The sequence below is a fragment of the Methanobacterium petrolearium genome, assembly GCF_017873625.1.
In the GTDB taxonomy this organism is placed as follows: domain Archaea; phylum Methanobacteriota; class Methanobacteria; order Methanobacteriales; family Methanobacteriaceae; genus Methanobacterium; species Methanobacterium petrolearium.
Genome location: NZ_JAGGKL010000001.1, coordinates 82,672 through 140,342, shown reverse-complemented (window position 1 = coordinate 140,342; position 57,671 = coordinate 82,672). Strand labels below are relative to the sequence as shown.

Genomic DNA, 57,671 nt, shown 5'->3' with positions numbered 1-57,671 from the left:
ATGGGCTATGCAAAAATTGCAGGAATGCCTATCATCACAGGCATATACACTATTATCATTCCAATGGCAGTTTTCGTAATCTTGGGTTCATCCCGGCATCTTATTGTAGGGGCAGACTCAGCCACTGCAGCAATAATGTTTGGAATCCTGGTAACAGTGGCCATGCCTGGAAGTCCGGTTTACACATCCATGGCATTTTTAGTGGCCTTTTTATGTGGCATACTACTCGTACTTGCCTGGGTATTTAAACTGGGATTTATAGGTGATTTCTTATCACGCACCGCACTGGTGGGGTTTCTAACTGGTGTGGGTATTCAAGTGTCCATCAGCCAGTTAGGGGCAATGTTCGGATTAACCACCACTGGAATAGATTCCATTCCCAGAATATTATCATTTCTATCCAATTTATCCCAAACCAACCTCTACACTTTAGCCATTTCTGTGGGAGTGTTATTGGTTATTATCATAACCGGACGAATTAACCGGAAAATCCCAGGAGCTCTCATTGCAGTGGCGGGAACCATTTTACTCAGTTTTTTTTATGATTTTACCCAGATGGGGGTTTCATTGGTGGGTTCTGTTCCAAGTGGAATTCCCAGTTTAATGGTACCTTCTTTTCAGTCCCTTGATTTTTATGTTTTGTTTACAACTGTGATGGCCTGTTTTATTGTTATAATAGCTCAAAGTGTTGCTACTTCACGGGCTTACAGTGTCAAATGTTCTGATGAATTGGATGAAAACAAAGACGTCCTTGGATTGGGATTATCTAATATTTTAGCTGGTTTAACTGGTAGTTTCGTGGTGAATGGTAGTCCTACCAAGACTCAGATTGCTGTAGATGCTGGGGCTCGCAGTCAACTGGCTACTCTGGTTACTGCTGCAGTAGTCATTGTGGTGGTGATTTTTTTCACAGAACCTGTTTCACTTTTACCTAATGCAACTTTAGCAGCAATAGTATTTTTAATAGGATTGGAAATGGTTGATATAACCAGTTTAAAGGCCATATATCGTGAAATGCCTGCAGAGTTTGTTTTGGCCATCATAACCTTTATGACAGTTGTTTTAGCAGGTGTTCTGTGGGGTGTCATTGTTTCGGTGATAATATCCTTGATTTTACATTTAAGCCATTCATACCGGCCAAACAACAGTATTTTGATTCGTAATGAAAAGGGTGAATGGGCTTACATTCCGGTAATCCTGGGAGTATACACGGAAGAGGGCCTGATTGTTTACAGATTCAACCGGGATCTTTACTATGCCAACGCCGAAAAACTCATGAAAGAAGTTATTAAAATTGTTAAAAACTCTGATCCTCCTCTTGAATGGTTAATTTTAGATTCTGGAGGATTTACTGGTGTTGATTATACTTCTGTGCAGATGTTAAAAGAATTAAAAGTAAAATTAGATGAAATGAATGTAGTTTTAGTCATGACCACGGTTTTTCCCAGTTTAAGAAGGCAATTTGAACGTTCTGGATTTATGAAAATCCTGGGCAAAGAAAACCTCTACGGAGGAGTTAATGACGCCATAAATGCGTTTGAAAACAGAAAATAAGCAATATGCACTTTTCAAAGTATATTTAGAATATTACTCTCAGAATTACTCTCAGATATTAATAAACATTGGGAACATAAAAAAAGGAGAAGGGGTAGTTACCTTGTATAAAAAACTGTACAGGAAAAAGTTAACCACACCCTATAAGGCAGTTAAACTAATCAAAGAGGGGGACATGCTGGTACATGGTCTTACCATGGCCGAACCACCAGCACTTTTGGAGGCTGTGGCTTTTCGTCTCAGGGAAGGAGATCTTAAAAAGATTAGAATGTTCTCAGTAATCCCCTTAGACAGCGTTTGTTCCACTCTCCTGGCCCCAGACCTGGTGGACTGTGTAGAGGCCTACAGTGGATTTGTAGATGCCGGCGACCGAGGATTGGTAAGCACCGGACTTAACTATTATGTTCCCAACCACCTCCACCAGATCCCCCGACTCTTGGAAGAATTCATCGGAGTGGACGTATGTGTAACCACGGTTTCTCCCATGGATGGGGCCGGATATTTCTCTTTTGGGACTGCTAATGACTTTACATCCACTGCAGCCCGGGCTGCCAGGGTCCTGATTCTGGAAGTGAACCAGAACATGCCCCGAGTCTTTGGAGACTCCCTAATCCACATTTCAGAGGTAGATGCAGTTGTGGAAAATCATCAAACCATTCCTGACTTTCCCTGTGGGGATAAACAACCAGAGGCAGATGTTATTGGCAAAAATATATCTCGCCTGGTACCTGATGGTGCCACCCTCCAGATGGGGATCGGTGTGCTGCCCAATGCTGTGGCTGAGCAGCTAGAAAACCACAATGACCTGGGTATCCATACTGAAGTATTCGGTCCAGGAATGGTTGATCTCATTAGGAAGGGAGTAGTAAATGGTGAAAAGAAAACCCTCCACCCCCGTAAACACGTATTCACTGTAGCCCAGGGAGACCAGGTGATGCTGGAGTTCATGAACCAGAACCCGTCCATGGAAAGTTATCCCTGCTCTTATGTTAATAACCCGGCAGTGATTGCCAAAAACGATCGCATGATATCCATTAATTCCCTCATTGAAGTAGATTTACTGGGACAATGTAACGCTGAGTACTTGGCAGGTCACCAATACAGTGGAACCGGGGGGCAGCTGGATTTTGTGCGAGGGGCTTTTGACTCCCATGAAGGGAAATCCATTCTGGCTTTTTATTCCACAGCTAAAAATGGCACCATCTCCAGGGTGGTGGATCATCTGGATCCAGGGGCCATGGTGACCACACCACGCATGGACACCCATTACTTGGTAACCGAGTATGGAGTGGCCAATCTCAAGGGAAAATCCACCAGAGAAAGGGCACATGAAATAATTAACATAGCACACCCCAAGTTCCGGAAAGATCTTTACAGAAGAGCAGAAGAGATGTATCTTGTATAATGGAGGAAATAATTGATATTTTTCCAATATCCCTCTTTTCTGGGAAAAAAGTAAATGCGGGATTAAATCGTTGGTTCACTGTCTAGGTCCACTTCACTGTTCCCGAAGCTGAGTTTCTTCTTTTTCACCCAAACAAAGCCGTGATCCGGGGTGATCACCGCCACATTGATAGGTCCACCCACACCAGGCATGTCACCAGGGTCAGCGTTGATCCCGTCACTGAAACGTTGAATGGCGCTGGTGGTCTGAATCATCAAGGTGGCAAAGTCAATGGCATCCTGGAGGGTCATGGTCCCCCACTGAATAGCGTATTCCAGTCCCCTAAGTTGGGACTGTATTTCCGGTTCACTCCTGGTTTGAATGGCTTCTTTTACAAATTCCACATTCTGGATACGTCCATCAAATCCTAAAACTATCCTGGCTGCCACATCTCCCTGGCCGATCCAGGAACTTCCGTATTGTATGTTGGGTTTTTCACTATCCCGGAGCTTCTGCACGGGTCCAGGTATGGCCACACTGTAAACCTGATAACTTCCCTCTGGATTGTAACCGGCCACCAACAGTTCAATGGGGTCTGCCCGGGCCATACCATTTTCAATTGTTCCCTGGGGTGTTTTGAAAGTGAATTTTAAAACTGGGCCGTCTATTTCCATTTTCAGTATGGTGCAACCCTTAGAAGCCAGGTCATTCTGGATGTTAACTTTAATCTGGTCTAACTGTTCCTGCCAGTGGTATTTATCGTTGAAAAGATGGTGCAGCTTCCTGGCCACCTCCTTCACTTCCATATTTTTAACCTTGGAACCTCTGCGGAACTCTTCAATGTACTGGCTGACATTCCTCTGCACCCCTCCATCTGGGAGGAAGGCCAGGCCGGTGATACCCACCCCAATCCTCCGGTTGATCTGGAAGAGTTTCATGGCGTTTTCACTACCTATGCGGGCCATGCCCTTCATATTACGGTAACTCTGTCTGCTGTCTGCTGCTAATACAATTCCTTCCGGTGTGGTGGTGTTGATGACCAGTGACATGTTTTATAAACCTCACTTTTTTTAATTTTCATGGATAACTATCACAGAATAATTATGATAATAGGACTTATATAATGTCATTTATATTAATCCAAAAAAATTCAGAATTTAGGCATTTTTTAAAAGTTTATAGGGCACATAAGCAGGTTCCCACATGTTGGAATCCACCAGATCATCGACATCATCATAAACGTTGTTTCTTGCCAGTCCCTCAAGGATGGCCTGTCTGGCCACTGCCACTCCAATATTTCTGCTTACTTCCTGCAGTTGAGAGACTTCTGGGAGCAGACGGATAATATTATCTTTAATATTGGCAGATCTGGCCAGTTCGAGGATGGCAGCATCCATCATGCCTGAGGTAACTCTTTCTGCCTGGCAACTGATTATGCCCAAACCCAGACCAGGGAATATAAGGGCATTGTTACACTGGGCAACATGGTAAATTTTTCCCTGGAATGTCACATCTTCAAAGGGACTGCCAGTGGCTACCAGTGCTTTTCCATCCGTCCACTGGATTATGTCAGAGGGCTTACCTTCCATCAGGGTTAAGGGATTGGATAATGGGAATATTATCGGTTGATCCACATGGGAAGCCATTTCAGTAACCACTTCCTTGGTGAATGCCTCTGATACTGTGCTGGTGCCAATGAGAATGGTTGGTTTAACATTACACACCACATCTAGGAGATTTGATGGCTTATCTTCTGGATTCCAATCTCTGGTTTCATGGGAAGGGCGGGCATAAGGTGCTTTGAAATAATCAATGGTATCTCTGCTTTGAGTTATAAGTCCCTGGCGGTCCATAAGCCAGAAACGATCGTATGCTTCCCTGTGGTTAAGACCGTTTTTCACCATCCAATCCCATATTTGGTCAGCTATACCGCAACCAGCGGTTCCAGCACCATATATCAGAATTCGATGATTAAATATGGGGGTACCGGTTAACTTCAAAGCATTCAGGAGGGCGGACATGGCAACGGCCCCGGTACCCTGTATATCATCATTAAAGGTGCACATTTTATTCTGATAACGGTCAAGATGATAACGGGCGTTATTTTTACCGAAATCCTCCCATTGGAGGAAAACATGGGGGAATTTACGGTTTATGGCCTCAACAACAGTTTCCACAAATTGATGGTACTTTTCCTGGCTGATACGTGGATGACGCCAGCCTAAATAGAAAGGATCTTCAAGAAGGCGGGGGTTATTGGTACCAACATCAATCAGAACCGGGAGCATTCTCCTGGGATTAATACCAGCACATAGGGTGTAAACTACCAGTTTGGCAACGGAAATCCCAATTCCATTGGCGCCCTGATCTCCGATTCCCAGTATCTGCTCAGAATCGGTTAAAACAATAAGGGCAACATCTTTTTTATCCCAGTTATCCAATATTTCGTCCACATGCTCCCGGTCTGGATAAGACAGATATATTCCCCGTGGTTTACGGAATTCGTCACTGTAACGCTGGATAGCCAACCCAGCAGTAGGGGTGTAAACGATGGGCATCATCTCATCCACATGTTCCCTGATAAGACTGAAAAATAGGGTTTCATTAGTGTTGTAAAGGTTGTTCAGGAAGATGTTTTTCTGCAGATCATTAGCCTGCAGTGAGAACTGTTGATATGCCCTTTGCAATTGTTCATCCAGAGTCTCCACAGAATGAGGTAATAATCCGATAAGATGGAATAATTCTCTCTCTTTAGTACTAAAAGCAGTTCCTTTATTTAAATGTGAAGATTGGAGGAGTTGGCTTCCTTTAAGATGAGTTTTAATATATTTCGATTCTTCTTTTTTTACAGTAATCGCTATGGATTTAAACTGTAACCCTCCAAATTAAGGGAACTCCTGGAAATTTAATTGTCCCTCTGGTGTGAGATATAATTATCTTTTTAACCCATATATAAACTTTTTGGCAGTGGTAGGTTGAATTTTTGTCAATTTTTCTGTTCTGGACATGGAAAATGTTGTAATCAAAATGATAAAAATTTTAGATAGGATTTAATTGTATTTGGCCCGCTGGATAAGGTGTTCAATGCCTTTTTCCTAACCATGGTCCTAATTTTCCACCTATTGCCACTGTTTATGGGTTTAATAGAAAATTAAAATGTTTTAAACAAAGATGGCTGAGCCTATTGTTGTTTGTAAGTTGAATGTTATAATATTAAAAATAGAGATTGCATCCAAAATTTTGCTATCACTATATAGAGATACCTATCAGAAACTAAAAATATTCCTGAACATCAAGTTTTCATTTTATGTGTGGGTATAATTCCTTGGTTAGTTTAAAATTCCTAATAAAATTCTTAGAATTTCACAATCAGTTAGTTGGGCAATTTTTCTACAATGAAAATGGAAATAAAAAAAAGATGTTTAAGGGGGGGATCTGATTATGCGTCTTCAGATATTTCTGGTTCTACATCTTCCAGTGTTTCTGTTTGCACATAGAATCCTAAAATTCCTCCGAATGCGGCGATGATTACTTCAATCACGAAGAAAAGAAGATATCCTAGAATTCCACTGCTAATATATGCTCCATACCCTTGAACATACAGCAGAATTATGAAAAATGCATTGATTATTATCCCACCAATCACTCCTAAAATTGCCCCATTAACAGTAGATGTTTTTATGTCTTCATTAACCATGAAACCCACGGCAATCGCTGCTATTAAGAATGAAGGGAATACTAAACTCGCTCCTGAAATGTAAAAGGTGAAATAAGTTGCAAGTAGAATGCCTAAACTGATTATTATGGGTCTAATTTTGAAAATTTCCATATCCATGTTGTTAGCTCCTATTTTTATTTTCCATTAAAAGTTCTTTAAACATTTTTTTTAATGAGAGTATTAAAATAATTATGCCCAATTTTGTTTCATTTACACCCAAATTGTGAAGGATGCTGAATGAAAATCTATGGTTTATATTAATTTGCTCTGTAGCATGGGGTTTCAGAATTTAAAATAAACAGTTAAATAAACAGCAACCTATCAGGGAGCAAATACTTTAAAGTAAAACTAATTAAACTCGATAAGTTTAATGGAACATAGTTAATCTAAATAAAACATAACCAATAAAAATAAACCAAGCCACAATTTTGCTATCACTATATAGAGAGACTTATCAGAAATCACGAATTTTGCCGAGCATCAAGTTTTTGGCTGATATGCTGATATATGTCCTTGGTTACTCCAACGTTCCTAATAAAATCGTTGGAATATCGGATGTCACCTCTTCGTGGGTTGTCCTGTCTCATGACGTACATGCAGATGGCGGTTATGATCATGAGGGGGTCGGTTTTGCGGCCCTTACCTCCTCGGTAGAGTTTACGGAAGTCAGCCTTGCAGATGATCTCCCGGGCTCGGTCCTTCTGACCACCACCCACCGGCATCATAACCTCATCACCCTCTTCACGCTTGGTCAAGACCAGGGTGGGACTGTGACCGGTCATCATAAAGTTACTGGCCACCACACTGAGCATAGCCAGTTTTTCCTGCAGACGGAAATCTTCCTCAGCAGTTTTCTCACGGTAGGACTTGTATCGTTCGTATTTTTTTATTTTCCCTTCCATTCGGTTGATTTTGGCAGTATCGTCCAGGAAGATGTGTTTTCGTTTTTTCAAAGGTCTCGCCTGTTATGTATGATCTGTGAGTTAGTGAATTTATGACTGGTGTCGGTATGGATTTGAATGTGGGTTGTATCAAGTGTGTTAAACTCTGACGATGACACCCTTTTCCTTCAAGTACTCCTTCACCACAGGCACGGGGTACTCATCAAAGTGGAAGATGCTGGCAGCTAACGCAGCATCTGCTTCGCCCTTGGCAAAAACTTGGTAAATATCTTCGGGATCACCACCACCACCTGAGGCAATAATGGGAATATCCAGCATTTGGCTCATGGTCCGGTTGAGGGGAATATCATAACCATCCTTGGTACCATCCCTATCCATGCTGGTAAGGAGAATTTCACCAGCACCACGCTCCTGGCACTCCATAGCCCATTTAACAGCATCTATTCCCGTGAATTCCCGTCCTCCGTAGATGCTACAGTCATACCAGCAGTAACCCTCTGGTGTTTCAATAATAACGTGATCATCATTTTCTTTGGGGTCATCTACGTAGCGGCGTTTGGCATCGATCCCAATAACACATGCCTGACTCCCCACCACCTTAGATGCTTCATTGATAAGGTCTGGATTGTGTATGGCTGCGGTGTTGGTGGAACATTTATCAGCCCCGGCTTTGAGCATGTTCACATAGTCCTGGGGCTTCCTGATGCCCCCTCCTACACAGATGGGAACGAACACATTCTCGGTGGTGGCCTCTATCACCTGGGCCATGGTTTCCCGACGCTCATGGGAGGCGGTGATGTCCAAAAAGACTATCTCATCTGCTCCATTTTCATAGTATTTAGTGGCCAGTTCAACTGGTTCTCCAGCGTATCGGATCTGTTTAAATTCGATTCCTTTAACCACCCGGCCGTGGGGCACGTTGAGATCGCAGTCCAGGCAGGGTATGATGCGTTTTGCCAGCATAGTACTCCCTAATAATTATTTCTTTGTGATTAATTCTTGTTGATTAATTGTAATTTATACAACTTACCTATTGTTCACATCATTAAAAAATTTACACACTATGTCTATTTCTACACCTTGATCAATAATCAACCTTAGTTGTAAGTGCTGATATTATCGTCCATAAAAAATATAATCCTTTTACTATCAATTAGATAATAAGCAAAGGGAAAAATGGAAGTTTAGAGGTAGCATGATTCCTGAAAACACTTTGTCAAATGTAAACCCTTCAAATGTTTCAACTGGGCCTGATTTTCCACCATGCCTTCTGGAATTTCTCACAGAGCTAGCCCGGGCTTTGACTTCTGCAGGAATAGCTGTGATGACTATAGAATCAATTATAAAACAGATATGTGTGGCTTATGGTGTTAAAGCAGAAGCAGTAGTGGATTTTCCAACATTTATCCTCATCAAGATCGCAGATGGTGAATCAAAAGCCCTGACAGTCACCGGACAGAAACCAGGATTTCTTCCATTAGATCAGGTTTCAAGAATATACGAACTGATATATCAGGCAGAAAAAGCTGAAATAACTCCAAAAGATGGAATAAAACGTATTAATGAAATAATAGGTGTTAAACATCAGGCTAATTACATCAAACACATAGTGGGATATGCATTGTATTCAACAGGGTTGGGCTTGCTTCTGTTACCAACAATTAATGAACTGTTCTTTTGCGGGGTGCTAGGGGCGGTTATGGGTGTTATTGTGGGTTATTCTGAGGATAAACCCCGGTTTGAAATGGTGCGGCCGGTTTTAACCGCTTTCCTGGTTTCCGCGGTATTCTTTTTCTGTGTGAAACAGGGAATTGTAATTAACTCTTTAACCATTCTGGTGCCTTCACTTTCTTATTTCATCCCTGGGGCATTCTTAGCCACAGGAATGTTTGAACTGGCTGCTAATAACGTTATTTCTGGTGCCAGCCGCCTGGTTCAGGGTGTTGTAATCTTACTACTTCTCTTATTTGGGGTTATACTAGGTTTGCAGGTGGTGGGATTATCTGGAAAATATGTGGTGGCCAATGTGGCAGTTTCCCTCGGTTGGTGGGCACCCTACATCGGAATCCTGATTTTTACCATGGGACTGTATTTGTTGATGTCCATAAGGAACAAAGACATGCCTGGAGTATTAATAGTATTGTTTGCAACGTTTTTAGGGCAGCAAACTGGTAATTATCTGTTAGGGGGTCTTTTTGGAGCATTTGTTGGTTCCTGTATTATGACTATGGTGGGAACTTATCTGGAGCGATCAAAGCTTAAAACACCATATTCTGTATCAATAATACCTGCATTCTGGATTTTAGTCCCGGGGTCTCTTGGATTTATAAATTTAGCAGCATTTGTTGGACAAAATTATTCTGCATCCATGGCTAACTTACTTCTTGTGATATTGACCTTTGTTGCCATATCTATGGGTTTATTAATGGGGGCAGTGATTTCTGATCCTCTGAAAATAGACCACTCCAAATCCAATGGATGAATGTATTGGTTGCCCTTCTCAAAAGGTGAGAGGCGAAGTATAAACGGATGTAACCACAAGATAATAAGTAGATAATAGGTGGTTTATTTATGATGCCATTTTCCAGAAAAGGAGTAGATTATCCTCGTTTAAAAGAAATCATTCAGGCGTTGATGAAGTACCAGTTCGATAACGTGGTGGGTGAACTGGAGTTGAAGGGTTCTCGCTGGGGAGACTTATTATATAAGTATGATTCCAGTATTGATCTGGATGCCACAGCTCCCGAACGGCTTAGAATGGTTTTTGAAGAATTAGGTCCCACTTTTATTAAATTGGGGCAGATGATGAGCACCCGGCCAGATCTGGTAGGTCAACAGATGGCAACTGAGTTCACCAAACTGCAGGACGATACTCTTCCCTTTGATTTTGATACAGTGAAGTTGATTGTGGAAAATGAATTTGATAAACCATTATCTGAAGTATTCCAGGTATTTGGAAAGAAACAATTAGCGGCTGCTTCCATTGGCCAGGTGCACAGTGCGGTGCTCAAAGATGGGGCCCTGGTGGCGGTTAAAGTCCAGAGACCCGGTATTCAGGATACAGTAGAAAAAGATCTCCTTATAATGCATCATTTAGCCGATTTAATCAATAATAGAATTTCCAGTTTAAGGGTGTTCAATTTTCCAGAGATTGTGGATGAGTTTGAAAAATCCATACGTAAAGAGATGGATTATACTCTGGAAGCCAGGAACGCGGAAAATTTCCAGGCTAATTTCGCTGGAAATAATGGTATCCGTGCACCAATTATATTCCAGGAATATTCCACTTCCCTGGTTTTGACCATGGAATTTATTCAGGGAACCAAGATGAGTCAGGTGATGGAAAATCAGGAAGGGTTTGACACCAAACTCCTTGCAAAAAGAGTGGCCCAATCCTATTTCCAGCAGATCATGTTGGATGGATTTTTCCATGCGGATCCTCATCCTGGTAATATGTATGTTTTAGAGGATAAAGTGGTCTGTTACATTGATTTTGGGATGATGGGTCATATTGATCAGGATTTCATGCAAAACCTGGCTGAACTTTTCATCCAGGTCATAGACTACAAGGTGGATGCCATAATCAACCAGCTGATCTACATGGATGTTATCGATGATTATGTGGATAGAAGTTCCCTTAAAAGGGATATAATGGATATTTTGGACCATTACTATGGGGCGAGTCTTAATGAAATGCACATGGGGAATATACTGAGTGATCTGGCCATACCCCTCATAACCAAATACCAGGCCCGCATCCCACCAGAATTCACACTTATTACCAGGGCAGTAACCTTAATTGAGGAAGTGGCCCACACACTTGACGGGGAATTCGATGCCACCGCCCAGTTCAAGCCAATGGTTCGAAAACTTCTCCTGAAAAAATTCAGTCCCAAAAACATGGCAGATCTGTTCAAAGATAACATGTTTGAGATGGAACATCTGGTAAAAAACCTGCCCCGCAATATTAATCGAATGGTTGCCAAAATCGATAATGGAGAAATAAGGGTTAAGTATTCTGATGAACTTTCTGAGGACATTGAAAGAACCAGCAACAAACTGGTGGTGGCTATAATAATTGCCGCCCTGCTGTTGGGTTCTTCCTGGATAATCCAGATTGACAAGGGGCCCATGGTGTGGGGCATGCCGCTTTTAGGATTTTTAGGATTTGCAGCCAGTGGAGTGCTGGGTTTGAGCCTTATAATTTATATTATCAGTTACAGGAAGATTTAAAGTGCAGAATTATAAAAAATGAATGTTTATAATTCTATTTGGAACTTCAAATACTCATTTTTGTTAAAATCTCTCTCAACAGGCTTTCTGCAGTACTGATTCTAACTTTTTATGACTTCTAGTTAAACACTCGAAGTGTGTTATTAATACTTTCCAATTTTCTAACAACATTTATATTATGTAAGAACAAACTTGGAAATATTAATAATTCAATTTGTTTAACCATAAAGGAGTTGATTAAGATGGATATGGGTGATATCATTGTAAATTCTTTTAAATATCCACTTTCTAATTGGAAAAGATTCTTACTATTCGGTTTAATTGTTTTAATTTATGAACTGCCAGTTCAAATTATTAGCAAATATTCAAATGTCTTATTGTATTCACTTTTGCTCATAATTCCAGTTATAATAGCTTACTTTTTGATGATGGGCTACCAACTCCAAGTGATTGGAAGATCTATAAAAAGGGAGGATGAGATTCCGGCACTGAATAAATGGTCTCAAATGTTTATTGACGGATTAAAAGTATTCATTGTGAGTTTTATTTATGGAATTGGCCCTGCAATAGTATTGGTATTTGGTTTGGTTCTAATACTCACCGGATCGACTGTTGCAAAGGTCATAGGAGCGATTGTACTCATGATAGCATTTTTGCTCTTTATTGTGGCATATCTAATTCTGATGATGGCTTTACCCAACATGGCCTACTATGGTGATACATCAGCAGGACTGAGATTAGGTGAAATTTACCGCAAAATAAAAAAAATAGGCAGATTAGAATATGTGCTGATATTCATCATACTGATGATTGTCGTTGTCCTATTGGCATTTGCAGCAGGATTTATATCTCTTATACCTATAATAGGATCAGTTATAGCATCATTTACACTTATACCTTTCTCGAACCTATTCACTGCCAGAGCATATGGTTTAATTTACAAAGAAACCCTGGATGAAGAAGTTGAAAATCCTCAACTTCAGGTTGAAAACCCACTGGAAACCGAAATTCCCTAGATAGGATAATATAAGACGACATTAGCGTAGATTATGCATATTATAGTCAATAAATCAACATAAAGGTTTTAAAAATGAAATTAAAGTCAATAATATCTGATTCTTACAAGTACCCGGGTTCCAGCCAGGAACACTTTAAAACCAACAGAAAAAGATGGATGATTTTTGGGGGTGTTGATGTTTACTGCCTACGTGATCATTCCAGGAATATTTGTTGCAGGTTACACTCTGAGAGTGACACGTAATACCATCCGGGGAGATTCTGAAATGCCAGAATTCAATGAATGGCTTTCAATGTTCATTGATGGTCTTAAAGTTATCGCAGTCACCATAATGTATTACTTGGTACCTGCAATAATTCTTATTTTAGGAGTAGGGCAGTTTTATCTGGTATTATATGCATACGATGTGGCAGATCTGAGTTTGATAAACTGGCCGTGGTTAATAACAGGTGTGCTCCTATTTATTCCTTTTATCATGTTTTACATGATAGCTATTGCCAATATGGCTTACCATAACAGTTTAGCAGCTGCATTTAGTATGGGTAAGATATGGCAAAGGATCAGGGCCATTGGTTATGGCAGATTCATTGTCTGGTGGCTGGCTACCATGATTGTTTCAGCTATTTTTGCATCTGCAGGGCAATTTATTGAAATGATCAGTAGCATAGTTGGATTTTTCATGGTTCCACTCCTGATTGATTCGTTCATAGCTCTTTTCCAAGCCCGATCCATGGGATTAATCTATCGTGAAGAATTAAACACAGAAAATAATAGTAACGAACCTGTTATTGGAGATAAAAGTGTTCAAAAGGACTAACCTAATAGTTAAGGCTGTTAACATTATAAAAAGGGTTTTTGTCCTTTCTTTTTTGCAGTGTGGAGTAATAAAATTAGTCTTCTACAAACCCCAATAGTATTACTTAGGATCAAATCTATATGATTTATATGGGTGTTCTGCCTATTCATTTAAGCGGTGAACTAAAATGCAACTTAAAAACTTCAAAAGAGAATCCATAATACCTCTGCCTGTGACCTTCATTTCCACACTCAGTCCAGACGGAGTGAGAAATGTTGCCCCCTATTCCTGTCTAATGCCTATTTTACGTCCATTTGACCTCATCTGTGTGGCTACGGCTGGGGTGATGAGGGATACCTTTGAAAACATGCAGGCCACTGAAGAGTTCGTGGTGAGCCTCCCTGGAGTAGATCTGGTGGATAAAGTGATACCAACAGCCAAATTCGTTCCACCAGAGGTAAATGAATATGAATTAGCAGGATTGGAAGAAAAACCCAGCCAAAAAATTGAAACACCCGGAGTGGACGGATGTTACGCCTGGATGGAATGCAAACTTCACAAAATCGTGGCTGAAGAATATGACAACTTCCCCTACGCACTGGTAGTGGGGAAAGTAGTGCATTTAGAGATACGTGATGACATATACAACCCCGAAAACGGTTCATGGGATGTAAAAAAAGCCCAACCCCTGATGATGACAGAATCCAACCAGGGAATGCACTTTTGCACCGTGAAAGATATGGACTGGTTCGAACCCTATGGTGCCATGTTCCCCAATGGTAAAGATCCTCTAGCTGGGATGTACGAGGACTGAACTGTACACGGAAGTGTTAAACTTGCCGAAGATTATTATCAGCGGTAGGGGTGGCAGTGGAAAGAGTACTCTGGTAACTCTCCTAGCTCAACAACTGAAAAAACATGGAAAAGTACTTATTGTAGATTCAGACGAGTCTAATCTTGGGTTAGGGGGGATGTTAGGTATTGAACCTGCATCAAAAACTCTTATGGATTATTTGGGTGGTAAACCATTAGTAATGGACAAATTGATGTCCATGATCCGTGAAAAAAACAGTGAACAAGTTGAATTTTTCACAGACTCTGATCTGGATAGTTTATCATCAGAATTCGTTCACTGGAATGGATCTGGAGGTTTAATGCAAATAGGGAAGATAGAACATACCATGGAAGGTTGTGCCTGTCCAATGGGTGCCATTGCCCATGACTTCCTGAAACACCTCATGGTAGGTGAAGGGGAGTGGGTTTTGATCGACACAGAAGCAGGAGTAGAACATTTTGGTCGGGGAATAGTGGAAGGTGCAGACGCTGTTCTGGTGGTAGTGGACCCATCTAACGATGCAGTATTATTAGCCGAAAAGGCAGCTAAACTAACTGAAGAAGCAGGAAAAGACTTTGGAGTCGTTTTAAACAAAGTTGATGAGAAAACTCAGCCGGTTTTGGAAGAAATGTTGGAAGCAAAGGACCTGGAGATTAAAGGGGTTTTAACTTATTCACCTGATTTGGCCCAAACAAATCTTAGAGGAGAACCTTTAGAATTAACCTCTGCCAATGATGAATTGGATAAATTGATAACCAGAATCGCCTCCTAAACTAATAAACCCATAGTATCATATAATTACGGGAATGTTTAGTTACAGTAAATTATTCTTTTTTCATTTTTCCATTTTTAACAGTATAGTTGTATGTCAAATATATAAAGTAGCTGAAGCCATAGTTTCATTAAATAATTTAAAATTAAGAGTATCGAGATGATATAATGGAAGAACCGATTCAAATAGCTGATTTTTCAGAAGTAACTAAATTTCACGGTCATTCGTGTCCAGGAATAGCCATAGGATATCGAGCAAGCGAAATTGCCGTTCATGAATTCTTTTCAAGGGCGGTAGATGAGGAAATGGTGGCCATAGTGGAGAATGACAGTTGTAGTGTGGATGCTATCCAGTTTGTCACTGGTTGCACCCTGGGTAAGGGTAACCTTATATTTAAAGACCATGGTAAACATGTTTACACCTTCCTGAACCGTGACACAGGAAAAGCACTGCGCATATCTTTGAAGAGCAGTTCAGATGAAAGGGATCCTGAATTTGCTGAAGCCCGTAAAAAGGCGTTTTCTGACTCTGCCACCAAAAAAGACTTGGAAGAATATGAAAAAATACGAAATAAAACCACTGAAAAGATATTAGAAGCTCCAGTACAGGAACTTTTTGAAGTGGAATGGGTAGATATGGAATTTCCAGAGGAAGCCAGAATATTCCGGTCAGTTCGCTGTGCTAAATGTGGTGAACTAGTATCTGAACACAGAATCCGGGTAGAAAACGGGAAAATGGTTTGCATACCCTGTTTCCATAACTATTCCCGGGCATAATATAGAATTTTTTTTTTATTTTCTAATATTCTAAATAACTCCATTTATTCAATTTCTTTTAAAAAAATATAAACAGAATAATGCTACGAATTTTTCCTTGTTCAGATGGTATTTTAGCTGGTTTTTTACATCTAATTGATAAAAAATTGATTAACCAGATTATGACTATGTAGATTACACCATTGAAACTGCACAGGCCCGAGTAGTTACAGGGATTCAGGCAACAGGATAACTACTTTGAGCAATTCTCAATGAGTTGTATATCTGTATACCTGGCTGTAAAATTGGATATATTAGTGTAATTACCTAAAATTAGGTGTGGTTCACTTTTTTATGTTAACAAGGACCTTAAAAACTAATAAATCCCTCTATTTTCTGTGAATCATCGGTATTAATATTTTCCAGAATCAAGGTAGAAAATTAATATTAGATCATTTATATACTGGGGTGTCATAATTATTTAATAAAAATTCATAAAATAATGGGAGTTTACATGATGAGTATCGGGCAAGTGTTTAAAGATGTACTGTGTTATCCTTTTACGGATTTTAAGAAATTTTTAAAAGTTTTTCTCATGTATTTGGGGTTTTTTCTAGTCATACCTGTTTTAATGGCCCTGGGATATTCGTTGCGAATTATTAAAAGCACCATCCTTGGATTTGATGATCTGCCTGATTTTGATGATTCTAGTAATTTGATAGAGGATGGTCTGAAATATGTGGGGGCTAACATAATTTATAACATACCATTGTATATCGTTATTGGAATTTTAGTAGTGATTACTGCTTCGGACCGGCTTAATTTAATTATGAACAGTTATTCTCTCCTAACCATAACTGCTATTGTAGGATACCTGATCAGCATTGTATCAGTCCCGGCTGTGGCAAACATGGCCTATGAAGACAGATTTGGAGCGGTTTTTGATTTTAAAAGAATTTTTACCGTGATAAAAAATATGGGATGGGCAAAATACCTACTATATTTGCTGGTATATGCTCTGATAGTTGAAATATTAACTCTGGCTATAAGTTCCATCAGCCCCTACCTAAAACTATCCATGGGATCGATTTCAGGTTTAGCAGTATACTTACTACTTTCCTTATTGTTAAACTCATATCTGATTGTTATTGGGGGTAGATTCAGGGGAATAATTTACAGTGCAGGTATGGGGGATGAATTGCATACCAATGCCATAGTCGAACAAAATAATGCAGAATAAAAACAATTTTCTTTTTTTAAACCTTTTTATTATTGTTTTAATTCTATCAACTACAAAATTGCAGGCAACTTCTAAAACGAATACTTTTATAAATGAAAAGCACCTAACTAATCACTTGCCCGTGATTAAAGAGGGTTTTTTTGGGCCTGTAGTCTAGCCTGGAATATGACGTGGGACTTCGGATCCCAAGGTCGGGGGTTCAAATCCCCCCAGGTCCGTTTATTTTTTGGAAATCTTGTGGGATGAGTTTTTTTCTAAAAGGTTGTTGAGGTATCCGTCAGGTTGCATCTGCCGAGTTTCATCCGAGTTAGGTTCATCATCATACTTATTTTCATCGGTTATTTTTTTAAAATGAGTATTTTTTCTTGGGGGTTGATTGTCTAAAAGTAAGTAGGCTGTGTTAAACCCAGAACCCATACGCACCAACCCGGCCACTGCAGCAGCTTCCAAGATTTCTTCCTGGGTTGCTCCTAATTTAAGGGCCTGATTTTGATGTACCTTAGTACAATTGTCACATTTAACTGCAATGGCACAGGCTACGGCAATGAGGCTTTTTTCCTTAAGGGAAAGGGTTCCATCTTTTAATATTTCTGATGCCAGTTTTGTAAAAGCAGAATCAACATCTTCACCAATTGCTTCTGTAAAGCGTTTAGGCTTTGTATTTTGTTCCATTTATAAAAACTCCTTGATTATTCATCCCGGTTCTCATATCTTGAAATGAGGTGCCTGGATCTACATAAGTTTGCATGATTTAGATAAATTTCATAAATATTATCATCATCCCCTACTATAAAATAACTATCATGCCAAGTCTTACCGGATAGTCTGGAACGATATAATGCAAAAAACCGCGTAAAAAAGGACGGGTCATGGAATTTTCTGGATGATATTGAAGACTTGTTGGTTCCAGAAGATATAAAAAAAGCCTTGAACAAAAGGAAAACTGTGGCAAAAAACTTTAATTCTTTCAATGATTCACATAAAAAACAAACATTATACTGGATCGGCACAGCCAATAAGCGCAACACCAGACTTAAAAGAATCAAAGTCACTGTTGAGGCAGCTGCAGAGAATAAAAAGCCTTTTTACTAGTTAAACCTAATTGGTTAAATTATTGGGATGAATAAGGAGCGTAATGACATGTCTGAGTCTGATGATATAAATCAAATTATTAGAAATATAAACCCTACAGAAGCATTTAAGTTTGTTGAAGAAAATATTGATGACCCTGATTTTGTGTTACTGGATGTTAGAACTCCTAAGGAATTTTCTGATGGACATATTGAAGGTGCAGTTAACCTGGATTTCTATGCAGAAAACTTCCAGGAACAACTGGAAGATAAAGACCGGGATAAAAAGTACCTGGTTTGCTGTGGATCAGGGGTAAGGGGTGTTAAAACCGTGGCAATCATGCGAGATTTGGGATTTGTTAATATTTGTAACATTTTAGGTGGAATTACCATGTGGAAGGCAATGGACCTGCCTTTAACTAAGAACTAAAATGTTTCAATTGTTTTATTAGAATACACACATCGCCGTTTATACCCGGCGCCTTGAAAAAACCTATTAAAAATTTTTTATATTATTATTTTAGCAAAAATTTGTCGAATGAACCCAAAATTTGAGTCAGGATTTTACTCAACTGTATTTGTTCAACTTCTAACTAGATCGATCATCCCATCAGGACGTTCTTCAATTTCACCCTGACTTATTAAATCGTTAATCACACCCTTTATCCTGGTTATGGCCGGACCACGAGTCACTTTAGCACCAAAAAGTCGTGAAACTTCACGTACCAGTTCATCTATTTCAGTGGCGTACTGGGATTCTAAGATGATTCTCACAGCAGCGGCAATTTCTTCTTCACTTATGAGGTCCACTTTGGCGGGGGGTTTACCGGTACGGCGGCGTACCACAACCGGGGCATCCTTGTAATATAGGAAATCTCCTTTCCGGATGATTTGACCATCCAAAACTCCCAGATGAACTGCTTCTTTCATAACACCCTTCACCCTTCTTCCTGCTCGGCTAAGCCCCCAGAAAGTCCTGACACGTCTGACAACTTCATCGTAGTGGATGGGCCCTTCCACCTCCACCACTTTCATCACTGCTCTGGCAACATCACCCACTGGTTGTGTGTGCATATCTCCAGATACTTCCACTCCTGGGTTTTCACATACCTGATATTCAGGTATTTCATCCTGTGGCCTCTCTTCAACTTCAACCTCGGGAACGGTTTCTTCTTCGGTTTCCAGGATTTCTACTTCCAGTTCAGGAATATCTTCAACTTCATCCTCCACCACGGGGGGAATGACATCTTTTTTACCACGTTCCTCACCCAAAAGCTCTTCTATTATATTTAAAAGATGTTTTTGCACTTCAGAACGATTCCTGTACCAATCTGTAGACCATAAACGGTGGAATCTCCATCCAAGACCTTCCAGGATTTGTTGGCGGAGTCGGTCCCGGTCCCGCGCCACCCTACTGGTCTGGTACATTGGTCCGTCACAGGAAATCCCCAGAAGGTAGCGTCCAGGATATTCTGGATCTACAATTGCCAGATCCACTCTGAAACCAGCACAACCCACCTGACGGTGGATCTGGTAGCCATGGTCAGTTAAAAACTGGTAAACTGCATCTTCAAAGGCAGTATCAGCAGTTCCTTGCTCCAGATCATGATGGGCAAGTGTTCTCTTTTCAGCGTATTCCAGGAATTCTTTGAATGCTCGAAGACCGAAAGGAGCACTACTGTTTAAATGCAGATCACTCCCTCTGAAGTTGGAGAATATCATGCATTTTTCACGTGCACGTGTTAAAAGAACGTTCAAACGTCTTTCTCCACCGTCCTGGTTTACGGGTCCGAAATTATGACTTAAACGGCCTTCTGAATCAAATCCGTAACCAACACTCACCATTATCACATCTCTTTCATCACCCTGGATGGTTTCCAGATTTTTAATGAAGAAATGCTCTTCCTGGTGGGGGTTGAAATATTTTTCCATTGTGGGGTTCAACTTCAACTGTAATTCCAACTCTTCCAGAAGAGCCTGTTGCTGGCGCACGTTGAAAGTGCCCACACCCAGACTCTTGGAATCACCATACTTCTGGTAGTGTTCAAAAACAGCTTTAACAACTTCTTTGGCTTCTGCCCGGTTGGTAGCAGTTTTTCCACGATCATAAACAGTTTCCGGGAGATGAACCAGTTTAAGTCCCAGTTCTTCAGAATCCTGATTAGGTGATGGGTAGATCAGTAAGTGGTTGTCGTAAAATTCTTGATTACTGACTGCTATAAGGGATTCGTGCCGGCTGCGGTAATGCCAACGGAGCATTTTAGAGGGGAAACTCCTTTTGCACAAGTGAAGAATGCTTTCCATGTCTGCCAGCACAGCCAGATCATAATCATCACTCTCCACATCAATCAAGATGTCAAAAAATGTTGTGGGGGGGAGTTGTCTTGTGTCCCCCATTATAACCGCACATCTGGCTCTTAAAAGCGCTCCTAGGGCATCTTCAGGTTTCACCTGGCTGGCTTCGTCGAAAATAACATAGTCAAAGCGTAGGTTCTTCACACTGTAAGGGTCCAGGTACTGGGCAATGGAAAGGGGACTCATCATGAAGCAGGGTTTAATTGTCTGTATTATTCCGCCACAGATGGACAATAATTTTCGGATAGGCATGTGTCCCCGTTTACGGGAAAATTCACTTTTGAGAACTCCCAATTCTGAACGGGGTGATGCAGTGCCTGAAAGGGAGGGTCGGTTTTCGTACAGTTCTTCTGCTATTCGGAAACGGTTAAGTTTTATAATTTTACTGTCCAGTTCTCGGAATTCATTTATCTTTTTCTCATGCACATCACCCACGAAACGGAATAGGGAATGTTCTCTGAGGAAAAGTTTGCGGAGCATGGAATCTGCGAAATTACCCTCCAAGCAGGGGATGATGTTTTCTGATTTGATTTGGTCTTTATCTACCAGTTCTACAAGGTTGGCACCTATTGTTTCCAGACATTCGGTTCTTGATGAACTGAAACGTGACCAGTTCTGTAGGGATGAAAGACCATCCTTTAGTAGGGAAATTTGGGATATTAAATATTCAATGGGACTTTTGGTAAGATTCATGTAAACTGAATCATCTTTAAAGTGCAAAAACTTGTCCAGTTGGTTTATGAACTGCAAAATCTGGTCATAATCCTGGTGTATCTGTCTGGTAATGTCCTTGATTTGGTGTTGTTCAGCAGAATCCAGGATGATGAGAATTTTTTCAGTTATGCTACCTTCTTCAAGGGCTTTCCTGAATTTGAGGATCCATTCAGATATATCCTTCAGGTTTTCAGAGTCACTCTCCTCTCTCCTCCAGTGTGATCCAAAGAGTGATTTAGCCAGTTCATCATGTTCCCTTATGTTACGCCTCATTTTTTGGCATTTTATTAGTTCTTCAAGGTCACGAACAATTATTCCATCATCATCAGGGACTTTACCCTCATAAAGTCTTCCAATTTTCTTTTTAGCCTTTTTAAAGTCTCCACTCAGAAACTTGAGGAGTTTTGACTTTTTTTCCTGGAAATCCATCAGGGTAGATGGAATATCCTCATCCAGAACTCCCTCTTTAAATCTTTTCAAATCTTTAGATTTGGATTTATACTCTTCTAAAGTCTTAATGAGGTTATAAACCTGTAGTTTATCATAATCCCACTGGGTATTTAGAAGAATATCCCTTTCCAAAGATGGAAAAGATGAAATAATCTCCACAGCAGCTATCAAGTGTTCTGTTTCATCTAAAGTGGTGGGTATCTTCACTCCTGAGATTTTAGAAAGTGTCTGGGCTTTTAAATTCAAGTCATCAAGTTTTCCTATAGTTTCAGTTAACAGAGCTTCTATTTCCTCTTCTTCTGCAGGTAGTATGGGATCTGGTTGGGTTGAATTCCACGGATTATAAGTCACGGGTTTTGCCAGCTTATATAATTCTCCAAGTTCTTTGAATTTATTTATGGTGCGCTGCCACTCCCTTAAAGTGCAATTTTCACTTTCTTCCATGATAAAACGTGGCATTTTACTGTTAGATTCTTCAAAATGATGGAGTGATTTTTCTTTTAAACCAAACAGCTGATAAGGAGTCCACTTAATTTTTCCATAGGGTGAATGTAGGATGTTAACGTATTCGTCTAAATCTAACTTAAGCTCTTCAATAGTGTTCAAATCATCCTCTAATGCCAGTTCACTGGGTTTAGGATTCCTGAGCACACTTTCCAGCTTCTCCAGAACATCTTTTTTATTCGATTTTTTACTGTGAAGTTCCAGACAGAATTCTCCCAGCCCAACACTATCCAGACGGCCTTTAACCACTTCTAAAGCAGCCATTTTTTCACTTACAAAAAGAATAGTGTTGCCTCGTGCTAAAAGTTCGGCTATAAGGTTTACTATGGTCTGAGACTTACCAGTGCCTGGAGGTCCTTCAACCACTAGATCCCGACCATGTTTCACATCTTCTATCACCGAAATCTGGGATGAATCTGCATCTAAAACATGATACACATCTTTTGAGGATAATTTAACATCTACCTGATCTTCCTGGAAACCCAGATCCACCTCTTCTGAAGGGTCGAATATGGCTTTTATAAGGGGGTTCTCTTCCAGAGGCATGTCTTCAGGCCAACTTTCTGGATCCAAATCCTTGTACATCACGAATTTGGTGAAACTGAAAAATCCTAGGAATGTTTTCTCCAGAACTTCCCAACCACCTTTATAAGAGATGGCTTCTTTAACTAAGCCCATATATTCGTCTATACCTTCTGGATTTCTGGGCATTTCAAAGTCGGGTATTTCAACCCCATAATCCAGTAATTTTGCCTGCAGGGATATGTTGGCAATTATTTCTTCACCAGTCCACCGAAGCTTGAAAGAACCCTTCACTCGTTTACGTTCCAGTTCAACAGGTATCAATATCAAAGGTGCTTCTCTGTATCCAGGGGTGCCAGTATCATCCTTCCATTTCACGAATCCCATGGCAAGGTAGAGGATATTGTATCCCTGTTCCTCCATCACTGACCTGGCACGCTGGTTAATGTAGAAAAGTCGGCGTTGAAGCTCTGAGGGGGTTAAGTCAGTGGATAAAAATATTTCTTTATTTTTTTCCAGGGTTTCTTGGTCTGGTGAAGGGGAATCCCATAGTATAGATGATTCATCTCCCGTAACATTTTCTGAATCAGTGTTAAGTGTGGAATTGGAAACATCATCAGAAAATTCTTTTTGAGAATTAGCATCAGAAACAACAAATTTTTCTTGAGATGAATTATCAAAAACTTCTAACTCATTAGCAACATGATAAACAGTTTTATTTCCTTTATCCGTACTAAATTCACTCTCATCAGTATTAGAATAGTTTTCACCAGTAAATTCACTTTCACCCGGAATATTAGATTCTTCTTTCCCTGAAACAGGAGGTTTATCTTCTTCAAAACGAGCCCTATCTACTGATCCACCACTTGCAGAAAACCCGGTTTCAGTTTTTGGGATGAACTGTAACAGTTTTCTTTTGCTTTTTTTAAGAACTAACCGGTCGTATATCTCGGGAAGTTCTCCTTCCTTGACTTCCACAGTCATGGTACGGGGGCGGAAGTTCAGGAGCTGGTTTCGCATGGTAAGATCCAGCAAACTTTGTCTTAGAACATCAATTTGTCTGTATATGTCCACCTTGGAAAGTTCGGACATTCATCAAACCTCTCATAACTTGATTAGGCCAAGAAGTAATAATGGCATTAATATGATGCTTCATGGTTTGTTAAAACTCTATATTAAAACTATCTCTCCTTTTATAATCATGGGGGTGTCATTCTCTTTGAATGGCATCCTTGAAGAAGCTGGGCACTAGGTTACGGTAAAGTTTGTTCCTCAGTAACATGCGGAAGTTACCATCTAGGATGTAAGTTTCACAGTAATCATCTTCAGCCCGCATCCCACGACCATAAGCCTGCAGGAGAGTCATAATTGTTTTATAAGCATACCATGGAGGGTCCTGCTGTTTTCGCTGGTTTATCTGCGGGTCTCCCAGGTAAGGGAATGGTATCTTGTATATAACTTGGAATTGGCACTTTTCATAGGGTAAATCCACCCCTTCACTCATTGAAGGGCTTACCAGCACTCGAGGTTCCTTGCTATGTTCAAAACGGTTTAGAACCTGTTCCCTGTTTTTGGGGTTATGGCCCATCAAACGGGGATCCTTAAGATATTTCATGATATACTGCTGACACTTGTAGTTGTGGGTGTGAATGAGTCCTTTTTCATATTTATGGTGTTCGATGATTTTTTCAAGGACAGGAATAGTTTTAGGGGCGGTGCGTTTTATCAGGCGGTGTGACATGTTCCCCACCAGTTTCAAATGAACTGGGCGGGATGATGGTGGGAAAACACTCTTAATCTCCAGGTGATATGTTTCATCCGGGTTTATTCCCAGCCACTGGCAGAATAAATCCTGATCAAGGATGGTGGCACTCATAAAAAGCCGGATATCAGCATGATTGAAAAGATGCTCAGGAGCATAGGTGTTTACCCGGAGGGGTTTAAAGGATACTCCTCCGGGACTGGTGTCCACCACCCAGTTATCAGGAGAGTTCTCCAAGTTTCGTGAAAGTTCACTCAGGTTCATTTTCATACGGTTTATACGGTCAGCTGATCTTTTGGGGATTTTTTTAAGGTCCAAGTCCTGGTAATCGTCGTAAAGTGATTCTACAAACAGTATCCATTCTGCAGGTTCGGTATGTTTCATCATACTGGGGGGTATGGTTTTTTTGATTTCGCGTTCCAGGCGGCGGTTGTAGAGATTAACCTCCAGACGTTGCATTAACTTGTTTTCCAGGTTATGAGCCTCGTCTAAAACCATAAAATGCCTTTTACCAAAGTGTTTTACATAGTTAAGTTCAAGTAGGGCATAATCGTAGTTCATTAATGTTATGGAGCTTTCCACAGCCAATGCTTTCTGGTCCCAGTAGCGGCATCTTTCATTGGAACGGAAATAAATTGGACTTCCAAAAGCATCTTGAAAAGCGTGAAACTCGCCATTAAATGGGGATTTGCTGATACCATAATCACAGGCGAACTTCTGGGTGCTGGGGATGGTCTGACAGGTCCCCTGATCGCAGCTGTACTCCAAACTCTCATTCTGACATAAGAAGTTCCCACGGCCTTTAACCATAGGGTATCCGAATTCTGAGGCATACTGGGACTGGAGCTGTTTGGTCATGGTGAGCACATAGGCAGGCTGGTAAAGTCGCGCCAAGGTGGTGGCCACTGCTGATTTCCCAGTACCTGTACCTGCCTCCAGGATGATGTTAGAATAGCCACGTTCGATGGCCTCCCTGATCTCATCTATGATCTCCAGCTGACCTTCCCGGGGTGATTGGAAAGGGAATTTTTCAATGATATCCTCATCAATATGGGGATATTGTCTTTTAATAGCTTTGATCCTTGAAGTTGATATTTTCGGTGTATTTACCTGACCAGATCCTTCAGATCCGCTAGATGAGCATATACATCGGTCTTTTATCATTCCACACTTGTCACAGAAGAAGCCGTTATCCATGAAGATTACTATTTTTTTAGTGGTATAAATACCTAAAGTTTTCCAGCGTAAAAATAGGTTTCATCAAAATTGGTTTCCATTAGGAACTTCAAATGTGTTCATTTAAATTCAATCAGGATGATACCCTTAAAAAGCTTTGATCTATATGTAATGTGGGTAATGACTTTTTTTAAGAGTGATTGTAAACCAGATTTAAATAATAACATTTAGAAATATTTTAATAAACCAATGGGCTTAAACAATGATTGATTTTTTGCTGTAATAAACAGTAATGGTATTAATTTTTAACTTCACACTAAGGGGTTAGTAATAATATTAAGTGGATGGAAAGTAATATATAATTGGAGGTATTACTGATATTAGGGATATTTGAGTTATGAGGCAGTTTATATTAACTGTATTAGTTATGGTGATTAAAAGGGGGGTTAATATGGGATTTTTCGCAGTTAACTGGCATTTTTCATCAATAAATGGAAAACAAGTAGGGTGGTATCCATTTGGATAGGAAAAAGTTACTGGTTGCTGGTGTTTTAATAGGAGGTACTATTATCTGTTTAGTTTCTGCTTTCATGATAGTCTCCTTTGGTTTGGATTTAATCTCTGAAATTAAGGGAAGAACACATTTTGATCCTTCTTCTTTAAGTACTACTTCTTTTGATAATTCAACTCCTGAAGCAACAGCAGTATCCATAGCAAGACTAAATGGGGGAATAGCTTTTGGTGTGGGTACTGTGAAAGATGTTTATTTGACTTCTGATGGGAAATATTGGGTAGTAAAATTTTATGATCCTCCTGCTCCTAAGGGACCTTATTACTGGACCGTTACCATTGATGCAAAAACATTAATGAGCAAAAAAGATGATGATGAATGGAGGTCATTGGATGAATTGAAAGCAAGTTACATCGCTCAAATTCAATCAATGGGTAATCCATGCCGTAAACCTCAGAAAATAACTATGAATGGTAAAGAAGTCTGGAAAGTACCTGTTGTAACTGAATTTGAAAATGGTACAGATAAGACATTTAAGTACATTTATGTTGATCTTAAAACAGGAAAAAGCAAGAACACATTGGAAAATTTTAATAGAGCTGCAGGGACAGATGGCTGGTTAACACTAAAAGAAGTAGATGCAGTGATTAATAAGCAACATCAGAATTATTCCGAACCAAGCCAATTTAGGGATGTTTTAAGGGATTTATATCAGGAATAATAATAAGTCTTCAGGAAACACTTAAAGATAAAAATCAACAAGCTGCTTTGTACTTTGGCACTGGCGTTGCATTGTTGGCCGTGCCCGGTTGTCAAGAATTTGCACTTGGTTTTTTTACAAATAGTTTTCCATGTTCTTCCTTGATAAGGAAGAAGGGGCTCCAAAGACTCCAGATACAAGTGCAACTAAGATAATAAGAGTATAATAATATGAGATGGCACTATGAACAATAAAAATAATTTAGCTATGGTTATAGGGATAATCATTTTAATTCTTTTAGTTTCCAATGTGTTCATTAGTTTTTTTAATAATTCTACTAAAACATTTTCTGATGCTTATATAAGTTTTAATTATCCTACTGATTTTGAAAATGCAGATTATTCTAGTAATGATACAAATTCTAGTTTTCCCTTAGAATTAATCGCTTATTTTGAAAATACTGCTCCATTAAAAGTACAAAACATGATGGTTTTTAAGAATATTAGCACAACTTCCACTTCGGAAATGAAAGATAGAACCATTTTAAGGGTTAAAAATGATTCTACATGTAAATTATTATCTCCAACCAACGAAACTAATCCGAATGGTGTTTTTGTGGAGAAGTTGACATACAGTTATGAATACACAGCAGGTAGACTAGTTTCTAGCGAAATGTACTTTAAAATTAACAATGGAATATACGTAATTGCAGTTTACGGGCCGGATACTACAATAGGCAATCAAGTGATTAACGAAACCACTCAAACTATCTTCCAATCAATAAAATGACAATGGGTACACTTTACTCTCAACAGATCCAATTACCAACATTACACAACTGATTGGTGAGCCAGCAGGATATGATGGTGCTAGAAGCTTTGCCATTGCCACCACTAAAGTCACAAATGAAATCCTACAATACTGGCTAGGCCAAAAAGACAAAACCGACACCAACGGAACCCTCCTTTACTCCAGTGGGCTTATGAAAGCAGCCTACAAAACATTTTTATCCTCATTAATCCTGATAAAATGTCACGACATGATAGCAGCACACCAACCAACATTAATTCAACGAAATCTGGATCACAACTCCCCCAGTAGAAGTTCCAGTGAGAAATGAGTTTACCAAAACTTAATATCAATCACCCTCCAATAAATAATTCCAGAGATATAAAGGTTATATGGTGCTTTAATGAGGGTTCTGGACGTAATCAAGGAACATGAGAGTGAAATAAAAGAAAGATACAGTGTTGCTAAAATAGGAGTTTTTGGTTCCTACGTCAGAGGAGAAGAAACAACTTCCAGTGACATTGATATTCTGGTTGAATTTGATAAACCCACTCTCCATAATTTCATGGGCCTGGTCTTCTATCTAGAAGAACTTTTTGACAAGGAAGTTCATCTGGTCACTAATAATGCATTAAGTCCTTATATGCGCCCTACTGTGGAAAAAGAGGTGATCTGGTGTGAATAAGGATACTGCCCTTCTGGAACATATTAAAGATGAACCTATTTTATTGGGGTTCAATTCTCAACAAATACCAAGGAAGATCTTTTAAGTGATCCACTGTTACAACGAGGAACAGTAAGAAGTCTTGAAATTATTGGTGAAGCAGTTAAAAATTTATCTGATGATTTCAAGACGGATAATTCCAAGATAGAATGGAAAGAAATCGCAGGAATGAGAGATAAACTTATTCACCAGTATTTTGATGTGGAGTGGGATATTGTATGGGAAGTGATTTAGAGGGGGTTCCAGAACTAAAAGAAACAGTAAATCATGCGTTAAAATAATTTAAACACAGTATTAGGTCCGAAAACAGTCTAATAACATGTAATTAATCCACACAGCATTGTTAGGGGTTTTGGCATAACTTCAAATTATAAATAAATAATCAATAACCTTCTTTATTTTTAATAGTTCAAAGAACCAGGATAAATACCCTTATATTATGATTACATAAAATAGAAGACCAGTTATTGTTAGTTTAAATTGGTGTTTCATCATGAATATGAATAGAGGTAAACTCATAGGTGTTGGTGTGGGTCCTGGAGACCCTGAATTACTTACAGTTAAGGCTGTGAAGACATTGGAACGCGTTCCGGTAATTTGTGCCCCCAAATCGTCCCAGAACAAACCAAGCGTGGCACTTTCCATTGTCCGGGGAATTCTGGATGGACGTAAGGATGAACATGTAACTATTGAACCTCTGTTCCCCATGATTGAGGATAAGAAAGCCCTGAAAAGTTACTGGGCCGGGGCTGCAGAGTTAATTATAAATGAATTAGATGAAGGCCGGGATGTTTCTTTCATCACCCTGGGAGATCCATCAGTTTACAGCACATTTTCATATGTTGCCAGGATAATAGACGACCAGGGATATGTTGTGGAGATGATACCGGGAATAAATTCATTCACTGGATGTGCTGCCAGTGCCGGCATCACCCTGGGCGAAAAGGATGAAATCATTCTGGTGGTGCCCAAGGTGGACCAGAGACTGGAAGAACTACTGCAACATGCAGACACTGCCGTGATCATGAAGACCTCCCGCCATTCCCAGATGCTGGAAGAAATCATAAATAAGGATCCCCGGGATAAAACGGTTGTATCTGTCCAAAATTGCAGTATGGAAGATGAAAAAGTTTTTGATGGATTTGCAAAGAAGGGAAAGTACCTTTCCACCACCATAGTCAAATTCAACGGTAACCAGGACCATTAAACCAGATGAAAATATTTGACCTTTTCTCCGGTGATTCTTGTAATAGGGTTTAAAAAATAAATACATTATATTCTTTTATTTCCAGAATGGATAACGTTGTATCAATCTAAAAAATTATTAATCGTGAGATAAATGACTGTTGATCTATATTCCTTAAACATGGAAAAAGGCCTTCATTATGAGGCCATTGTAACTACACGAAATGAAGATGGAACTCCCAATGCCGCCCCTATGGGTGTTATCTGCAAAGGACCGGATCAGGTAGTGCTCCGACTCCACGAAGGATCCCACACCATAGCCAATGTAAAACGGGAAAAAAAGTTCCATGTAAATCTATCCAGAGATCCACTTCTTTTCACCCAGTCTCTCATAGATAACCCTTCAGCCACAGAATTTACTGAAGAAAAACATGGATTTTCCTTAAAAAATGCATACACATCTTTTTTTTGTGAAGTACACCATGAAAAGAAGGTGGAGAAGGAAGATGCCATGGGTGAGAATATCACCATCATGTTTCACTCCCAGGTTCAGGATATAAAGCGTAACCGGAAAGAATACGAACCACTCAGCCGGGCAATATGTGGGGTGCTTGAAGCCCTGGTGAACCTGAGCAGAGTGCAACGGGTACCTGCAGAAAAAAAGCAGGAATACGCTGATAGGCTGAAAGAGATATCAAGGGTAGTTAACCATGTGGGAGGACCTAAACACAAACAAGCAATGGAACTTGTTCGAAAGGAATTTGAAATAAGGATCAAATGATGAAGATGATTGAGGGTGAAATATTTGCTTGAAAGAAAATATCACAATCTAAAAAATTTCCAATTTGAATCTGGAGAAAGTATTCCAGATTTAACCATGGAATACGCAGTTCAGGGGACTAAAACGCTTGACAGTGAGGGTAAAATAACCAACGCATTTTTATATCTTCATGGTTGGAGTGGAGATTGTAATTCCGTGGAAAACCTCAACCAAGTAATTGGTCCGGGAAAGGTTATAGACACAGACCAGTTCTATGTGATAAGTACCACAGCTTTAGGAACACCCGGATCATCCAGCCCATCTGCCCCTGGCATGGGAACAGATTTTCCAGAATACAGTATTAAAGACATGGCAATAGCCCAACATGAATTATTAACCAGGGGTTTAGGGATTAAACACCTCAAAGGGGTCATGGGCACGTCTATGGGTGGGTTCCAGGCTCTTAACTGGGCATTGGAGTATCCTGAATTCATGGATTTCCTGATACTGCATGCCACCAGCCATCATTTTTCCAACCGCATGTTTGGTGTTTACCACCTCATGAGCCAGATCATTGAAGATGACGCAGAGTATAACCAGGGAAATTACACTGAAAATCCAGTAAAAGCCATGGAAAAGGTAGCTTACCTGAGTTACCTGTGGTCTTTAGCCCCAGAAAACTATGAAGAATGTTTTCAATCTAAGAAAGAATTCCTGAAAGGAGTTAGTGAGAGGAAAGCCGATTCTGCTGATTGGGATGCTAATGATTTGGTATGGAAAAACAAGGCGATTTTCAATCATGATCTAACTGAGGAAATATCCACAATCGAGGTTCCAGCACTGGTGATAGGCATTCATCAGGATCAGATTGTTGATGAAAAATACAGTTTAATGCCATTATATGAAGGTCTCCCCAACGCGGAACTATTCTTATATGATTCTATCTGGGGACATTATGGTTGCATTAGGGATGTTTCAAAGTCTTCAGGGGCTATTGAGAAATTTTTAACTGATAAATAATTTTTCAACTGAAATATAATCTAATTTTTTGTTTTAACCATGAACTGACAGTAATCATCACCCTGGGCGTAACATTTAACTTCTTCCACTTCCACCTGTTCCTGGAAGCATAGTGAGAAAAATGCTTCCAATATTCCTGAATCAAATGCACAGGCAGGTTTCCCGATTTGAGGCAGATCTTCACATTCAAAACAGTCATAAGCCTGAATAATAATGGGATCGGTGCTTTTAACTTCAATCCGGCCTAACTGATTATCTTCCCAAAATTTTGCAACATTTCTAATAAATTTATTAATATCAGGAGTCTGCAATTTTTCGTAAAAAGTCTCCCCTACTTTATAACCTGCATTACGCAGTATGGGGTCGATATTTATTCCTTCATCCATAAGGGATACTCTTATTGCTCTGAACATAAACCTGAAGAATTTAAGTGGGTCATCTGATTCTAAAATCTGTTTTTGAAGGGCCAGGTCAACATCATCTTCAACTTCGTTTTCTGGAGAAACATCGCCTAAAAAACGGGAGTTGATGTAATAAATTTTTTTTCGTCGATCTTCAGGATCTATTACCCAATCTATTATTCCGACATCCTCCAGATCCTGCAAGTGTGCTGAGATAGTTGATTTGGATCTTTTGGTGGATGCCACTACTTGGGATCCACTCATCCCTCCCTCTTTAAGTAGGGATAGAATCTGGGCTTTTATAGGGCTTTGAATTATATTCACGCCTGATTTAGTGGAAAATATTTTTACACGATTTTTTGCTTTTATTGGGGTCATAATAATCCCTTTTATACAACCGGCCAAGTTTAGGGCTTTGGTCTATTTTTATTTATATATGATTTATACATTTACTATATAAAATGTTCGCATATATAAGTACGTTCGTTTAGATGCGAACAGTAAAAATTATATATGGTGGTTCGTATATTACTATACGTTCGGAAATGCACGAACCAGTGGTGTGGCATTAGCACATCACAATGAAAATTAGAGAAATTAAGTGGTGAAAACATGAAAGCAGCGTCGAAAAAGATTAAAGAAGGAGTATACTGGGTAGGAGTACTTGACTGGGATATCAGAAAATACCATGGTTACACATTAAAAGGAACCAGTTACAATGCATACTTGGTTTTTGGAGAAGAAAAAGTAGCTTTAATAGACAACTCTTATCCTGGAACCTTCTCGGAATTAATGGCAAGAATTGAGGATGCTTTCTGCGAAGAAGGGAAAGCAGTGAACATTGATGTTATCATCCAAAACCACGTGGAAAAAGACCACAGTGGAATATTACCCGAATTGCACAGAAAATTCCCTGAAGCACCAGTATACTGCACAGAAATAGCTGTTGATGGCCTCCTGAAACACTTCCCCTCACTCAAAGGCACAGAATTTATCACAGTAGGCACCGGTGACACCCTTGATCTGGGTGGAAAAACTCTGGCATTCTTAGAAGCATTCCTCCTGCACTGGCCCGACAGCATGTTCACTTTACTGGTGGAAAAAGGCATATTATTCCCCAATGATGCATTTGGACAGCACTTGTGCTTCCCTCAGCTTTACGATCATGAAATACCCGAAAACATTCTCATGGATGCCACCAAGAAATTCTACGCAAACCTGATAACTCCATTATCCAAACTGGTTTTAAAGAAATTCCAAGAAGTCACAGACTTAGGACTTCTGGAGCAGATAAAGATGATAGCCCCTTCACACGGCCAGATATGGACGGATCCCATGAAGGTCATTGGAGCCTACAGTGCCTGGGCTACTGGGGAGTGTCCTGATAAAATCACCATCATATATGATACCATGCACCAATCAACCCAGAAAATGGCACACGCCGTAGCAGAAGGAGTCATGAGCGAAGGAGTGGATGTGGTAATGTACTACCTCCACGAAGATGAAAGGAGTGAAATCGTAAAAGACATCCTGGACAGTAAAGCCATAGCCCTGGGAGCACCAACTATCTATGATGAACCGTACCCCAGTGTGGGAGACCTGATATATTATCTTCGAGGATTAAGATTCAACAGAACAGGTAGAGAAAGATTGGCATTCACTTTTGGTTCCATGGGCGGTCAGGGAGGAGCACCTGAAACATTAGCCAAGGATCTCAAAGAATGTGGATTCAATGTGAAGGAAGAATATGAAGTATATTATGTTCCAGACTCAGACGAACTGGATAAATGCTTTGAGGCAGGTAGGAAACTGGCTCAAGAGATTAAAACTCTGTAATGTTTTAATTAACAAAATGAGCATGATTTAAAAATGAAAAACATAATGTAGAAGTGGAGGATTCAAAAATGGAATTGATAAATGAACATGAAATGGGAATTTGTAAAGGAACTGACCTGGAAAAAGCAGTACAGGCCAATTTCAATGGGGAAACACAGGAAGTAGGAATGTACCTGGCAATGGCCAGATTAGCACAGAGAGAAGGACTACCTGAAGTGGCAGAAGTTCTAAAAACCATCGCATGGGAAGAAGCAGAGCATGCATCCCATTTTGCAGAGATGAATCAAATAATTAAACCCAGCCTCAAGGAAAACCTGGAAATGATGCTGGAAGGAGAAACCATGGCCAACAACGAGAAAAAAGCCGCAGCCAAAAAGGCCAAAGAATGTGACAATGATCCAGCCCATGACTTCTTCGATGAAAGTTCCCGTGATGAAGCCCGCCACGCAAAAATGCTTAAAGGAATTCTGGAGAGATACTTCTAAATTTCTCCCACCACCTTTCATTGCAAGGAGACAAAAAGTGAACTATCAGTGTGAAATCTGCCATTACATCTACCAACCAGAAAAAGGAGATCCTGAAGCAGGGATAGAACCCCGAACCACCTTCGAAGACCTTCCTGAAGACTGGGTCTGTCCAAGATGTGGTATTGATAAATCGATTTTCCAACCCATGGGAGAAAAGATCAACCGCCCTACAGGTAAAGATCCTCTTCTGATAATGGTATTGGGGCTTACTCAGGGCCTTTGGACCATAGCGGGAAAAGGTTCCTATTCTGTAACCCGCCAGATAGGCCGAACATTTCTCCAAGAGCTTAAATCAAAGGGATTCAATTTTGATGATGAAGAAACATCCCTACAATCAGTTCGCAGCTACTTTGTGGACACACACCACATGGCAGGAGATATAGAATACTCCACTTTTGAGGATGAAGTCGACCTTAAAGTGAAAAATTGCCGTTTTTTCCCGGTGTGCAGTCAGCTGGAAAGTCGTGGAGTGTTAATCACCACCTGCCCCTATACCAACACCGCGGCCATGGCCATGGAAGAAGCCACTGGATACAGATTCAGAATAACCAAGAAACAAGACGGATTCGGACACCAAATACGACTCAATAAGGTGTCTAAAGTTTAACATGTATTTGGTGAATATTTGGGATAAAAAACTTCTTTTTTACCGCCCCCAAGGAGGATGGGTAAAACCCTTCCTCCTTTCTTTTGTAATTTTAATTACACTTAACATTTATTTGCAACATATACTTACCACAATTCTTAATTTACAACATATACTCATCAGAATTCTGAATTATATTTTATCTGGGATTGGTTATAATGGCCAAAAAAAGGAGCAAAAAAGAAAATAAAGTAATGGTTGGAGTTACCTGCCAGTGCCAGGAACCAGCGGTAACCAAGCCACCTACACTTCTTCGAAAAACACAGTGTAAGATTTGTGGTAAAATTTTCAAAACAAACCGGGATCCAAACAAAAGGGGTTCTGATATCTGTTTTAATTGTAAAAAAAAGCAGATAACTACGAAACAATAAGTTGGTACTGGAAATAAAAAAATAGGGGATTTATTAGTTTAAATCATTTGTATTATCCCTGGAACCATTTGTATTATCCCTGGAACTATGCTGTATATGATTATAAAGGCCACAATTCCAACCAGGACGATAGAAACGCTTGAAACTATTTTGGTTACGAATTTTTCTGGTAGTTTATATCCCAGCAGTTCTTCGAATATTATTCCTCCATCCAGGGGTTTTATAGGTAGGAGGTTGAACAATCCCACCATTAAATTCAATGCATAAACCCATTGACCAATATCCGCAACATTATATAAGAACCAGGGAAGTATGTCTCCATAGATACGGGAAACTTCTGGTTTAACCACAAAATATGTTTCACTTCGAAATCCAGGATAGGTGATGGACTCATTACTAAGCTGTCCAGTTGATGTAATGGTATAAGTGCCCTGATCAGTCACATAGGTCAATTTATCTCCAGGTTTTGTTTTGTTTAATACCAGATCAGTATATTCGTCCTTAGTATTAACCGGATAGCCATTAATGCTGCTGACAATCATCCCCTCTTGAAGCACACCTTCTGCAGGGCCACCAGAGGTCACACTGGTAATTTTAATACCCTCGTATTCGAAGGCATATGGTATAAAAAATGAAGATATAACCATTACAATAACCAGCGCAATCACTGCCAGCGCCATGTTAAAAATAGAACCCGCAGCATATATTCGGAGTTTAACAGATCTTTTTGCCTTTTCAACATCTTCCTCCTCAAGTTCCACGAAAGCTCCCGGCAGGATTGCAAGTAGAATAACACCAATAGATTTAATTCTAACTCCGTCCACTCTGGCCAGGATTCCATGTCCGAACTCATGAACAACCATGAGCAATATTAAGGCAATAATGCCTGAAACAAGAGGTATGAAGACAGGTGATCCTGGTATATCCACCCCGGGTAATAGGAGTGCAGCGGCGGGAGCTTCAAACATGTATTGCAAGGACATTATGATGGTATACACCATGAAAGCCATGGCCATGACTGCAATTGGAATTCCTATGTTCATGCTCCAGCGCCAGAACCGGGGGGAGAGGTTGGCTATGGAATCTATCCATCCCCTCATTTTTTTGGTTCTTCTCATGAGGATAGGTCCATAAACGTCAACTTTCAATCTATCCCTGAATAACACGGCTAAAATATAGATGATGACAATTAAAATAACGTAGTACCATAAAACGTTCAAACAAGATCACCTTTTCATTAAACTATTAATCTTGATGATTTAAGCTTTTAGTGATTGATAGGGGAGAACCACACAATCTTCTCCTTTAAAAATTCCTTCCTGATTCTCGGGTATTATGATGTAAGAATCTGATTCCACCATTGTTCTTATGATCCCAGAACCTTTGATCTTCAGGGGATGGACCAGTTCACCTTCAATTTTAGAGCGAACATAATCAGTTCTTCCCAGGCTTGATGGCATTTTCCTTGATACTTTTTTCTGTATTTTCAATGGTTCAACATGGAGACCCTGCATTTTCAAAAGAGCATCCCTTACAAAAACATCGAACTGGACCATGGCTGCCACTGGAAAACCAGACAACATAAAAACAGGTTTGCCCTGGATTTGTGCAAAGGCGAATGGTTTACCTGGCCTTAGGGACACACCATGAATAAGAACCTCACCCATTTCATGGGCCACATCCACCACCACATCACCCTTACTGATTGCAGTACCCCCGGTGGTGATTAGGGCATCATAATTCTTTAAAAGTCTGTTAAACATATTTTTCACCAGGTCAGCATCGTCGATGGCGTGGAACATTTCAGGAACAGCCAGACAACTTTCTACCATGGATTTCAAGGTGAAATGGTTGGAGTTTATGACTTCAGCACCTTGAAGATCATTTTTGGGCATTACTAACTCACTGCCAGTTATTATAACCCCGATTTTGGGTTTTTTAAATACAGTGGCCTGGTTGAAACCTGCAGAAGCAACAATACTCAACTCGGGAGGGTTTAAGAGTTTGCCATTATCCAGAACCAGGTCGCCTTTTCGGAAATCTTCACAGGCAGGGGATACATTTTCACCAGGAAAAACTGCTGTTTCCACATTTAAAAGGTTTCCATCCAGGTCAGTGTATTCTTCCATCACCACAGCATTGGCACCCGAAGGTAGTGGTGCACCAGTGGCAATTCTAATTGCTTCACCTTCATTAAGTTCAATATTTGACTTTTCACCAGCTCTGATACTATCCACCAATTTTAACTGGATGGGATTAGTAGCAGAATGGCCAAAGGTATCTTCAGCCAGAATTGCATATCCATCCATGGCTGAACGATTAAAAGGAGGCGAATTAAGATTAGAATACACTTTTTTTGCATTGACTCTCTTAAATGCACTTTCCAAATCCACTTCTTCCATCAGTGGTTCCTTAAGACAGGGGGATATGATTTTTTTGGCATCTGAAACCGGGATTAATTCTGATAAAAACATTTTAAGAACTCTTTGGATTTTTCCCAAGAATTATTGATCATAACTTTGGGATTCAATGGTTATTTAAAGAAAAAACGTATTTAAATATTGTTATTACTTCATTTTGCAAAAATAACCAATAAAAATTCTAGAAGAAATGAAAATGTTAAACAAGGTTTCGGTTAACTAAATAAACAAGATGGATTCAGATTAAACATAAGTGAAGAACTTTTCAAATCCAGGCAGGGAGAGCTGCAAATTGAACCCAGGCAATGAAATGATAAAAATAGATTCTTTAACCAAATCCTTTGGACATATAAAGGCACTGGACAACCTTAATCTGGAGATAGAAAAGGGCGAACTTCTGGGAATAATAGGCCCTAATGGTGCCGGGAAAACAACTACCATCCGGATTATTTGTTGTATATTACAACCCAACTCTGGAGAGGTCACAGTGGGGGGTTACAGTATCTATCATGACCAGATAAAGATCAAATCCATGATAGGATACTTGCCGGAAGAACCCAACCTTTACGAACGTTTCAAGGCACGAGATCTTTTAAGATACTTTGGAGAACTCTACGGAGTTCCTAAAAACCAGCTAAATGGCAGGATCAATGAACTTCTGGAACTGGTTGGGATGGAAAACCGTGCTGAAGATCGTATTAACACGTTTTCCAAGGGATTACGCCAGAGAATAGGAATTGCCCGGGCACTCATCCATGATCCAGAGGTCATAATATTTGATGAACCTACCATGGGTCTGGACCCAGCCACATCTCGCACCATACGCAACTTCATCAAAAAACTCAAAGGGGATAAGACAGTTATCCTCTGCACCCATTACATGGATGAAGCAGACTTACTCTGTGACCGGGTGGCAATATTAAACCAAGGAAGAATCTGTGATATAGGAACTCCCAAATATTTAAAAGAAAAAATACATGGTGACATAATACTCGAAGTACGGGTACATGAACCTGAAAAAATAGACACCCAACGCATCACCTCTTTCGAGTCAGTTAGGGGTGTTAACCTGGAAGGTGACCAGTTTTTAATATCCATGCACAACCGGGAAGACATCTCCAAGATCATTGATATATTCGGTAGCCAGGCATTTTCAGTCAACACCAAAGAACCCACACTGGACGATGTTTTCATCCAATCAGTATAGAATCGATTAATTTGATTATGGATAAGATATTAACTCATTTAATAAAGTAGGAAAAATGGACATGAACATGAATTTTTTCACCATTACTCGCTGGGAGTTTAAAAACACTCTTAAGAGTAAGAAGTTCATTTTAATATTCTTCATGCAGTTATCAGTCCTATTCATGTTAATTATAATGTTCAACTCCTTTGAAACCAGCATACAATCAGAGGGGGCCATATCATTAACACCTTCACTCACAGATTTCGCCACACTGGATGTTGATGATGAGGGGCGCTTATTTGAAAAAAGAATAAACCCGGAAATACTTAAAGTATACCCCACCAATGGTAACCAATCTTTGGAGCGCCTTGAAACTGGTCAAACCGATGGGTTCTACAATGTTTCATCTGATTCAATTATTCAGGTACAAAAAGGAGAAATAGTGGACACCACACTCTATTTGGACTATTCAGATCCCAAAAGAAGTGTGATTAGGGATGAGATTAACACCACTACCCAAACCCTTTCAACAGCCTTAACCAGTTCTTACCTCCAATCAGTTAGTCCTCAAAACAACAGCAACGTCAGTGGTGTTAAAGAGGAAAAAACTGGCGAATCACTACCCATGCAACTTATTAAAAAGGTGATGCTCGCCGTACTTCTATTTCTGCCTCTGTTCCTTTTTGGTAACATAATCATTGACAGTGTAGTTGGGGAAAAGGAGCGCAAAACCGGTGAAATACTCGTAGCAATGCCCATATCCTCTGTGGAGATTTTGTTGGGTAAAGGGCTGGCTGTGGTGGCCATATCAGCCCTGCAAGTGGCCATGTGGATAATCGTTCTTATTGGTGCAGGTTTTTCCATACACAACGTGATCCTGGTTTATCTTATGGTGGTATTCACTGCCATACCCATAGTGGGACTCACCTCCATCATAGCTGCCTACGCAAAAAACTATAAAGAAGCAGGCATAGGAATCAGTTTTGCCTACATCATTGTGGTGGGGTTTTTAATCGTTCCTGCACTGGCATATATTTCCAAAGAAAGTTATTCGGCCAATATTTCACCAATGACCACAGTAATGCGATTATTTACAGGAGATAATATTAGCACGCCAGAAATCCTTCTACCGGTGATCTTTGTACTTATAATGAGTGTGATAACCTTTTGGATCGCTGCTTATTTATTCAAAAGGGATGATATCTTGTTTGGGCCCCGGCCCGGACCTTTATCACTTTTACTTCAGATTAGTGGGGTTAAAAAGCAATTTAAATAATTTAAATAATTTTTCATAGTTAACAAGTAATTTTTTCTTGAATTTTTTACTAAGCTGGAAAAATTTAAATACTATGTAATATATTTTTTACATTAAATGTAATATATTTCTTACAGGGGTGGATTTATGATAATTGCAAAACCAGAATGGTTTGGAAGAAGAAAATATACAGGGTGGGGAGTTAGCATAAAAACATGGCAAGGTGCAGTTTACCTTGCAGGAATGCTTTTACTATTAGTTATACTGCAATTAATTCCTAATTTATCTACAGAGAATAGATTAATCATTAGCGGCATATGGGTGGCTTTTTTAATAATAGACATGGTAGATGTGATGTGGAAACTGAAAAAAGATGAAAGAGAACGTATCCATGAAGCCATAGCCGAAAGAAATGCTGCGTGGGCTATGATGTTCGTCCTGGTAATTGGGTTATTTGTTGAACTAACCTACAATGCACTGCAACAAAAACTTTATGCAAATCCATTTATCATCCTTGCATTGGCTGCAGGGATTATATCTAAATCAGTAACCAATTATAAATTGGAACGGGAGAATTAAACAAGAATATAAGAATGGAAAGTGTTAAAATGGTAATAGCAAAACCAGAATGGTTCAAAAAGAAAAAAGGTTTTTTCAGTTTTGAAATGACATGGCAGGGAACTGTTTATTTAATAGCTACGGCTTCTTTGATTTTTATAGGAGTGATGTTACCTCAAAATATCATAATTTCCATAACCATCACAGGATTGTTTTTATTCTTATTTTTTGACATGCAGTATGCCTCTTTGCTAGCAATGGATGAACGAGGAAAATCACACTATTCCATTGCCATGAGAAATACTGCTTGGGGAGTGATAATAACCATGATCATAGTTTCCATAATTTTATCCAGTTTTAATGAAATTGAAAATAATTGGGGAGCACTGATCATGGTCACGGCATTTGTTGGAGCCATAATAAATTTTAGCACACGATACAAACTGGAGAAGGAGAGTTGATAGAATAAATGATTATCTGTTGAAACCATGAAAACAAAAATTAAAAAGTACAGAAAAGAGCTTAAAATGACTCAGGAAGAGTTGGCAGAAGCTGTAGATGTCACCAGGCAGACAATCATAGCTTTGGAACAGGGAAGGTATAATCCTTCCCTTGTATTAGCTTACAGAATAAAAAACGCTTTGAAGAGAGAATATATTGAAGAAGTATTTGAATTAGAAGTTTTCCTATAATATAAATTTGTATCTATTATGAACTCTTATAAAATAACGCAGGAGATAAAATGAGTATTTACAGACTTTCATTTAAAAATCTTAAGCGGAGAAAGCTCAGAAGTGCCCTGACCATGCTGGGCATAATAATTGGAGTGGGCACCCTGGTACTACTCATAGGTGCCGGTACTGGAATGCAATCCTACATTAAGGAACAAACCGAAACCATGATGGGAGATGTTTCAATATACAACAGTTCCGGAGGAGGATACATGGGTAGTGGAGATTCTTATCTGGATCAGGAAACTGTCTCTAAAATTAAAAACATGTCCCAACTTTACGATTTTAAAGAAGAAGTTCAGTTCACCACTGATATGGATAAAACACCCATATATGTGGTGGGGATGTCTGACTGGGACCAGGTGAAAATAAACGGTACCCATGGTGTAGTTATTAACCAATTCTTAGTTGACACCTTTGGTTACAAAATTGGCAGCAACATCACCATTAAAGACCAGGACTTCACAGTAACTGGTATAACCCAACAGAGCACTGGTATGGGTATGGGCATAGTATATCTGGACATAGACAAAGCTCTACCATTAAACGATAACAAAGTGTCCAGCATCACAGCCAGTGCCAGGGGAGACCCTGAAACCGCGAAAAATGACGTGGAAAACCAGATTCCAGATACCATGGCCATGACTCAATCTGACTTCACCCAACAGATCGATGACCTGATGAATGGTATAATGCTATTCATCGGAGCCATTGCCAGCATAGGCCTCATCGTGGGAGTCATAAGTATTGTGAACATAATGCTGGTGAATGTAACCGAGAGAACCCGGGAAATAGGTGTTTTAAAGGCCATAGGATTCACCAACCGGGAAGTACTGGGCAGCATACTCATGGAAGCCGGACTGTTAGGTTTTATTGGTGCACTTATTGGATTAATACTGGCAGCCATACTACTACAACTAGGAATAATTCTATTCGGCCCACAACTGGGAATGGAAGACATGTCCCTAACCTACATGCTTCCGGCCTGGTTAATATTGGCTGTAGTGGGTGGTGCCACAGTTTTAAGTGTTTTAGCTGGTTTATACCCTGCCTGGAGGGCATCCAGGCTCAATGTAGTGGAGGCGTTGCGCTATGACTGATATACTTAACATTAAAGAAGTATGGAAAACTTACAAAATGGGTGCTGAGAAGATCAACGCTCTGCAGGGAGTCAATTTCAAGGTAGAAAAAGGTGGTTTTCTAGCAGTCATGGGACCATCAGGTTCAGGCAAGTCTACTCTACTTCATCTGGCAGGTATACTGGATTTACCAACCGAAGGAGATGTATTCATTGGGGGTGAAAATGTAAGTAACCTATCCGGGAAGAAACAGGCTCATCTGAGAAGAACCCAGATCGGATTTGTTTTCCAGCGTTTTAACCTTTTAAGCCAGTTAACTGCATTGGAAAATGTGATGTTACCTATGATGAAACCGGATAAGGAAAAAGCCCGGGAAATACTGGATCGTGTTGGACTGAAAGGGAAATACAACCGGTTACCCACCCAGTTATCTGGTGGAGAAGAACAGAGAGTGGCTATAGCCCGTTCCTTGGCCAATGATCCCCTGTTAATACTGGCAGATGAACCCACTGGTGAACTGGACACCACCAACAGTAAGATGATCATGGAACTGTTGGGCGACCTTAACCAGGAGGGCATGACCATCATCATCGTCACCCACGACCCTATGGCAGCAGAATACGCCCAAAAAACCGTCCAAATGAGAGATGGGAAGATATACGAATAAAAAAATAGAAATGACCAAATAAAAAAAAATGGGGTTTTGAAAACTCGCAAAAAAATTAATACCATGAAGATCTCCACCACAATATTGAAAATAATGGCATTATCCATGAAAGAGGCCAGGGACATCCTACAAAACAAGATTTACATATTGGTTGTATTTGTCCAGATCTTCATAATAATGGGTGCCGTGGGATTGGTAGCAGTGGCTGCAGTGGCCAGTGACCCGGCCCTCATGGACCAGGTTGGGATAACATCCGCCCTGAATGTAGGTTTACCAGAGGATCTGAAAGGATCCACACTGGCACAGTACTTCGAGGATGAAAAACTGACCCTGAACTATTACAAAACTACAGAAGAAGCACAAAAGTTATTAGGGAATAAATTGGTGGCAGTTGTTGATGTTTCTCCATCAGGAGAAGTTGTGGCCCAAATGGACTATTCCAACGCTTTCTATCCAGTGGCATCTACCAAGATCAACAATGCCGTTGAAAAGTTCAACATAGAAAAAAGACTGAAAAACGCAGGTTTAAACCAAAGCCAGGTAAATATCATTCAAAACCCCGTGAACCTCCAAATAATCAAAATTAACCAGGACAACGAAGCCAAGATATTATTAGACAGTTCATACTTCGTGGAATTAATTTACGGTTTCATAATCCCATTCATCCTCCTTCTACCATTCTTCCTGGCCAGTAACATTGTAACCGACAGTGTGGTGGGTGAAAAAGAGAGGAAAACCTTTGAAGTCTTATTAATGACTCCCATGTCCAGTTACATGATTATAATTGGCAAAACATTACCCATATTATTGTTTTCCCTCATACAAAGCCTGCTGTGGATGGGATTTTTAGATATTTTACGGGTGCCCATATACAACCCGGTCCTTCTGTTTTTAGTGTTATTCTTCATTGGATTGGGATTCATAGGGGTGGGCATATTCATATCCATGCTGGTGGACAGCACCAAAGAAGCCAACTCTGCCATAACCCTGGTACTGGTATTTGCCACTTTCATTCTCTTCATACCACTATTCATCAAATCAGACATCTTTCAGGGAGTTTTCAACTTCATACCCACAGTTTTAATGGTAAAACTAGCATCATCACCCACAATTAAACCAGAAATCATGCTTTATTTACTACCTACCCTGGTAGTCTCTTTTTTAATATTCATAGGAACAGTCAGATCCTTCAAACATGAAAGAGCCATCAGATTATAAAAACGGTATATTTTTTTTCACGAAAAAGATTCATATAATGCTATAAACTACTAGACTAATCAGCAGAGCAGACACCAGAGGTATAGGCACGTTATCATCAACAGGACTATAAGCCTCAGTCACCATTCCAGCCAACGCACCTACAAAGGCAGGAATAATATGTATTTGGGTGAGGGAAACCAGGAATCCAACTATCAAGAAGGCCAGACTTCCCTCCAGGGTTTTATGGGGCTGGAAAGGTAATTTAGTTTTACCGAACCTTTTACCGATTATGGTGGATGCTGAGTCTCCAAAGAGCAGGATAAGGATGGCAGCATTGGCAATTGCTATATTGAACTGGAAAAAATAAAGAGTGAGAATAATACCAATAAAAAAGTAGATAAATCCTTTTTCATCATTTTGGCGTTTGGTAACCCTAAAAATAGCAGAAAAAAGGGGCACATGGTAGTGGTGATCCAGGCGGAACACTACCTCCACAAAGACCAGGATGGCTACGCACAGCAGTATCAGAATTTGTGGGGTTAGGAAGTAGCTTAAAATAACGATGAAGACACCTGATGCGTGTATCAGTTGTCTCCAAAGTTCTTTTTCCATATAATCAGGCCATGAATTTTTCTATAACCCCATGATAAGCCTGGTCAAGCTCTGACACATTAACTTCGATCTCATCTTCAGGGCCTGTTATTTTAACAGAATCCCCACCAACTATACCTATAACTGCGCAGGGAACGTTCATCTCTTTCAAAGTATTTAAAATGTCATCCGAGGCTTCTTTGGTAACAGTGACTAGGTAGCGGGCGTGTGATTCAGAAAACAATATTTCAGGAGTAGAAAGGCCTTCAACTCCAGGAACAAGGGAAAGATCCACACCGGCACCAAGATCTCCTTTAATGGCCATCTCTGCCAGGGCAACACCCAGTCCTCCTGCGGATAGATCATGAACTGCCGTAACCTGTCCCTCATCATCATTTTGAACCAGTTCCAGAACTGCCTGGGCAGAAGCGAATTCCTTTTCTACGTCAACATGGGGTGGTTCTCCCTGCACCACTCCGTGGATGGTTTTATAATATTCGGATCCATCCATTTCTGGCAGGGTGGTTCCAATGAGGATGATTTTATCACCGTTGTTTTTGAAGTCCATGGTACGTATATCCTCCAGTCCCATGATTCCAGCCACACTCACCACTGGTGACGGATTTACAGTCACTCCCTCGGTTTCATTGTAGAAACTCACATTTCCACTGGTAACTGGTAACTGGAACCTGTTGGCCAGATCTGACATTCCCTGCACGCACTCTTTAAACTGCCAGAATACCTCTGGTTTTTCTGGGTTTCCGAAGTTAAGACAATCCACCATACATAATGGCTCTGATCCCATGGCCACCACGTTACGTATGGCCTCCGCCACTGCACCAGCACCTCCTTGATATGGATCCAGGTAGCAGTGTATGCTGTTACAGTCACTGGTGAGGGTGAAGGCTTTCTTATCATCCACTCGCAACACAGCAGCATCATCTCCAGGTTTAACCACGGTACGGATCTGGACTTCATGATCGTACTGCCGGTAAACCCATTTTTTACTGGCGATATTCTGGCTGGAAAGTAATTCCAAAAGGGCTTCAGGGACTGGTCCATCCTCTATTTCAAGGTATTTCTCATTTTTCTCCGGTTTTTTTGCTTCACGTTTCACAATAGGTGGATCGGCCAGTAATTCGGTGGGTATATTGGCTATTACTTCTCCTTCTTGGGTGACCACCATATTCTGGTTGTTGGTGACCTGACCAATCACTGCATAGGGCAACTCATACTTATCAAATATTTCAAGTAAGCCATCCACATCTTGACGGTGAACCACAAACACCATTCTTTCCTGTGACTCAGATAACATAATTTCGTAGGGAGTCATTCCTTCCTCCCTTAAGGGTACTTTGGTCAACTCCATCAGGGCACCGTTACCACTTTTATCAGCCATTTCTGAAATACAGCAGGTGAGGCCTCCACCACCCAGATCCTTCAATCCCTGTACGTTAACCTTCTCCAGGGCCTCCATGGTGGCTTCCATAACCTGTTTTTTCGTGAAGGGATCACCCACTTGAACTGCAGGTCGACTTTCCAGTTCCGAGGCAGAGGTTAATTCTTCTGAGGCGAAGGTAACTCCGTGTATACCATCCCTTCCAGTACGACCACCCATCAAAACAAAGACATCTCCCACATTGGGGGCGATACCACGCACAATCTCATCTTTACGCACAATACCAGCACACACCACATTTACCAGGGGGTTGAATTTGAAGTTATCCTCAAATTCCACTTCACCACCCACAGTAGGTATTCCCACCCGGTTACCATAATCTGAGATTCCTTTAACCACGTATTCAAATATGTAACGTGAACGCTGATCCTCCATGGGTCCAAAACGCAGCGAATCAAGAAGAGCTACTGGAAAAGCCCCCATGGATATGATGTCTCTGATTATTCCACCAATACCGGTACCTGCCCCTCCATAGGGTTCCACAGCAGAGGGGTGATTGTGGCTTTCCATACCCATAACCAGGGCCAGATCATCAGTGAGTTCCACAATACCAGCATCATCTCCGGGTCCCATTATAACTTTTTCTCCCTCGGTGGGGAATAATTTAAGAATAGGGCGGCTGCTCTTATAAGAACAGTGTTCAGAGAACATTATGTCCAGCATACCTTCTTCCAGGGGGTTAGGATCCCGTCCCAATTCTTGTTTGATGTATTCTGTTTCATCATTGGTTAAAGTCATCTTATTTGCCCTCCTATAATTGGAGTTACTTGTTTAAAGATATGGATAATTCAAACTCTTCAATATTCCATTTTTTATTGTAATCTCCCTCATCAGCTCCGAATTCAAGGGTGGAGGCCCTAACTTCGTGGGAGATTAAGTCAAGGTGGGGTTCCACCAGTTCTCTGAACTCCAAACTGCAGTCCACATAAACCTTAATATTGGCCTCTACATCCAGATCCAGGTCTTTTCGCATGTCCTGTATCCTCCTTATAAGTTCACGGGACATTGCCTCAGATAGTATCTCAGGGGTGAGTTGGGTGTCCACAAAAACACTTCCCTTGGAGAATTCTGCACTAACCACGTTATCCGGAAGTTCGGTTTCAAACACCACATCACCATCTTCCAGGGTAATGGTCTTATCCTCCAGTTCCACCAGGTACTCACCATCTGATTCAAGGGCAGCAACTATCTCGGCACCATCAGCTTTTTTCAATTGGTTAGCCACCAGTGGAACATCTCCCCGTAGTTTAGGGCCCAGGGTCTTCATGTTGGGCTGGGCCAGGACTTTAAGATCCTGAAATTCTTCTGATGTGCGTACAGTTTTGGTGTTGGCCTGTTCAGTGAGGACCTTGGATAGGGCCTGGGTGGCATCCACCACTTCTTTATCCTCAGTAACAATAACTATCTCCCTGACTGGCCAGCGGAGTTTGTAACGGGCAACATCCCGGGCATGGGCGCATGCGTCTATTATCTCCCGTACAATGTCCATGTTCTTCTCCAGGTCTCCATCAATGGGTTCTGTGTCCAGAGGCCAGTCCAGCATGTGCACACTTTCAGGTGCATCATCTTCCACACCACGAACCAGGTTTTGGTATATTTCCTCAGTGATATGGGGAGAGATAGGTGCCAGGATGGTTATCATATTCTTCAACACATGGTATAGTGTGTAGTAGGCTCCCAGTTTGTCAGGGTCGTCTTTTTCCACCCAGGTCCGTCCTCTGATGAGGCGCACGTACCAGCGACTCAAATCTTCCAGTATGAAATGGTTTAAACTGCGGGTGGCCTTATGCAGGTGCAGGGAATCCAGAGCATCTGTAACCTCTAAAGCCACAGATTGCACACGGGAGGTGATCCAGCTATCTTCATCCCTGAATTTGAGATCATCTGGAGAATACATGGTAGGGTTGAAGTCATCCAGGGCCATGTAAGTGGTGCTGAATACATAAACGTTCCAGAGGATGTTGAACATTTTGTTAACAGTTCCTACTTCTTCCCAGTTGAATTTCAGATCATCCCATGGTTTGTTACCCCATAGGAGGTAGAAACGTAGAACATCTGCACCGTACTTTTCTATGACCTCATCAGGTTCCACCACATTACCCAGGGATTTGCTCATCTTCTTACCCTCTTCATCTAGGGTGAAACCATGCATTAAAACTTTTTGGTAGGGGACGCTGTCCAGTGCTATGACTCCGCAGCCCATCTGGGAGTAAAACCATCCTCGGGTCTGGTCGTGTCCTTCGGTGATGAATTGGTAGGGATACCATTCCTTGAACATCTCTTTTTCCTGTGGATAATGTAGGGCTGCCCATCCTGCTACTCCGGAGTCGATCCACACATCCAGTACATCGGGTGTTCGTTGCATTTTCCCACCACAGGAGCAGCCCAGTTTGATCTCATCCACGTGTGGTCGGTGGATGAAATCACCTTCTAATTCTCCTTCCACGATTTTTTCCTTTAGTTCACTGATGGATCCCACAACTTCCATTTTTCCACAGTCTTCACAGAGCCAGATTGGTATGGGTATGCCCCAGTAACGTTGCCTGGAAATGGTCCAATCCCGGGCATTCTCGATCCAGTTCCTGAATCTGCTTTCACCAGCCCAGGATGGTACCCATTCCACCTTATCCAGTTCACTGAGCATCTTATCCTTAACTTCAGTAATTTTCAAAAACCATTGTTTGGTGGCCAGGTATATGATGGGAGTTTTACATCTCCAGCAGAACCCGTAACGGTGGGCAATGATCCCTTCCTTGAATAAAAGATGATGGGTGTCCAGATCAGCAATTATAAATGGATCAGCATCTTTAACGAATTGGCCCTCATATTTACCAGCTTCATCTGTGAATAGTCCTGCTTCATCCACCGGGCAGAATATGGGTAAACCATGTTCTTTGCCTATTTCAAAGTCATCTGGACCATGTCCTGGTGCAGTGTGCACACAACCAGTTCCTTCAGTGAGGGTGACATGGTCGCCAGTGAATATGCAGTGTTGGAAATCCTTATGGAATGGTACTTCTTCAGGTAGGGGGTGTTTATATTCAGTTCCTTCCAGATCACTTCCCTTAACCACTTTAATGATTTCATAATTTGTTTCGGGGAATGTTGCCTCCACCAAAGCTTCTGCCATGAGGTAAACCTCCGGCATGCCAGTTTCATCATTTTCAACCTTCACGTAAGCGTAATCATAATCAGGATGTACACATACTGCCATGTTGGCAGGCAGAGTCCAGGGGGTGGTGGTCCACACCAGAACGAATTCATTTTCCTTTCCTTTCAGGGGAAACTTAACGTAGATGGATGGATCTTCCTTGTTCTCATAATCGATTTCAGCCAGGGCCAGGGCTGTTTCACAACGAGGGCACCAGCTGATGACTCGCTGGTCGTTTACCAGGAGTTTCTTTTGATGTGCTTTTTTCAGAGTCCACCAGCAACTTTCCATGTACTTGGTATCAAAGGTTACGTAGGGGTTATCCCAGTCCATCCACACTCCTAACATTTCAAATTGTTTGGTCATAATGGCCTGGTTTTCCACAGCGAACTCTTTACACTTGTTCACAAAATTTTCGATACCAATTCTGGTTTCAATTTCCTTCTTACTCTTTAAACCCAGGATTCCTTCCACCTTATGTTCAATGGGTAATCCATGGGTATCCCATCCTGCCTGTCTGCGGACGTTGAATCCTGACATTGACTTGAATCGCAGAAATGAGTCTTTTATAGTTTTGTTCCAGGCTGTTCCCAGGTGTATGCGGCCACTGCAGTATGGTGGTCCGTCAAGAAATGAGAATTTAGGCTGGTCCTTCCTCAAATCTTTGGTGTGCTGGTATATCTGGTTTTCATCCCAGAATTTCTGTATTTTTTCTTCCATAACCCGTGACTGGTATGATCGTGGGGCTTCCTTTATTGCCATCTCCATTCTCCTCTGGTAATCTGATTATTAACTTGATGATCTACTCATAACAAACTTTGTTTGCAGCCTTTTATATCCTTTTATATCATTGGTATAACCCAGGGAAGGATAACTCTTGGTGATAAAACTCATAAAAAAAGATTAGAAAAGGCCAATAGAATAACAAAATAACAATTAAAAAATATTTAAGAAAAACAAAACGAAAATAAGGGGGTTTAGAAGGTTCTAAGCTTACCCTGTATTAACATTTCAGTTATTTTGTTGATGTCAGCCAACCAGGTGTCCATAACTCCCTGAACTTCGCTTCTTACTTTTTCCATCTCGTAACCTTTATCCAAAATGAGCTGGGCACTTGCAGCTTTTGGCTGATCAATTGGTGCTCCAATCTGACTTAAAATCATTAGATGTGCCTGGTTAACTCCTTCAACTTCTTTTACAATATCGTTAGCAATTTGGGTTGATAGGAGGTTGTAAATTTTGCCCACATGGTTGATGGGATTTTTACCTGAGGTTGCTTCCATGGACATGGGTCGGTTAGGGGTTATAAGCCCGTTTGCTCGGTTTCCACGTCCAACAGACCCGTCATCTCCCATTTCTGCCGAAGTACCCGTTACTGTGAGGTAGTAACCTTCTTCGGTATTGCAGGTGGGATCATCAGCAGTGTTGATGAAAGCTTCAACATCTCGGGAAGTGTGTTCCAGGGCTAATTTGGTAACGATTTCTTTTAATGCTTCTTTTGTTTCCATGTAAATTTCGCAACCATCCACATATTTGGATATCATGGCCACAGCCACAGTCAAGGTGATTTTATCATGGTCTCTGAGTCCCATGACCTTTATGTCTTCACCCACTTGTGGATATTTCTTTTTAAATGATTTGGAGTTTAAAAGTTCTTCAATGGCCATTACTGTCCTTTCAGTTTCAGAAAATGGTGCGAAACCAACTCCGAAGGATGTATCATTGGATTTTGGCATTCCTTCTCTTCCGAAAACATCCACCAGGTCTCCGGAACCATGCCCGATTTTGCACTCCACCACGGTGCAAGTCTCTATGTCCAGATTGATAAGAGCTTCTTTAAGGTATTCTTTGGCTGCACTAATGGCTATTCTATCAATACCGATCTTTTTGCCTTCATATTCTGGGACTCCTCTTCCGGTTAGGAGGATATCCATTGGTTTGATGATTTCTCCTCCTCCGAATACAGGGTTAGATTCTCCAGCTGTTATCTGTACTTCATCAGTGTTATGGTGAAGTACTCCTCCAAAATTATCAAGGTAAGCATTGCATAGCCCACGACTGACTGATTCTGCTATTCCATCACTGATACTGTCAGGGTGCCCTATACCTTTCCTTTCCACAATTTCTATCTCTTGCTCCTCAATGGGCTTCTGGATAAGCTTTTTCACAATTATATTTCTCATATAAAATCCCTCAAAGTTATAAAAAACCTATTATAATGAGTAGGTTAAAACTATCTGTATGAGTTATGTGTTTATAGTAAATAAAACTAAGGGAAGCAACCTGGGAAATGCCGATGTGGCCGATAGTTTTTTCTCCCGTTTCAAGGGATTGATGCTGGTAAAAAACCTTGAAAGGGGACTTATTTTAAAATTACCTTCTGATAGAAGCCAAAGAGCTTCAGGAATACACATGTTCTTCATGCGCATACCCTTAGATGTTATTTTTGCTGATTCAGACAAAAAAATAGTGGACACGGTCACTCTGGACCCTTGGACTATTTACACACCAGTGGCACCAGCCAGATACGTAATTGAACTGGAAAAAGGCAAATTAGCAGAATCCCAGACGGATATTGGGGATGAACTGGATTTTACCTGTGAAACTGCATAGAAAAATAGTAAGGATGTAGAATAATTGGATGGTTTGACATGGTCATTGAATAGGCAGGGGGAATAAAATTTGCGATTGCAGGTTAAAATAACTGATTATGGATTTTCAGATAGTTTAAAACGTTATTATGTGACTTACCACGTAACTGGCCTTACAGATGAAGATTTTGCTAAACTCACTCATGTTTTAGAGGACCCAATTATGGTTCGGGGGAATGAAATTTATTTGAATGTTTATTTTGAAGAGGAGTACTATCCCTTTGGGGCTGATGATTCCAAAAACCGGTTGGGAGATTATCAAGCCAGAGAAGAGATAGAAATGACTGCATACCTCCTTGACTTACTGGAAAATGATTAAATCGGAAAATTTAACCATTAAAACTTTTCAGGGCTAATTTATTAAAGTCCGGTTTAAAATCTAATTCTCCAATTTTTTCATACTTCGGGCCAGGCTTCGCCCTTTTCTTGCTCAGCAGCAGGTAAAGAATAATGTAGATGTGCAAAAAGCCATTTATCATTTCTTTTCTCAAGGACAGCACTTAAACGACCAGGTAAGAAGATTTCCTGGCCATTCACCATGGCATCCATATTCATGTGGCCGGAAAGCCATGATACATTCCCGGCAGCAGAAATGGTCATATCTCTGAATTTCACGTTAATACTGTCGGCTTGCTCCATGTCTCTACTGAATCCAGATTTAAGCTCAGTTTTGCCAGTAATCCATTCATCATAACCAGTTCCAATAATTACCAGGTCATCATCATCTATGAAAAGTTTTAAAATTCCTTGAAGATTTTTGTCTCTGTATGCCTGGGCGTAGTTATCTAAAACTTCCATTACATCATTTTTTACTTTATCTTCAGCTTCCATACTAATCCCCCTCTAGTATAAATCTTATTCAGTTACGGGTTTCAATTTCTTTAAGTGCTACTTCTGCAACCTTGCGCACCACTGAGTTGTCATCTTCAGTAGCCTTCTTCAGCACACCAACTGCCCGCTGGTCACCTACAATGGAAAGACTTAAAGCAGCACCGTACCTCACATTGGGTTTTTCATCATCCATAAGTTTGATCAAAGGTTCCACAGTTCTTTCATCTTCAAAAAGTCCCAAAGAAAGCGCAGCAGCCTCTCTAACATGCCAATCCTCATCATTTAAGATTTCGATTAAAGGTTCAACTGCATCGGGATCCCCAACCTCAGCTAAAAGTTCAGCAGCATCCTCACGAACCTTCCAATCATCACTATTCAGTTCTTCCAACAGAAAATCTATTCTTTTATGGTTTTCGGCCATTTTTTAACCCCACTAACCTGTTTTTAAAATAACACACAAAAACTAATTATATTGTTATGTTCTTTGTTCCTAATTTATTTTTCAAATTTTTTCAATATAATATTGATGATAAATAGGTTCAAAAAAAATGAAGTTAAGTTAAGTTAAATTAAAATTAGAATTGAAGAATTAAAATAAAGTAAACAGTTATTTAATATTTTATAATTTATTTAAAATTTGGGAAGGATGCTTTAAGACTTCTATTCCTTCAAGTTGTTGGAGTTTTTGGCTGTTTTCTATGTCGATCTCTCTCATGTGGATGGTGATTATGCTTCCTCCACTGACAGCTCCGTAGGGGCATGCAACCTGACAAGCAGCACAACCCTGGCATTTAAGGAGGTTGATCTCCACACCAGGGGTTATGGCATCGGGGGGACAGGCAGCAGCAGCCTCACAAGTATCACAGTTTTGACACAGATCCAGCTCCAGTTTGGATGGGAGAACTGTTTCCAGGTCTCCGGATTCAAGATCCACTGGGACCAACAGAATCCTGACCTGTCCTTTGCCTGCCTGAGCCACAGCATTGGTCACCAGGCTGTCAGCGATACCGTGCACCAGCTTGGCAATGGTGTTGGAGGTTGTGGGAGAAACAATTAATAAATCATATCTTCCCAGGGAGAAACGGCCAGATATAGGATAACTCCACATTTGATCCTTTTCCAGAACTAATTCCTGGTAATATCCGCCAGTGGCTGATTTAACCCGGTCAAAAAGGCCATACATCTTTAGAACTTCTTCACCTGCACCAGAAAGTAGCACAGTAACCTGGTTTTCATTTTTTGCTGCAATTTCTTCCAGAACTTCCACACTCTCCAGGAGCATGTGCCCTGCTCCTGTAAAAGCCCAAGCAATTTTCATATTATCATTTAATTAAAATTCAATGTATTCATAAGCCTTATCATTGCTGAAAGCGTAATGTACTGTGTCATAAGAACTTATGAATTCAGATACTTCGGATTTCACAGTTTTACCATCAATAATTACCTGTTTAATGAATTCAGCAACTTCACTCATGTGGGATTCTTTTAAACCTCTGCGGGTTAATTCTTGAGTTCCCACCCTTATGCCAGAGGGGTCATCGGAGCGGTTAACATCATCCCATGGTAATAGGTTCTTATTGAGGATTATATTGTTTGTTTCAAGGTCTTTGGACATTGTTGAAGCTTTTCCAATATCGGAAACATCCATGACCACTTGATGGGATTGGGTAAAGCCCTGATCTTCACATAGAACATTGAAACCCAGTTCATGGAAACTTTGTGCCAGGGCTTTGGCATTTTTGATGGTACTTTTAGCGTAATCTGCACCGAATTCCAGCATTTCAGCGGTGGCTATTCCCAGAGCAGCCATGTGGTGCAGGTGATGGTTGCTCACCACACCAGGGAAAACAGCATCATCAATTTCGCCCTTTAAATCGTCTTTACAGAGGATTATACCTCCCTGTGGTCCTGGGAATGTTTTATGGGTGCTTCCAGCTATCAGGTCAGCGCCTTCCTGCAGAGGGTCCTGAAACTGACCTCCGGCAATAAGCCCCAGAACATGCGCCCCATCGTACATGACTTTCGCTCCCACTTCATCAGCTGCTTCCTTGGCCTCTTCCACTGGATGGGGGAATAAGAATAAACTACCGCCCAAGAGGACTATTTTCGGTTTTTTCTCTAAAATGTCCTTTTTCATGGCATCTGAGTCGATGTTCATCTTATCTGTATCGAAAGGATGAGGGGATACTTTAAGGCCTCTGACTCCTGCTGCACTAACATTGGCATGGCTGATATGGCCACCTACAGGAACTTCCAGAGCCATAATATTATCGCCGGGTTGGGTTAAAGCAAAAAAAGATGCAAGATTGGCTACTACTCCTGAAGTGGGCTGTACATTAGCGTGTTCTGCTTTGAATATCTTTTTGGAGAGGTCCACGGTGATGTTTTCAATTTCATCGATGTACTGACATCCTTCATACAACCGGTGACCTGCGATTCCTTCAGCGTAACGGTGAGAAAGGTCAGTGGCGAGTGCTTCCCTTACACTACTGCTGGTGATGTTCTCACTTGCAATAAGGTTGATACTATTTTTCATCCATTCATGATGTTTTTTAGTGATATCCTTTATTTCTTGAGCGTATTTTTCATTATCGGACATTATTTTCCTCCAGACTATGGTGCAATATGTGAAAAGGTAACTGGTTTGATATAGGGAAATATAAAATTGAATATATAAATACTATTCCTATCCATCAGTCATTAATATTATAAGAGGATTACACTCCATCAATCAGTGAATATATAAAAAGATTTCAACCCTTAGTCATTAATATATGAAAAGAAGCATTAAGGGAAATTTTTAAGTTTAAGCTGTTTTAGATTGGTTACGCCTGAAGAAAGTTTTAGTTTTCATTTCCTCCAGGTTGCTGACGATCCTTTCCAGATCACTTGCGGGTATACTAACTAAGATTTCTTCATCTTTTAGGGTCATGTTGTTCCTGGAGCCAATATCTCCGAAACCATAGGTAATTTTCCCAGTGAGGTATGGTATGGCAGCCATGGAACTGCATATAGGGCCAGAATCAGCTCCTAACCCATGGGAACCAGAGTCATAGGCATTGGCATGGAGGATTTCCATCCCCTGTCTGGCATTGGTAACGAGAAATATCACATCTGGTTCAAATTCGGCTTTTATGAGTGGTGAAAATATCATGGCATTAAATATGTTTGGTTCGATGGCCATGTTTCCTTTCCAAGACCGTTGCACAGCTGGAATGCTTTTATACACTCCTCCTGGGACTAAAAATGCTCCACTACGCATGTTTTTCGGGAAGTCCTTTGGGTCTTTCATTCCAGTGTATCTGAGACCACCCATACATTCTTCTTCATCAGCGGTGGAATAAAAGATATCTCCCTTCATAGCATTGTCCAGTTTGGTGCAGAATCTGGATTTTCCCTCTTCTTTAGGAATATTTTTTGGTTCTCTGGAAACCCATTTCATAGCTACAGGTTCTCTTTCCAGTTTCAAAACATTTTTCAGTTTTTCTCCCAGTTTCGGATAATCCATAAATCAATCACCTTCTTCTGGCTTTTGAATGTAAAAAATTTTTTATCTTCTGTAAGATGATGTAGAGGAGGATGTAATTAATTTTTTCTGAATGTTAAATCCATTAAAATAGGAATAGAAACTCAAAATCAAATCAAATAATTGGTAAAAAAAAGGTTGGAAAAGGGTTTTTGAAACCCTTACAAACTTATTTGCTGTCGTTTAAAGCGGCTTCGATCTGGGCGAATATCTGGCCAGTTCTGAAGTGCTGCTGATCAAGAGCTCCAGATGGGCAGGCAGCTACACAAGTACCGCATCCTTTACATAATGCGACGTTAATGTGGGCTTTATCATCCTTCCTTTCAACAGCTCCGAATGGACATAGTTCTATGCACACTTCACATCCACCGCAGACATCGGTATCCACAGAAGCAATGATTGGTTCAATTTCTACTTCACCTTTGATCATGGGTATGGATGCTCGGGCTGCAGCACCAGAAGCTTGGGCTACACTGTCAGGAATGTCTTTAGGACCTTGTGATACTCCGGCTAGGTAGATACCGTCAGTGAGAGTGTCTACAGGTCGTAGTTTGGGGTGAGCTTCCAGCAGGAATCCGTCAGCGGATTTGGATAATCCCAGGGTTTGTCTGAGAACTTCAGATCCTTCTGGTGGTTCTAGACCCACAGAGAGCACTACCATATCATAGTCGTATTCGGTGATTCTTCCCAGTAAGCTGTCTTCTGCACGGATGGAAAGGGTTTCGTCTGGGTTTAACAGGATATTGGCTGGTCGTCCGCGGATGAATTTGATTCCATATTTTTCCTGTGAACGTTTGTAGAACTCTTCGAATCCTTTACCAAATGCCCTTATATCCATGTAATAGATGGCTACGTCAGTGTCAGGTGCTTTATCCTTGATTAGTTGTGCGTTTTTCATGGCGTACATACAGCACACACGGGAACAGTATGGTTTGTTGATCTGTTCGTCACGGCTACCCACACACTGGATGAAAGCCACACTTTTTGGTTTTTCACCGTCGGATGGTTTTAATACTTTACCCATGGTTGGTCCAGATGCGTTGATTAATCTTTCCAGTTCTAGACCTGTGATCACGTTTTGAGCGTCTTCATAAGCCCATTCTTTCTTCTCACTTGGGTCGTATGGGTCGAAA

The 57,671-nt window shown here is 40.6% G+C and carries 54 protein-coding genes, 1 tRNA gene and 1 pseudogene (2 of these 56 only partly in view); 35 read left to right on the top strand and 21 right to left on the bottom strand.

Annotation, left to right across the window (positions count from 1 at the left end; all coding sequences use genetic code 11):
• Together J2743_RS00665 and J2743_RS00660 are read left to right on the top strand one after the other, a co-directional pair.
• A protein-coding gene (locus J2743_RS00665) for a SulP family inorganic anion transporter (protein ID WP_342451625.1) crosses the window boundary here: on the top strand, positions 1 to 1,554 show its 3' portion. It extends 132 nt beyond the left edge of the window; only the last 1,554 of its 1,686 coding nucleotides appear in the window; its start codon lies off the left edge, out of view; its stop codon occupies positions 1,552 to 1,554.
• A 103-nt stretch (positions 1,555 to 1,657) separates the two neighbouring features.
• Positions 1,658 to 2,959, top strand: coding sequence for an acetyl-CoA hydrolase/transferase family protein (locus J2743_RS00660; RefSeq protein WP_209624369.1), 1,302 nt, complete (start codon positions 1,658 to 1,660; stop codon positions 2,957 to 2,959).
• Between the two features lie 62 nt (positions 2,960 to 3,021).
• Here J2743_RS00660 and J2743_RS00655 read toward each other — a convergent pair whose 3' ends face one another.
• The 5 genes from J2743_RS00655 to hisF all read right to left on the bottom strand — a co-directional run bounded on the left by J2743_RS00655 (position 3,022) and on the right by hisF (position 8,521).
• On the bottom strand, positions 3,022 to 3,987 hold the full coding sequence (locus J2743_RS00655) for a hypothetical protein (protein ID WP_209624367.1): 966 nt from the start codon (positions 3,985 to 3,987) through the stop codon (positions 3,022 to 3,024).
• Between the two features lie 108 nt (positions 3,988 to 4,095).
• Positions 4,096 to 5,793: an NAD-dependent malic enzyme gene (locus J2743_RS00650; protein WP_209624874.1), complete on the bottom strand. Its 1,698-nt coding sequence runs from the start codon at positions 5,791 to 5,793 to the stop codon at positions 4,096 to 4,098.
• A gap of 584 nt (positions 5,794 to 6,377) precedes the next feature.
• Positions 6,378 to 6,773, bottom strand: coding sequence for a DUF5518 domain-containing protein (locus J2743_RS00645; RefSeq protein WP_209624365.1), 396 nt, complete (start codon positions 6,771 to 6,773; stop codon positions 6,378 to 6,380).
• 344 nt (positions 6,774 to 7,117) lie between these two features.
• Complete coding sequence (locus J2743_RS00640; RefSeq protein WP_209624363.1) at positions 7,118 to 7,609, bottom strand: hypothetical protein; 492 nt, start codon at positions 7,607 to 7,609, stop codon at positions 7,118 to 7,120.
• Between the two features lie 87 nt (positions 7,610 to 7,696).
• Positions 7,697 to 8,521: an imidazole glycerol phosphate synthase subunit HisF gene (gene hisF, locus J2743_RS00635; RefSeq protein ID WP_209624361.1), complete on the bottom strand. Its 825-nt coding sequence runs from the start codon at positions 8,519 to 8,521 to the stop codon at positions 7,697 to 7,699.
• 232 nt (positions 8,522 to 8,753) lie between these two features.
• On the opposite strand from hisF, the gene J2743_RS00630 reads away from it, so the two are divergent.
• The 9 genes from J2743_RS00630 (at position 8,754) to J2743_RS00590 (ending at position 17,425) form a co-directional block, all read left to right on the top strand.
• Positions 8,754 to 10,040 carry a threonine/serine exporter family protein gene (locus tag J2743_RS00630; RefSeq protein ID WP_209624359.1) on the top strand — a complete coding sequence of 429 codons (1,287 nt, stop codon included), beginning with the start codon at positions 8,754 to 8,756 and terminating at the stop codon, positions 10,038 to 10,040.
• A 92-nt stretch (positions 10,041 to 10,132) separates the two neighbouring features.
• On the top strand, positions 10,133 to 11,791 hold the full coding sequence (locus J2743_RS00625; protein ID WP_245247892.1) for an ABC1 kinase family protein: 1,659 nt from the start codon (positions 10,133 to 10,135) through the stop codon (positions 11,789 to 11,791).
• A gap of 242 nt (positions 11,792 to 12,033) precedes the next feature.
• Positions 12,034 to 12,807, top strand: coding sequence for a DUF4013 domain-containing protein (locus J2743_RS00620; RefSeq protein WP_209624356.1), 774 nt, complete (start codon positions 12,034 to 12,036; stop codon positions 12,805 to 12,807).
• Positions 12,808 to 12,984: 177 nt separating this feature from the next.
• Positions 12,985 to 13,626: a DUF4013 domain-containing protein gene (locus J2743_RS00615; RefSeq protein ID WP_209624354.1), complete on the top strand. Its 642-nt coding sequence runs from the start codon at positions 12,985 to 12,987 to the stop codon at positions 13,624 to 13,626.
• A 166-nt stretch (positions 13,627 to 13,792) separates the two neighbouring features.
• Positions 13,793 to 14,419 (top strand): flavin reductase family protein, encoded by a 627-nt coding sequence (locus J2743_RS00610; protein ID WP_209624352.1) that lies wholly within the window; start codon positions 13,793 to 13,795, stop codon positions 14,417 to 14,419.
• Positions 14,420 to 14,432: 13 nt separating this feature from the next.
• On the top strand, positions 14,433 to 15,212 hold the full coding sequence (locus tag J2743_RS00605; RefSeq protein ID WP_209624350.1) for an ATP-binding protein: 780 nt from the start codon (positions 14,433 to 14,435) through the stop codon (positions 15,210 to 15,212).
• A gap of 167 nt (positions 15,213 to 15,379) precedes the next feature.
• Complete coding sequence (locus tag J2743_RS00600; RefSeq protein ID WP_209624348.1) at positions 15,380 to 15,988, top strand: FmdE family protein; 609 nt, start codon at positions 15,380 to 15,382, stop codon at positions 15,986 to 15,988.
• A gap of 496 nt (positions 15,989 to 16,484) precedes the next feature.
• Positions 16,485 to 17,207 (top strand): DUF4013 domain-containing protein, encoded by a 723-nt coding sequence (locus J2743_RS00595; RefSeq protein ID WP_209624346.1) that lies wholly within the window; start codon positions 16,485 to 16,487, stop codon positions 17,205 to 17,207.
• A gap of 142 nt (positions 17,208 to 17,349) precedes the next feature.
• Positions 17,350 to 17,425 (top strand) — tRNA-Arg (locus tag J2743_RS00590).
• Position 17,426: 1 nt separating this feature from the next.
• Here the strand turns inward: J2743_RS00590 and J2743_RS00585 are convergent.
• On the bottom strand, positions 17,427 to 17,879 hold the full coding sequence (locus tag J2743_RS00585; RefSeq protein ID WP_209624344.1) for a carboxymuconolactone decarboxylase family protein: 453 nt from the start codon (positions 17,877 to 17,879) through the stop codon (positions 17,427 to 17,429).
• Positions 17,880 to 18,107: 228 nt separating this feature from the next.
• Here J2743_RS00585 and J2743_RS00580 point away from each other — a divergent pair, with 228 nt between their 5' ends.
• Entirely contained in the window at positions 18,108 to 18,299 is a 192-nt protein-coding gene (locus J2743_RS00580; protein ID WP_209624341.1) for a YdeI/OmpD-associated family protein, read from the top strand.
• A 48-nt stretch (positions 18,300 to 18,347) separates the two neighbouring features.
• Complete coding sequence (locus J2743_RS00575; RefSeq protein WP_209624339.1) at positions 18,348 to 18,707, top strand: rhodanese-like domain-containing protein; 360 nt, start codon at positions 18,348 to 18,350, stop codon at positions 18,705 to 18,707.
• A 152-nt stretch (positions 18,708 to 18,859) separates the two neighbouring features.
• Here the strand turns inward: J2743_RS00575 and J2743_RS00570 are convergent, their stop codons facing one another.
• Both J2743_RS00570 and J2743_RS00565 read right to left on the bottom strand, forming a co-directional pair.
• Complete coding sequence (locus J2743_RS00570) at positions 18,860 to 23,914, bottom strand: DUF3320 domain-containing protein (protein WP_209624338.1); 5,055 nt, start codon at positions 23,912 to 23,914, stop codon at positions 18,860 to 18,862.
• A gap of 118 nt (positions 23,915 to 24,032) precedes the next feature.
• Positions 24,033 to 25,781 (bottom strand): helicase C-terminal domain-containing protein, encoded by a 1,749-nt coding sequence (locus J2743_RS00565; protein ID WP_209624336.1) that lies wholly within the window; start codon positions 25,779 to 25,781, stop codon positions 24,033 to 24,035.
• A gap of 497 nt (positions 25,782 to 26,278) precedes the next feature.
• Here J2743_RS00565 and J2743_RS00560 point away from each other — a divergent pair, with 497 nt between their 5' ends.
• The 8 genes from J2743_RS00560 (at position 26,279) to J2743_RS00525 (ending at position 31,449) form a co-directional block, all read left to right on the top strand.
• Positions 26,279 to 26,992 carry a hypothetical protein gene (locus J2743_RS00560; protein ID WP_209624334.1) on the top strand — a complete coding sequence of 238 codons (714 nt, stop codon included), beginning with the start codon at positions 26,279 to 26,281 and terminating at the stop codon, positions 26,990 to 26,992.
• A gap of 222 nt (positions 26,993 to 27,214) precedes the next feature.
• A complete protein-coding gene (locus J2743_RS00555) occupies positions 27,215 to 27,760 on the top strand; it encodes a hypothetical protein (protein WP_209624332.1) in 546 nt (181 codons plus the stop codon).
• 193 nt (positions 27,761 to 27,953) lie between these two features.
• Positions 27,954 to 28,091: a hypothetical protein gene (locus J2743_RS00550; protein ID WP_209624330.1), complete on the top strand. Its 138-nt coding sequence runs from the start codon at positions 27,954 to 27,956 to the stop codon at positions 28,089 to 28,091.
• Between the two features lie 72 nt (positions 28,092 to 28,163).
• Positions 28,164 to 28,445 carry a nucleotidyltransferase family protein gene (locus J2743_RS00545; protein ID WP_209624328.1) on the top strand — a complete coding sequence of 94 codons (282 nt, stop codon included), beginning with the start codon at positions 28,164 to 28,166 and terminating at the stop codon, positions 28,443 to 28,445.
• Between the two features lie 42 nt (positions 28,446 to 28,487).
• Positions 28,488 to 28,718 carry a HepT-like ribonuclease domain-containing protein gene (locus tag J2743_RS12265; RefSeq protein ID WP_209624872.1) on the top strand — a complete coding sequence of 77 codons (231 nt, stop codon included), beginning with the start codon at positions 28,488 to 28,490 and terminating at the stop codon, positions 28,716 to 28,718.
• A gap of 259 nt (positions 28,719 to 28,977) precedes the next feature.
• On the top strand, positions 28,978 to 29,691 hold the full coding sequence (gene cobI, locus J2743_RS00535) for a precorrin-2 C(20)-methyltransferase (protein ID WP_209624326.1): 714 nt from the start codon (positions 28,978 to 28,980) through the stop codon (positions 29,689 to 29,691).
• A 132-nt stretch (positions 29,692 to 29,823) separates the two neighbouring features.
• On the top strand, positions 29,824 to 30,450 hold the full coding sequence (locus J2743_RS00530; RefSeq protein WP_209624324.1) for a DUF447 domain-containing protein: 627 nt from the start codon (positions 29,824 to 29,826) through the stop codon (positions 30,448 to 30,450).
• Positions 30,451 to 30,474: 24 nt separating this feature from the next.
• Positions 30,475 to 31,449 (top strand): alpha/beta fold hydrolase, encoded by a 975-nt coding sequence (locus J2743_RS00525; RefSeq protein ID WP_209624322.1) that lies wholly within the window; start codon positions 30,475 to 30,477, stop codon positions 31,447 to 31,449.
• Between the two features lie 20 nt (positions 31,450 to 31,469).
• Here the strand turns inward: J2743_RS00525 and msvR are convergent, their stop codons facing one another.
• Positions 31,470 to 32,228 (bottom strand): transcriptional factor MsvR, encoded by a 759-nt coding sequence (msvR, locus tag J2743_RS00520; RefSeq protein ID WP_209624320.1) that lies wholly within the window; start codon positions 32,226 to 32,228, stop codon positions 31,470 to 31,472.
• A 234-nt stretch (positions 32,229 to 32,462) separates the two neighbouring features.
• Here msvR and J2743_RS00515 point away from each other — a divergent pair, with 234 nt between their 5' ends.
• The 4 genes from J2743_RS00515 (at position 32,463) to J2743_RS00500 (ending at position 35,230) form a co-directional block, all read left to right on the top strand.
• Positions 32,463 to 33,686 carry an FprA family A-type flavoprotein gene (locus tag J2743_RS00515; RefSeq protein WP_209624318.1) on the top strand — a complete coding sequence of 408 codons (1,224 nt, stop codon included), beginning with the start codon at positions 32,463 to 32,465 and terminating at the stop codon, positions 33,684 to 33,686.
• Between the two features lie 68 nt (positions 33,687 to 33,754).
• Entirely contained in the window at positions 33,755 to 34,171 is a 417-nt protein-coding gene (locus tag J2743_RS00510; RefSeq protein ID WP_209624316.1) for a ferritin-like domain-containing protein, read from the top strand.
• A 37-nt stretch (positions 34,172 to 34,208) separates the two neighbouring features.
• Positions 34,209 to 34,820, top strand: a complete 612-nt coding sequence (locus tag J2743_RS00505; RefSeq protein WP_209624315.1) for a rubredoxin — start codon at positions 34,209 to 34,211, stop codon at positions 34,818 to 34,820.
• A 197-nt stretch (positions 34,821 to 35,017) separates the two neighbouring features.
• On the top strand, positions 35,018 to 35,230 hold the full coding sequence (locus tag J2743_RS00500) for a hypothetical protein (protein ID WP_209624313.1): 213 nt from the start codon (positions 35,018 to 35,020) through the stop codon (positions 35,228 to 35,230).
• Positions 35,231 to 35,268: 38 nt separating this feature from the next.
• On the opposite strand, the gene J2743_RS00495 is transcribed toward J2743_RS00500, so the two are convergent.
• Positions 35,269 to 36,450, bottom strand: a complete 1,182-nt coding sequence (locus J2743_RS00495; protein WP_209624310.1) for a site-2 protease family protein — start codon at positions 36,448 to 36,450, stop codon at positions 35,269 to 35,271.
• A 39-nt stretch (positions 36,451 to 36,489) separates the two neighbouring features.
• Positions 36,490 to 37,704, bottom strand: coding sequence for a molybdopterin molybdotransferase MoeA (locus tag J2743_RS00490; protein ID WP_209624308.1), 1,215 nt, complete (start codon positions 37,702 to 37,704; stop codon positions 36,490 to 36,492).
• 256 nt (positions 37,705 to 37,960) lie between these two features.
• Here J2743_RS00490 and J2743_RS00485 point away from each other — a divergent pair, with 256 nt between their 5' ends.
• The 8 genes from J2743_RS00485 (at position 37,961) to J2743_RS00450 (ending at position 44,347) form a co-directional block, all read left to right on the top strand.
• Positions 37,961 to 38,857 carry an ABC transporter ATP-binding protein gene (locus tag J2743_RS00485; protein WP_209624870.1) on the top strand — a complete coding sequence of 299 codons (897 nt, stop codon included), beginning with the start codon at positions 37,961 to 37,963 and terminating at the stop codon, positions 38,855 to 38,857.
• Positions 38,858 to 38,918: 61 nt separating this feature from the next.
• On the top strand, positions 38,919 to 40,115 hold the full coding sequence (locus tag J2743_RS00480) for an ABC transporter permease (RefSeq protein ID WP_245247886.1): 1,197 nt from the start codon (positions 38,919 to 38,921) through the stop codon (positions 40,113 to 40,115).
• Positions 40,116 to 40,241: 126 nt separating this feature from the next.
• Positions 40,242 to 40,673, top strand: coding sequence for a hypothetical protein (locus J2743_RS00475; protein ID WP_209624305.1), 432 nt, complete (start codon positions 40,242 to 40,244; stop codon positions 40,671 to 40,673).
• Between the two features lie 29 nt (positions 40,674 to 40,702).
• The gene (locus tag J2743_RS00470) at positions 40,703 to 41,113 is read left to right on the top strand and encodes a hypothetical protein (protein ID WP_209624303.1); all 411 of its coding nucleotides are present in this window, start codon (positions 40,703 to 40,705) and stop codon (positions 41,111 to 41,113) included.
• 27 nt (positions 41,114 to 41,140) lie between these two features.
• Positions 41,141 to 41,344 (top strand): helix-turn-helix transcriptional regulator, encoded by a 204-nt coding sequence (locus tag J2743_RS00465; protein ID WP_209624301.1) that lies wholly within the window; start codon positions 41,141 to 41,143, stop codon positions 41,342 to 41,344.
• 50 nt (positions 41,345 to 41,394) lie between these two features.
• The gene (locus J2743_RS00460) at positions 41,395 to 42,483 is read left to right on the top strand and encodes an ABC transporter permease (RefSeq protein ID WP_245247884.1); all 1,089 of its coding nucleotides are present in this window, start codon (positions 41,395 to 41,397) and stop codon (positions 42,481 to 42,483) included.
• Positions 42,476 to 43,129, top strand: coding sequence for an ABC transporter ATP-binding protein (locus J2743_RS00455; RefSeq protein WP_209624299.1), 654 nt, complete (start codon positions 42,476 to 42,478; stop codon positions 43,127 to 43,129). The genes J2743_RS00460 and J2743_RS00455 overlap by 8 nt, the downstream gene beginning before the upstream one ends.
• A gap of 36 nt (positions 43,130 to 43,165) precedes the next feature.
• Positions 43,166 to 44,347, top strand: a complete 1,182-nt coding sequence (locus tag J2743_RS00450; RefSeq protein ID WP_245247882.1) for an ABC transporter permease — start codon at positions 43,166 to 43,168, stop codon at positions 44,345 to 44,347.
• A gap of 30 nt (positions 44,348 to 44,377) precedes the next feature.
• Here the strand turns inward: J2743_RS00450 and J2743_RS00445 are convergent, their stop codons facing one another.
• The 4 genes and pseudogenes from J2743_RS00445 to J2743_RS00430 all read right to left on the bottom strand — a co-directional run bounded on the left by J2743_RS00445 (position 44,378) and on the right by J2743_RS00430 (position 51,713).
• On the bottom strand, positions 44,378 to 44,941 hold the full coding sequence (locus tag J2743_RS00445) for a diacylglycerol/polyprenol kinase family protein (protein WP_209624297.1): 564 nt from the start codon (positions 44,939 to 44,941) through the stop codon (positions 44,378 to 44,380).
• Positions 44,942 to 44,945: 4 nt separating this feature from the next.
• Positions 44,946 to 47,123, bottom strand: a pseudogene (purL, locus tag J2743_RS00440) (phosphoribosylformylglycinamidine synthase subunit PurL); the annotation flags it as partial.
• Between the two features lie 19 nt (positions 47,124 to 47,142).
• Positions 47,143 to 50,292, bottom strand: coding sequence for an isoleucine--tRNA ligase (ileS, locus tag J2743_RS00435; protein ID WP_209624292.1), 3,150 nt, complete (start codon positions 50,290 to 50,292; stop codon positions 47,143 to 47,145).
• A 215-nt stretch (positions 50,293 to 50,507) separates the two neighbouring features.
• Positions 50,508 to 51,713 (bottom strand): methionine adenosyltransferase, encoded by a 1,206-nt coding sequence (locus tag J2743_RS00430; protein WP_209624290.1) that lies wholly within the window; start codon positions 51,711 to 51,713, stop codon positions 50,508 to 50,510.
• A 58-nt stretch (positions 51,714 to 51,771) separates the two neighbouring features.
• On the opposite strand from J2743_RS00430, the gene J2743_RS00425 reads away from it, so the two are divergent.
• Positions 51,772 to 52,143, top strand: a complete 372-nt coding sequence (locus J2743_RS00425) for a DUF192 domain-containing protein (protein ID WP_209624288.1) — start codon at positions 51,772 to 51,774, stop codon at positions 52,141 to 52,143.
• Positions 52,144 to 52,212: 69 nt separating this feature from the next.
• Complete coding sequence (locus J2743_RS00420) at positions 52,213 to 52,500, top strand: DUF5750 family protein (RefSeq protein ID WP_209624286.1); 288 nt, start codon at positions 52,213 to 52,215, stop codon at positions 52,498 to 52,500.
• 77 nt (positions 52,501 to 52,577) lie between these two features.
• On the opposite strand, the gene J2743_RS00415 is transcribed toward J2743_RS00420, so the two are convergent.
• The 6 genes from J2743_RS00415 to J2743_RS00390 form a co-directional block, all read right to left on the bottom strand.
• Complete coding sequence (locus J2743_RS00415) at positions 52,578 to 53,012, bottom strand: nuclear transport factor 2 family protein (protein ID WP_209624284.1); 435 nt, start codon at positions 53,010 to 53,012, stop codon at positions 52,578 to 52,580.
• A gap of 28 nt (positions 53,013 to 53,040) precedes the next feature.
• Positions 53,041 to 53,433 carry a HEAT repeat domain-containing protein gene (locus J2743_RS00410; RefSeq protein WP_209624282.1) on the bottom strand — a complete coding sequence of 131 codons (393 nt, stop codon included), beginning with the start codon at positions 53,431 to 53,433 and terminating at the stop codon, positions 53,041 to 53,043.
• 198 nt (positions 53,434 to 53,631) lie between these two features.
• On the bottom strand, positions 53,632 to 54,330 hold the full coding sequence (locus J2743_RS00405; RefSeq protein ID WP_209624280.1) for a dihydromethanopterin reductase (acceptor): 699 nt from the start codon (positions 54,328 to 54,330) through the stop codon (positions 53,632 to 53,634).
• Positions 54,331 to 54,342: 12 nt separating this feature from the next.
• A complete protein-coding gene (gene glyA, locus J2743_RS00400) occupies positions 54,343 to 55,611 on the bottom strand; it encodes a serine hydroxymethyltransferase (RefSeq protein ID WP_209624278.1) in 1,269 nt (422 codons plus the stop codon).
• Positions 55,612 to 55,818: 207 nt separating this feature from the next.
• On the bottom strand, positions 55,819 to 56,520 hold the full coding sequence (locus J2743_RS00395; protein WP_209624276.1) for a DUF169 domain-containing protein: 702 nt from the start codon (positions 56,518 to 56,520) through the stop codon (positions 55,819 to 55,821).
• A gap of 187 nt (positions 56,521 to 56,707) precedes the next feature.
• Positions 56,708 to 57,671, bottom strand: partial view of a CoB--CoM heterodisulfide reductase iron-sulfur subunit A family protein gene (locus J2743_RS00390; protein WP_209624274.1) — the final stretch only. It continues 1,013 nt past the right edge of the window; only the last 964 of its 1,977 coding nucleotides appear in the window; its start codon lies beyond the right edge, outside the window — the gene reads right to left on this strand; its stop codon occupies positions 56,708 to 56,710.

What these genes read in the sequence shown, in the direction of transcription:
- J2743_RS00655 (WP_209624367.1), bottom strand. Translation starts at nt 3,987, where the DNA reads ATGTCACTGGTCATCAACACCACCACACCGGAAGGAATTGTATTAGCA.
- J2743_RS00645 (WP_209624365.1), bottom strand. Translation starts at nt 6,773, where the DNA reads ATGGATATGGAAATTTTCAAAATTAGACCCATAATAATCAGTTTAGGC.
- hisF (WP_209624361.1), bottom strand. Translation starts at nt 8,521, where the DNA reads ATGCTGGCAAAACGCATCATACCCTGCCTGGACTGCGATCTCAACGTG.
- J2743_RS00630 (WP_209624359.1), top strand. Translation starts at nt 8,754, where the DNA reads ATGATTCCTGAAAACACTTTGTCAAATGTAAACCCTTCAAATGTTTCA.
- J2743_RS00625 (WP_245247892.1), top strand. Translation starts at nt 10,133, where the DNA reads ATGCCATTTTCCAGAAAAGGAGTAGATTATCCTCGTTTAAAAGAAATC.
- J2743_RS00620 (WP_209624356.1), top strand. Translation starts at nt 12,034, where the DNA reads ATGGATATGGGTGATATCATTGTAAATTCTTTTAAATATCCACTTTCT.
- J2743_RS00615 (WP_209624354.1), top strand. Translation starts at nt 12,985, where the DNA reads ATGTTTACTGCCTACGTGATCATTCCAGGAATATTTGTTGCAGGTTAC.
- J2743_RS00610 (WP_209624352.1), top strand. Translation starts at nt 13,793, where the DNA reads ATGCAACTTAAAAACTTCAAAAGAGAATCCATAATACCTCTGCCTGTG.
- J2743_RS00600 (WP_209624348.1), top strand. Translation starts at nt 15,380, where the DNA reads ATGGAAGAACCGATTCAAATAGCTGATTTTTCAGAAGTAACTAAATTT.
- J2743_RS00595 (WP_209624346.1), top strand. Translation starts at nt 16,485, where the DNA reads ATGAGTATCGGGCAAGTGTTTAAAGATGTACTGTGTTATCCTTTTACG.
- J2743_RS00585 (WP_209624344.1), bottom strand. Translation starts at nt 17,879, where the DNA reads ATGGAACAAAATACAAAGCCTAAACGCTTTACAGAAGCAATTGGTGAA.
- J2743_RS00575 (WP_209624339.1), top strand. Translation starts at nt 18,348, where the DNA reads ATGTCTGAGTCTGATGATATAAATCAAATTATTAGAAATATAAACCCT.
- J2743_RS00570 (WP_209624338.1), bottom strand. Translation starts at nt 23,914, where the DNA reads ATGTCCGAACTTTCCAAGGTGGACATATACAGACAAATTGATGTTCTA.
- J2743_RS00565 (WP_209624336.1), bottom strand. Translation starts at nt 25,781, where the DNA reads ATGGATAACGGCTTCTTCTGTGACAAGTGTGGAATGATAAAAGACCGA.
- J2743_RS00555 (WP_209624332.1), top strand. Translation starts at nt 27,215, where the DNA reads ATGAACAATAAAAATAATTTAGCTATGGTTATAGGGATAATCATTTTA.
- J2743_RS00550 (WP_209624330.1), top strand. Translation starts at nt 27,954, where the DNA reads ATGAAAGCAGCCTACAAAACATTTTTATCCTCATTAATCCTGATAAAA.
- J2743_RS00545 (WP_209624328.1), top strand. Translation starts at nt 28,164, where the DNA reads ATGAGGGTTCTGGACGTAATCAAGGAACATGAGAGTGAAATAAAAGAA.
- cobI (WP_209624326.1), top strand. Translation starts at nt 28,978, where the DNA reads ATGAATATGAATAGAGGTAAACTCATAGGTGTTGGTGTGGGTCCTGGA.
- J2743_RS00530 (WP_209624324.1), top strand. Translation starts at nt 29,824, where the DNA reads ATGACTGTTGATCTATATTCCTTAAACATGGAAAAAGGCCTTCATTAT.
- msvR (WP_209624320.1), bottom strand. Translation starts at nt 32,228, where the DNA reads ATGACCCCAATAAAAGCAAAAAATCGTGTAAAAATATTTTCCACTAAA.
- J2743_RS00515 (WP_209624318.1), top strand. Translation starts at nt 32,463, where the DNA reads ATGAAAGCAGCGTCGAAAAAGATTAAAGAAGGAGTATACTGGGTAGGA.
- J2743_RS00510 (WP_209624316.1), top strand. Translation starts at nt 33,755, where the DNA reads ATGGAATTGATAAATGAACATGAAATGGGAATTTGTAAAGGAACTGAC.
- J2743_RS00500 (WP_209624313.1), top strand. Translation starts at nt 35,018, where the DNA reads ATGGCCAAAAAAAGGAGCAAAAAAGAAAATAAAGTAATGGTTGGAGTT.
- J2743_RS00490 (WP_209624308.1), bottom strand. Translation starts at nt 37,704, where the DNA reads ATGTTTTTATCAGAATTAATCCCGGTTTCAGATGCCAAAAAAATCATA.
- J2743_RS00485 (WP_209624870.1), top strand. Translation starts at nt 37,961, where the DNA reads ATGATAAAAATAGATTCTTTAACCAAATCCTTTGGACATATAAAGGCA.
- J2743_RS00480 (WP_245247886.1), top strand. Translation starts at nt 38,919, where the DNA reads ATGAACATGAATTTTTTCACCATTACTCGCTGGGAGTTTAAAAACACT.
- J2743_RS00475 (WP_209624305.1), top strand. Translation starts at nt 40,242, where the DNA reads ATGATAATTGCAAAACCAGAATGGTTTGGAAGAAGAAAATATACAGGG.
- J2743_RS00470 (WP_209624303.1), top strand. Translation starts at nt 40,703, where the DNA reads ATGGTAATAGCAAAACCAGAATGGTTCAAAAAGAAAAAAGGTTTTTTC.
- J2743_RS00465 (WP_209624301.1), top strand. Translation starts at nt 41,141, where the DNA reads ATGAAAACAAAAATTAAAAAGTACAGAAAAGAGCTTAAAATGACTCAG.
- J2743_RS00460 (WP_245247884.1), top strand. Translation starts at nt 41,395, where the DNA reads ATGAGTATTTACAGACTTTCATTTAAAAATCTTAAGCGGAGAAAGCTC.
- J2743_RS00455 (WP_209624299.1), top strand. Translation starts at nt 42,476, where the DNA reads ATGACTGATATACTTAACATTAAAGAAGTATGGAAAACTTACAAAATG.
- J2743_RS00445 (WP_209624297.1), bottom strand. Translation starts at nt 44,941, where the DNA reads ATGGAAAAAGAACTTTGGAGACAACTGATACACGCATCAGGTGTCTTC.
- ileS (WP_209624292.1), bottom strand. Translation starts at nt 50,292, where the DNA reads ATGGCAATAAAGGAAGCCCCACGATCATACCAGTCACGGGTTATGGAA.
- J2743_RS00430 (WP_209624290.1), bottom strand. Translation starts at nt 51,713, where the DNA reads ATGAGAAATATAATTGTGAAAAAGCTTATCCAGAAGCCCATTGAGGAG.
- J2743_RS00425 (WP_209624288.1), top strand. Translation starts at nt 51,772, where the DNA reads ATGAGTTATGTGTTTATAGTAAATAAAACTAAGGGAAGCAACCTGGGA.
- J2743_RS00415 (WP_209624284.1), bottom strand. Translation starts at nt 53,012, where the DNA reads ATGGAAGCTGAAGATAAAGTAAAAAATGATGTAATGGAAGTTTTAGAT.
- J2743_RS00410 (WP_209624282.1), bottom strand. Translation starts at nt 53,433, where the DNA reads ATGGCCGAAAACCATAAAAGAATAGATTTTCTGTTGGAAGAACTGAAT.
- J2743_RS00405 (WP_209624280.1), bottom strand. Translation starts at nt 54,330, where the DNA reads ATGAAAATTGCTTGGGCTTTTACAGGAGCAGGGCACATGCTCCTGGAG.
- glyA (WP_209624278.1), bottom strand. Translation starts at nt 55,611, where the DNA reads ATGTCCGATAATGAAAAATACGCTCAAGAAATAAAGGATATCACTAAA.
- J2743_RS00395 (WP_209624276.1), bottom strand. Translation starts at nt 56,520, where the DNA reads ATGGATTATCCGAAACTGGGAGAAAAACTGAAAAATGTTTTGAAACTG.